This is a genomic window from Cupriavidus sp. 291-E7 (assembly GCF_057798835.1).
The window spans coordinates 1-57,671 of sequence record NZ_JBYOJV010000023.1 but is presented as its reverse complement, the minus strand read 5'-3'; the positions used below and the strand labels follow the sequence as shown (position 1 = coordinate 57,671).

The window sequence follows — 57,671 nt, the reverse complement described above, 5'->3', positions numbered from 1 at the left end:
TTTGCCGACGCCAACCTCGACGCTGCCACTCGTGCCGCGGCATCGGGCATCTTCTTCAACGCTGGCCAGGTGTGTTCCGCCGGCTCACGCATCCTGGCGCAGCGCCAGGTGTACGACGAAGTGGTGGAACGGCTGGCCGCACGCGCCAAGGCCGTTCGCGTGGGAGACCCCGCCGCACCCGATACGACGATGGGTCCGGTCGTCTCGGCCGCGCAGCTCAAGACCGTGCTCGACTACGTCGACATCGGCAAGCAGGAAGGCGCCAGCGCCGTGACAGGTGGCTTGCGCATCGGCGAGCGCGGCTTTTTCGTGGAACCCACCGTGTTTGCCAACGTCGCGCATGAAATGCGGATTTCGCAGGAGGAAATCTTCGGCCCGGTGGCCAGCGTGATTCCGTTCGACGATGAAGACGACGCGGTGCGCATTGCCAATGGCACCGCGTTCAGCCTGGCCGCAGGTGTGTGGAGTGCCGACATCCAGCGCGTGCACAAGGTGGCTGGCGAACTGCGCGCCGGCACCGTGTGGATCAACACCTATGGCTACACCGATGTACGCCTGCCGTGGGGAGGCTCGGGAGACTCGGGCCTGGGCCGCGAGCATGGCGACGCCGCCATCGAGAACTTCACGGAACCGAAGGCGATCTGGCTGTCACTGCGCTAGCGCCACGCCAGTGACACTGGCGCGAACTTCCACACCCCGCCCTGATGTGGCGGGGTTTTCGTTTGATGGCTGCGCGCGGAAAGCGTCAGCCGATCATGCGCATCGGCAGCAACGCATAGACGAGCGTGAGCACGCCAACGATGGCAGGCGACACGTACTTCAGCGCAAGACTCTGCGATTGCACGCCCAGATAGGCGTACATGCAGACCAATACCATCGCGCATGCAAAGACGAGGCCGTCATAGACTTGCATGGATGTCTCCCAGAGTGCGTTCTTCGACTACTTCTGTGATGACGGGCGTATTTGGGGGCGCCCGTGGTGCTGCCCACTGCAATCTATTTGCGCCGATGGTCGCGCCATCAAACGGGCGCGGCAATCATGGTAATCCCTTCGTTTCTGGCGTTTGATTGATGCTGCAGCGCGGGATCTACCGCGAATGGGACACCGCTTTGCGCGGCTGGGGATGTCAAGGAGGAAAACTGCCAATGTGGCTGTCCCCGTCCCGCAGGGGGGACGGGAGACGAAAACAACCGCTATGCGTTACCGCTGCCCGAAATGCGCGCTCCGGAACAACTGCTCCAGGCCGCGCGGCTGCGAACGCCAGTACTGCTTCGGTGCATCGACTTGCGCGCCCAGCTTGGCTGCCGCATGCCACGGCCAGCGCGGGTCATACAGCATGGCGCGGGCAATCGAGATCATGTCGGCCTCGTTGTTGGCGATGATCGCTTCGGCCTGTTCGGGTTCAGTGATCAGGCCGACTGCCAGCGTCGGCAGTCCTACCTCGGCCTTCACGCGCTGGGCATACGGCACCTGATAGCCCGGCCCGAGCTTGATGGCCTGCTGTGGCGATACGCCTCCGGTGCTCACATGCACAGCGGCGCAGCCACGCGCCTTCAATGCCTGCGACAGCGCGATCGTGCCATCGATGTCCCAGCCATTCGGCACCCAGTCCGTGGCTGACACGCGCATCCAGACGGGCCGGTCGGCCGGAAAGGCTTCGCGCACGGCGTCGAATACTTCCAGCGGAAAGCGCATGCGGTTTTCCAGGCTGCCGCCATATTCGTCGGTGCGATGATTGGCGATCGGCGACAGAAACTGATGCAACAGGTAGCCATGCGCGCCGTGCACTTCGATGCCGTCGACCCCCAGCCGCGCCGCGCGCTTTGCAGCGGCGACAAAATCATCGCGGACCTTGCGCAGGCCGGCTGCATCGAGCGCGACGGGAGGAACCTCTTCAGCAGCATGCGGCACGGCGGATGGCGCCACGGTTTGCCAACCAGTTGGCTCATCCGGGCGGATCTGCGCGCCGCCCTCCCACGGTGCACGGCTCGATGCCTTGCGGCCCGCGTGGCCCAGTTGCACCGCCACCGCAATCGGCGAGTACTTGCGTATGGCGTCGAGCACACGGCCCAACGCGGCTTCATTGGCATCGCTATAGAGACCAAGGTCGGCCGGCGAGATGCGGCCCTCCGGCGACACCGCCGTGGCCTCCACGATCATCAAGCCCGCACCGGACAGCGCCATGCTGCCAAGGTGGATCATGTGCCAGTCGGTGGCCGAGCCGTCCTCCGCCGAGTATTGGCACATCGGCGCGATGGCAATGCGGTTCGAGAGCGCAAGGTTGCCGATCTTGTACGGATCGAAGAGATGAGACATGGGGATATTCCTTGTGGTGCATCACGGATGCGGACAACGTCCCGACGATTGTAGTCGTCGCCGAAAAACCCCGTTGACCCTGCCTATGTCATGGAATATCGAATATCGCGCGTGAATCCATCGGCATTCTTCGCGCGTCTGCTCGCTGGCGAAGGCTTTCCACGCCGAATCAAAAGAATTCGAGAAGGCTTAGAACTTGGGAATCCGCAGCGTCTTGCTGATCATCAGGGACCCGCTCAGCACGAACAGCAGCACCAGGGGATGGAACGTGCCGGCACCGAGTTCGATCGCGCCGCCGGGCAGCGCATCGCCGATCAGGCCGCGCGATGCGCACCAGGCCAGAATGCCCGTCAGCACCACGCTGGTGGGAATCGGCGTGCCTTCGAAGTATTTGACCTTGCCTTGCGCCGAGCCTTCGGCCAGTGTCTCGGCCGTGACGTTGAAGCGCGCCAGCCGGCTGACGCCGCAGCAGACGAAGTAGATCAGCGCGGCCAGATCCCAGCCGCCGCGCATGCCGGCCGCGAAAGCCAGCGTGGCCGGGCCAACACCGAACGAGATGATGTCCGACAGCGAATCCAGTTCGCGGCCCAGCGCCGAATGGGCGTGGCGCCAGCGCGCGATGCTTCCGTCCAGCACATCGAAAATAAACGCGGCGGGCGCCAATGCCGCCGCGATGAAGAAATGCCTGAGCGAAGGGTCCGCGACGAAGTACATCGCGTAGAACACCGAGCCCATGCCGCACGCCGCATTGGCCAGCGTGAAGAAATCCGCCAACTGCAGGTCTCGCAGCATCGAAAAATGCCGGGGGCGCTGCTGAGGGGTGGACATGCGGCAGGCTCCTTCAGTTACCGGTCAAAGTACGGTATTGACGTGATGCACGGCGGGCGGCGCGGCAAAGCAGTCGCTGACGAGCTTGCGCCATTCCTGGAATTCGTCCGATTCGCGGAAATGGACCATGTGGTCTTCCACGGTCTCCCAGGCCACCACCAGCGCGTACTGCGACGGCTGCTCGATCGAGCGCTGCAGGTTCACGCCATGACAACCTCTGGAACGCAGGAACAGCGGCTTGGCCTTGGCCACATTGGCCTCGAACTGAGCTTCCATACCGGGCTTGATCGTGATCTGTGCAATTTCGTGAATCATGATGGGTCTTCTCTGGGTGGCTAGATATCGGTGCCTGTCTGACAGCGCGGCACGCGTTCTACCTTAGCAGATTTGCGCCGCGCGGCTTACTTCACCGTATGGCGCGCCAGGCTTTGCACCAGATATATGACCACCAGCGCATTGGCCACCGCCAGGCCGACATGCAGCCACGTGGGATGCCGCACGGCCTCGTACAGTTCCACCGGAATGTAGATGCCGCCCGACCATACGCCGAGCCAGTTGCCCCAGGCGCGCCCGTTCCACAGGCCATAGGCTTCGGCAAAGCGCATCAGCGCGTACACGGCGGCGGAGCCGCCAATCGCCCACAGGCGTCCATCCGATGGATGACTCAGCAGGGCCAGGAATACCTTGGGATAGTGGCTGGCGGGATTCAGGTGCAGGCGACCGACGATGGTCTCGGCAAGCGCCTGGGCGTCGTTATGCAGCAACGCCACCAGGCCCAGCCCGGCCAGAATCACCAGTGCGCCCTTGGCGGCCTCGAACAGGGCAATGCTTCTGAGTCCCAGTGCAGTACCGGCGTGCGCCATGACGAAATCGTGAAAGTCAGCGAAGTCGCCATTGTGCAACATCAGCGGCCCTGCCGCTCCACCATTGGTCCGTTGGCGTCGATACCACCGCCGGCTTCGAGCGGGCCGTTCACGGTCAGCGGGCCATCGACATAGAGGTCGCCGTGTACCACCATCGATCCGTTCACGGTCAGCGGACCGTGAAAGACCTTGAGCAAGCCGCGTTCGGACGGCGACGGGTAACCACGGCCCGGCGACGCGAACCACGCCGCTGTCAGCGGGCCATTGGCGTAGACGTTGCCGTCAACGCTGAGCGTGCCATTGATCGTGGCCGGTCCTTTCACGCGGGCGGAGCCGCCCACGGCGATGGAGCCGGTAATGGACTGCGCGGGGCAGACCACGGGCAGCAAGGAGCCGAGCAGGACAACTGCCGCGGCCATCCGGCGAAGGTTTGGCATATCGGCCCTCCCCAAAACAAAACCGGCGCGATGGTTCCAGTGTAGAAGCCTGGAATCATCGCGCCAGCGTTGAATGGTGACCGATTGTGTTTACACCCTCCTCCGCTGCACGGCAGAGCGCGCCGTGCAATGGAAGATGAACCAGCCTCAGTTCTTTGCCACGGCCTCCGGCAACGGACCCCAGCCACCGCCAAGGCTGCGCACCAGCGACACCGTCGCCGCGGCGCGCAGGCCGGCCACCGCGTTGGCATCGCGCTGCGACTGCAGCACCGTGCGGTCCGCATCGATCACCGTCAGGTAGTCGACGGCGCCGGCATCGTAGCGGCTGCGCGAGATGCGCTGTGCCCGCTTGGCACCGGCCAGGGCGCCATCGAGCGCCGTGGCCTGCTGGCTGAGCCAGCGCACGTCGGCCAGGCTGTCCTCTACTTCGCGGAAGGCCACCAGAACGGTCTGCTGGTAACGCGCCACGCTCTCTTCGTGCGCGGCGCGGGCGCCGGCCAGATTCGAGCTGTTGCGGCCACCGTCGAACACGGTCTGCGCCACCGTGGTACCCACCAATGGGCCGAGCATCCACGTGCGCGACGACCACTTGAACAGGTTCGACAGATCCGACGACTCGAAACCGAACAGCGCCGTCAGCGAGATGCGCGGGAAGAACGCCGCCTTGGCAATGCCGATGCGCGCATTGGCCGCCGCCATCTGGCGTTCCGCCGCCGCGATATCGGGACGACGTTCCAGCAGTTCCGACGGCAGTCCCGCCGGCACCGCCACCGGCGCCGTATCGAACGGCCTGGCGGCCAGTCCGAACTGCGACGGCGCCACGCCGGTCAGCACGGCCAGCGCGTGCTCCTGATTGGCGCGCCGGCGTTCGATGCCCGCCAGATCGGCGCGCGCGGTCCCCAGTTCCGATTCGGCACGAGCCGGGTCCAGGTCGGTCGTCTCGCCCGCTTCATAACGCTTGCGCAGCAGCGACAGCGAATCCTCGCGCAACTTGATCGTCGCGTTGAGCAGTTCGCGGTCACTATCGAGCGTGCGCAGTGCGAAGTAGGCTTGCGCCGTGTCGGCCTGCAGCGCGAGCTGCACCGAGCGGTACAGATCCTCGGCGCCCTTCTCTTCGGCACGGGCCGCGTTCACGCTGCTGGCCACGCGGCCGAACAGGTCCAGCTCGTAGTTGGCAAACAGGCGCGCCTTGTACACGGTCTGCGGCGAGACGCGCGTGCCATCGGGCAACCCTTGCGAAGCGGCCGACGGCTGCGTGCGCGTGGGATCGAAGCCCGCGCTCAGTTGCGGGTACATGTCCGCCTCGGTGGCGCCCGTGAACGCCCGCGCCTGCTTCAGGCGGGCCGCCGCTGCGGCCAGGTCCTGGTTGTGCGCGTTCGCGGCTTCGATCAGGCGGGCCAGCTCGGCGTCGCCGAACACCTTCCACCAGTCGCCGCGCTGCTGGCCTTCGGCCGGCGTGGCGGTCTTCCACTGCGCGCCTTCGGTGGCAGCCGCGTCGGCTTCCTTGAAGGTTGCGGCGGTGGGCGTCTCGGGCACCTTGTAGGTCGGTGCCAGCGAGCAGCCCGCCAGCACCAGCGCGGCGGCCAGGGCGCCAAGCTTGGGCAGGTACTGCTTCATCACGATGTTGTTCATGTCTTTCACCATCATTCTGCGGACGCCACGGCTTGCGAAGCCGACACATCCGTCGCAACCGCTTCACGACGCTGGCGGCGCGTGGCCAGCAGACGCAGGGCCACATAGAACACCGGCGTCAGGAACAGGCCGAAGAACGTCACGCCCAGCATCCCCGCGAACACGGCCACGCCCATCGCATGGCGCATTTCCGCACCGGCACCGGTCGAGATCACCAGCGGCACCACACCCATGATGAACGCGAACGACGTCATCAGAATCGGGCGCAGACGCAGGCGGCTAGCTTCGATCGCGGCCTGAACCACGGTGCGGCCCTGGTGCTCAAGCTCGCGGGCGAACTCGACGATCAGGATCGCGTTCTTCGCCGATAGCCCCACCAGCACGATGAAACCGATCTGCGTGAAGATGTTGTTGTCACCACGCGTCAGCCAGACACCGGTCATGGCGGCCAGCAGGCTCATCGGCACGATCAGGATCACGGCCAGCGGCAGCGTCAGGCTCTCGTACTGGGCAGCCAGCACCAGGAACACCAGCAGCACGCACAGCGGGAAGATCCACACACCCGCGTTACCGGCCAGGATGTCCTGGTAGGTCAGCTCGGTCCATTCGAAGCCGATGCCCTTGGGCAGCGTTTCCGCGGCGATACGCTCGGCGGCAGCCTGCGCCTGGCCCGAAGAGAAGCCTGGAGCCGGACCACCGTTCATGTCGGCAGCGGTAAAGCCGTTGTAGCGCGTCACGCTATCCGGGCCGAAGCTCTGCTTGACCCGCACCAGCGACGACAGCGGCACCATTTCGCCGGAGCTGCTGCGTGCCTTCAGCTGCAGGATGTCCTCGGCATGCTGACGGAACTGCGCATCCGCCTGCACCTTGACCTGGTACGTACGGCCGAACTTGTTGAAGTCGTTCACGTACGACGAGCCGAGGTAGGTCTGCAACGTCTCGAACACGTCCGTTACGGGCACGCCCAACTGCTTGGCCTTGGTGCGGTCCAGCTGCACGTCGAGCTGCGGCACGTTCACCTGATAGTTGCTGAAGATGCCAGCCAGCTCAGGCGTGGCGCGCGCCTTCGTCATGAACGCATTGGTCGCGTTGAACAGTTCGTCGTAACCCAGCGCGGCACGGTCCTCGATCATCATCTTGAACCCGCCGATCGTGCCCAGGCCCTGTACCGGCGGCGGCGGGAACACGGCGATGAACGCGTCCTGGATCGAGCCATACTGCTTGTTCAGGTCCGCGGCAATCGCGTTACCGGACAGCTCCTTGCTCTTGCGCTTGTCGAACGGGTCCAGCGTGACGAACACGATGCCGGCGCTCGGGCTGTTGGTAAAGCCATTGATCGACAGGCCCGGGAAGGCAACAGCCGATTCCACGCCCGGATGCTTGAGCGCGATGTCCGACATGCGACGGATCACGTCTTCGGTACGGTCCAGCGTGGCGCCGTCAGGCAGCTTGGCAAAGCTCACCAGGTACTGCTTGTCCTGCGCCGGCACAAAGCCCTTCGGCACCATCTGGAACACGCCCCAGGTAGCCACCAGCATCACGGCGTAGACGCCGAACACCGAGCCCTTGCGGCGGATCACGCCCTTCACGCCACGGCCATAGCTATCGGAGCTGCGGCCGAAGAAGCGGTTGAAGCGGGCAAAGAAGCCACCGAACACGCGATCCATGCCGCGCGTCAGCCAGTCCTTGGGCGCGTCGTGGCCCTTGAGCAGCAGCGCGGACAGGGCCGGCGACAGCGTCAGCGAGTTGAACGCCGAGATGATCGTCGAGATCGAGATCGTCAGTGCGAACTGCTTGTAGAACTGGCCGGTCAGGCCGGTCATGAACGCCAGCGGCACGAACACGGCGATCAGCGTCAGGGCGATGGCGATAATCGGACCGCTCACCTCGCGCATGGCCTTGTAGGTGGCCTCCTTCGGCGATAACCCTTCCTCGATGTTCCGCTCGACGTTTTCCACGACCACGATCGCATCGTCAACCACGATACCGATTGCCAGCACCAGCCCGAACAGGCTCAGCGCGTTGATCGAGAAGCCGAACGCATGCATCAGGCCGAACGTACCGACGATCGACACCGGCACCGCCAGCAGCGGGATGATCGATGCGCGCCACGTCTGCAGGAACAGGATCACCACCAGCACCACGAGCGCGATGGCCTCGAACAGCGTGTGCACCACGGCTTCGATCGAGTGACGCACGAACTGCGTGGGGTCATAGACGATGCTGTAATCCACGCCTTCCGGCATGTTGGCCTTGAGTTCGGCCATCGTCTTGCGCACGTCGTTCGAGATCTGGATCGCGTTGGAACCCGGCGACTGGAAGATCGGCAGCGCCACGGCGGACTTGTTGTCCAGCAGCGAACGCAGCGCATATTCCGACGCCCCGAGTTCGATACGGGCGATGTCCTTCAGGTACGTGACCACACCATCGGGCGAAGTCTTGACGATGATGTCGCCAAACTCCTCCACGGTCTGCAGACGGCCCTGCGCGTTCACCGACAGTTGCAGGTCGGTGCCCGGCAGCGACGGCGACTGGCCGATGACACCGGCCGCCACCTGCACGTTCTGCTCGCGGATGGCGCGCACCACGTCGGACGCGGCCAGGCCACGCTCGGCGATCTTCTCCGGGTTCACCCAGACACGCATCGAGTAGTCGCCCGAGCCGAACATCTGCACCTGACCCACGCCCTGGATCCGCGCCAGGCGGTCCTTCACGTTGATCAGCGCGTAGTTGCGCAGGTACGTCATGTCGTAGCGGTCGTTCGGCGACACCAGGTGGACCACCATCGTCAGGTCAGGCGAGCTCTTGACCGTGGTGATACCGAGCCGGCGCACGTCCTCCGGCAGGCGCGGCTCGGCCTGCGAGACGCGGTTCTGCACGAGCTGCTGGGCCTTGTCCGGGTCCGTGCCGAGCTTGAAGGTCACCGTCAGCGTCAGGTTGCCGTCGCTGTTGGCCTGCGAGTTCATGTAGAGCATGTCCTCGACGCCGTTGATCTGTTCTTCCAGCGGCGTGGCCACGGTCTCGGCGATCACCTTCGGGTTGGCGCCAGGAAACTGCGCGCGCACAACCACCGACGGCGGTACCACTTCCGGGTACTCCGAGATCGGTAACTTGAACATCGAGATGGCGCCGATCAGGAAGATCAGCACCGACAGCACGCCCGCAAAAATCGGGCGATCGATAAAGAATTTCGAGAGATTCATCTTGGTCTCGGCGAAAGCACTCCCCCTGGCCGTCCGCTCGCCGAGCGGACGCCATGTACAACTTCAGGGGGAAATTTCAGTTCGGTGTGTCTGGGCGGCGACGCTCAGCTCACCTTGGCCTTGTCGGCTTTACCCTCTTCCGCGGCCTGCTTGCGGTCGGGGGTGTTGCCGCGCGGCTCAAGCTCGCTGCGATAGGCCATTGCCACCGCCTTCGGTGCCACGGTGTCGCCGGGGCGCACACGCATCAGGCCGTTCACGACGATGTTCTCGCCCGGCTGCAGGCCCTTGCGGATGACGCGCAGTCCTTCGTACGTCGGTCCGAGTTCAACTTCGCGGTACACGAGCTTGTTGGCCTTGTCGACCACGAGCACGAACTTCTTGCCCTGGTCCGTGCCAATGGCGCGGTCGTTGACCAGCACGGCCGGATGCGGCAAACCGCCACCGAGCTTGACCTTGGCGTACAGACCCGGCAGCAGGCGGCCATCCTCGTTGTCGAACACGGCACGCACGCGGATGGTGCCGCTGCGCGTATCGAGCCGGTTGTCGATCGAGTGGATCTTGCCCTTGTGCGGGTTGCCGTCTTCGTTGGCCAGGCCCAGGAACACCGGCAGGTCATTCTTGCCACCGCCAGCGCCCGGCGCCGTGTAGCGCAGGTAGCTCTGCTCGTCGACGTCGAAGCTTGCGTACACCGGCGAGACCGATACCACCGACGTCAGCGGCGGCGAAGCCGCGCCCGCTGCCACGAGGTTGCCCACCGTGATTTCCGCACGCGATACCTTGCCCGCCACCGGTGCGACGATGCGCGTGTAGCTCAGGTTCAGCTTCGCCACTTCCAGCGCGGCTTGCGCACCGCGCACATCCGCCGACAACTCGCTGGCGGCGTTGATGCGTTCGTCGAACTCGCGGCGCGAAATCGCGTTGTCGTCCAGCAGGCGTTGCGCGCGGGCCTTCTCGGTCTGTGCATGCGAGGCACGTACCTGTGCCGCGGCCAGCGCCGCTTCGGCGCGGGCCACTTCAGCAGCGTACGGGCGCGGATCGATCGTGAACAGCGGATCGCCCTTCTTCACGATCGAACCTTCGCGGAAATGCACCGTTTCGATGGTGCCGGAAACGCGCGGACGGATTTCCACGCGGTCCACGGCTTCGATGCGGCCCGAGAACTCATCCCATTCGGTGATGGTCTGACCAACCGCCGCCGAAACTTCCACTGCCGGTGCCGGCGGCGGGGTGTTGGCCTGTGCTTCCCCGCCGTGCCAGGGTTGCAGTACCGAGGTTGCCACGCCCGCCCCAAGAATTGCCACGATGGCAAAGGCGATCAGCGTGCGTCGAGACTTGTAATTCATCTTTCTTCACTCCGTGTTTTCGTCGGGTTTCTTCAACTGGAAAAGCAAAACTCTGGGCCGAACGCCTCCCGCCGGCTCCAATGGGCCGGAAAAACGGGAACAACAAGGGGTCCTCCGTCCCGAATGGACGGAAGCAAAGCCACTACAGGGGTGCCAGCCTCAAAGGGCGCTGGCGGGAGAATCCGGCACCGTCACAGCAATCACGGTACCGGCCGGCGTTCGGACCGGATTACGAGGCGTCGTCAGCCTTGGCGAAACTTTCGCGCAGGAACCGCGCACCTTCTTTGACCCATGCCTGACACATCTCATGGGACTGTTCGACCCCGTCGCCACAGGCGCCGGGCATGATCAGGGCCCTGGCCGGAATCCCAGCCTTGGACAACTTCGCGGCGAAGGCTTCGCCCTCCGCGCGCAGCGCATCTTTTTCCGCCACCTGCACCAGCGTCGGCGGCAGACCAGCCAGCCGCGAAGCCAGTGCTGGCGCCGCATACGGGTGCACGCTGGCGGCCGGCGTCGGCAGGTAATCGCGATAGTTGCAGGCCAGCTTGCGCAGCATTTCCATCGGCACCTGTCCGCCGGACGACGCGTGCTGCAGGCACGGGTCGGTCACCGGCCGGATCAGCCATTGGCCCGCCGGCTGCGGCAGGCCGCGATCGCGCAGCATCTGCGCCGTGGCAATCGCGAGATTGCCGCCGGCCTCTTCACCTACCAGGGCAAAGCGCTGTTTGTCGACCTTGAGCTTCTTGGCCTGCTTGAGCACCCACGCCACCGTGTTGACCGCATCTTCGGGCGCTGCCGGGAATGGGTTTTCAGGCGCCAGCGAGTAATCGGGCGTCACCACCACGGCCGGGACCGACTCCGCCAGATCCCGCACCAGTTCCTTTGCGGCTTCCACGCCACCGTCGACAAAGCCGCCCGCATGCAAATAGAGCATCCAGGGCAACAATGGCGTACCGGCGCTCACAGGCCAATAACCTGCGGGGTAACAGACGCACACCGTCATTTCCCGCTCGCCGCTGGACACCACGTGCTGGACCACGAATGCCTCGCCCTGTTCTGCGGCCGGTTGCGCGGCGGAACTACGGGGAGTCGTGGTCTTGGTCATGGTTGTCAGGCGACCGGCAAAGGCCGTCGATTACTGTATTGCGATGCAGCGAATTATGGTGATTGACAACTGTGGGATAAAGCGAGCTATTGCCAATGCACTGTTTCTGCGTTGGAATAATCGCTGAAGTGAACCCACATGGCTTGAAATGGATACCAGAAATGTGATTCACTCCGGTCCTTCGGCATCTGCGCACTTGGGGAAACAGCGCAAGCGCCGACGCCCCAACCCCCACCCGTCCCCGCTCCGGCCGCCACTGGCGGACCGCCGGCAGCAAATCCAGGCCGCGCACTTGACATGCAGCGGACCCGATCCCGCCAGACATCCTTCGGAACGTAGCCCGGTCTTACTCCTTTCGAAAGCAACATCATGGATCGTCTTGTCTCAATGCAGGCATTCACACGGGTGGTGGATGTCGGCAGCTTTGCGCGCGCGGCCGAGTCGCTAGACCTGCCCAAGGCCACGCTCACCCGCCTGATCCAGAACCTGGAAACCCATCTTGGCGTCAAGCTGTTGCACCGGACCACGCGCCGCATCAGCGTGACCACCGACGGCGCCGCCTATTACGAGCGCTGCGTGCGCATTCTTGCGGACGTGGAAGAAGCGGAGCAGTCGCTGACGCGCCACAACAACTCGCCGCGCGGCACGCTGGCCGTGGACACCACGAGCGGGCTGGCGCAAATGGTATTGATGCCTCAACTGCACGACTTCTTCAATGCATACCCTGAACTGAAACTTGAACTGACCATCAACGGCAAGCCAATCGACCTGCTCAAGGAAGGCGTGGATGTGGTGCTGCGGGTAGGTGCACTCGACGAGGCGATGGTGGCCCGCCGTATCGGCCAGGTGAAACTCGCGTTCTATGCGTCGCCGATCTATCTGCGCCGCTTTGGCACGCCGGGCGACCTGACCGAGCTGGCCCAGCACAAGGCCGTGAACTTCCTGTCGAACCGCACCGGACGTGAAACGCCGTGGACGCTGATCCGCGGCGGCGAGCGTACCGAAGTGCTGCTGCCCTCGGTCATCTCCACCAACGATGCCGATGTCTACCTGGGATGCACGCTCGAAGGTCACGGCATCGCACGCATTTCGCGGGCAATGGCCGAGCCGTATATCCATAGCGGGCGGCTCGTGGAAGTCATGGCTGACTGGCAAACCGATGAACTGCCGATCTCGGCGATGTATCCGCAGAACCGGCATCTGTCGGCCAAGGTGCGTGTGTTCGTGAACTGGGCGGCCGAGATTTTCTCGCGCCACCCTCACTTCGGCGCCGCACCCCAGCAATTGGCGGCCTGATGGCTCGCTGATGGATGGCTCCCTCCCCCGTTTCGCGGGGCGAGGGAGTCGTTTGCGTAGTACCGCGGTACTTTTCCCGCCTTAGTTCTTTCCAATCTCCTGCAGCAGGCGCGTCATCAGGTACAGCCGCGGCACGATCGAATCGAGTTCCACGTATTCGTCGCGCGCGTGGTAGCCGAAGCCCGACAGCCCGAAACTCTCCAGCACCACCGCCTTGCCCGACCGGCCCGCAAAGCCGGCGTCGGTACCACCGCCGGTACCCGGAATCAGGATCAGCGAGCGCCCATCCATCTCCGCGTAGATCTGTTGCGCGCGCGCCGCGAGTTCCTTCGAGCGCGCATCAGCCACATAGGCCGGGCGGCCTTCCTCCATCGCCACGGTGGTTTGCGTCTCGGGAACCAGATGGCTCGCGTTGACCTTTTCCTGCAGCGCGGTCTGGAGCTTCTGCGCGGCGCCGCCGATGGTCACGCGGACGTCGCCAACCGCGCTTGCGCTTTCCGGAATCTGGTTCAGCGGACCGGTGGTCTTGGCCTGCGTCCAGTTCATTTGCGAACCCGGTATCAACTTGGCCGTGTCCCGCGTCTGCTGCATCTGGTAGGCCAGTTCGAGCAGCGCATTGCGGCCCAGCTCGGGCGCGGCGCCCGCGTGCGATGCCCGGCCCTTGACCTGCATCGTCGCCGTGGCGGTGCCCGCTGCCGCCAGCAGCAGCGACTCGGACTTGGCGATCGACTTGGCAACGTTCGGCTCGCAGGACAGCACCACGTCATGCTGCGCGGCCAGCGCGGCGATTGTTTCTCCCGAGCCAAGCGAGCCGATTTCCTCGTCCGGGTTGAGCAGCACGGTGATCTGCGCGTAGTCCTTCCAGCCCTGCGCCTTGAGGATGTCCAGCGAGTGCAGGATCACGGCCAGACCGCCCTTGTCGTCGGCAATACCGGGGCCGTAGAGGCGGTTGCCATCCTCGCGGATCGGCTGCGTTGCGAGGATGCCCGCCGCGTACACCGTATCCATATGGCCGATCAGCATGATCTTGCGCTTACCCGTACCGGTCAGCGTCGCCTTGACCATCGGCGCGGCACTGGTCGTCATCGATAGCCGCTCCACCTTTGCCCCCGCGGCCTGCAGCCGTTGCGTCGCGTAGTCGGCCATGCGCGTCAGGCCCTGGATATTGGCGCTGCCCGATTCGATCGACACCATGTCCTTGAGGGATTGCACCACCGCGGGCTGGGCCGCACGCGCGGCGTCTAGCAGGGCCGTATCGGGGCCGGCGGCCACGGCGGCGTTGCAGGATGCGGCCACAGCGGCGGCAATGGCAAGGCGGCGAAAGGAAATCGGCATGTTGTCTCCAGTTGTTTATTGGCAGTGTTATGGCACTCCAATGTAGCGCTTGCGCTATCTGCAAGGGAGGTCCAATATCGCCAATCCTGATGCCGATTCCGCCACCATGCCCCCGCAGAACGCGCAGCTCGCCCCGCTCCACGTCAAACTGCTCTGGCTGCCCAGCGCCATGCCAGGCACCCTTTTTACCGCGCTCGACGTCCTGCGCACCGCCGCCGGCGTGGCTCAGCTCCAGCAGCCGGGCGCGCCGGCACAGCTCACCTGGGAAGTCATCGGCGGCAACGGGCGGCCCTTGCCCGTCGACCTGCCCGGCCTGGAAAGCTCGCGCCGGGGCGCGCCGCGCCACGCGCAATCCCTGATCGTGATACCGGGCCTGATGGCCCCCAGCGCGCCGCGTCTGGGCGAACTGGCCACCAATGACACCGTCACGCAGCGCATGCTCGCGCGCCACATGGACGGGGGCGGCTGGCTCGCATCAACCTACACGGGCGTGGCGTATCCCCTGATGCTGGGACTACTCGATGGCGCGCGCTGCGGCGCGCCGTGGATGTTCCAGAGCTGGTTTGCGCAGCGGTTTCCGGCGTGCGACCTGTCTTCCGACGAACCAATGGGGCTGCACGGACGTGTGTTTCATTGCGTGGCGCCCGCCCTGCAGACCGAACTCATGCTACGTGTGCTGGGACACCTGCATGACCCGGATCTGGCGCAAACCGTGGCCCACCTGCTGCTTTATCAGCAGGAGCGGCAGCAATGGGTGCCCGAACTCGTGTCGCAGCGCTGGCTGGGCAAGACCGCTGACAGCCCTGTCTATCGTGCCATCGGATGGCTTCAGGCCCATGTTGGCGAGCCCTACCGCCTGGAGCAAGTGGCACGCGCCGCGGCGGTCAGCGAACGTACGCTGTTGCGGCACTTCCGGCAGGTCACGGGCCGCACGCCGCTCGATTACCTGCACCGGCTGCGCGTGGAGCGTGCACGCATGCTGCTGGAAGTGACCCTGCACGGCACGCATGCGATTGCCGAAGCGTGCGGCTATAGCGATGCCGCCGCGTTCCGGCGGCTGTTCCAGCGAACCATGCAGATGTCGATGTCGGAATATCGAACGCGCTTTGCGTTGCGCACGCGGCGCCGCTACTGGCGGGTGGAAGACCAGGCGGCGCGCGTCGGAGAGGCATCCCTTGAAACGGATGCCGGAGACTGAGTACTAGCTGCTCAGGGTGATATGGTTGATGACGTTTTCCACACCATGCACGTACCATGCGTCGCGCTCCACCTGCTTGCGCGCGCCTTCGCTCGACGCATAGCCATCGAGCGTCACCACACGGCCCTCGGTACGCACCCGGATGCGTGAGGCATCGACGAACGGATCGGTTTCCAGCACCAGCTGCAGCGCCTCGCTCAGTTCCTCGTCGCTGTCGGCCTCTGCCGGCGCCACCACGATGTCATTGATCACGTTGCGACAGCCGCGCGACCACCACGCGATCACCCCGGCCAGACGCATGTGGGACAGGCTGATCACCTGACCGCTGAGCATCACCGCCCCGTCGTGAACAGCCACCTCGATCCAGCCGCTGCGCTCGCCCACGGCCTCGCGTACCGGCTCCAGTTGTCCTTTCACCTTTGCACAGATCTTGCAATTACGGAAATCGATCGCACTCAACAGCCGCTCGCACACGGCTGCACGCAGGTCGCCGTCGCCAACCATCGGGCCGGCATGAGCGATGCGCAAATGGTCGATCACGGTGGTTACGCCGTCCACACGGCGCAACTGGGCTACGGCACGCGTCTTGTCCATGACGTCGACCACCTCGCCCTCCAGAATCAGGGCGCCGTCGGATAGCCTCAGGTGAATGGTGGGATGGAGTTGATGGCCCTGATATGGCACATGCGCCAACGCGGCTCGCGCCTGCGTCAACACCGCTTCGCTACTCAGCATGATGTGTGTCTCCCCATTTGACGTGGAGATGGGTGGGAAGCGCGCCCCTGCCTGCAAGCACGCGTAGCGCGGTGCGGCATGGCGCCGCTCCACACACGCATTATAGGAAGGGGGCGGACAATTTTGCCGCCCCTGGCAGGCCGCTGCATCTTGAGGCAGTTGGCGTTTCAAGCGGCCGTTGCACCGGGGTCCGGCACCCGGCCGGGTGCTTTGGAGGGCCGCCACGTCCCACAACGGCACCGGCTTTCAAAAGGCGCCCCCCGCCCCCATATCCAGACCTTCGGCTTTGACGAGATAAAGGTTGGACGGCAAAGATGGTGTAGAACGAGGGTGGGAAGGCTAATTCGTGGAAATGTGACTGCTGATGACCTCGAGGGCATCAATCACACCAAAGTGCAGCTGCCTCCAAGCCCGAGACTGCCCTTTTCGGCAGTGATTGGCAGCAAGGACACGCCATACCCTCAACGCATATTGCGGCGCACAAGGACATCCCGTATCATCCGCGATTCCCCATTTTGCGCACACCGGATTTTGCGGGAGGCGTTTTGCCTTGACTGTACGTGCGCCCCTCCACGATTTCGCTCGCACCCGCAGGCTCGACCCACTGTCATGTCCGCGACAAATCGTCGGCCATCCGTCCAGGAGAAAGTATTGGCAAATCCGCTTCGCGACGCTTCAGCACCCCGCAAGAACCCGGCCACGGCAAAGGCTGGCCGCCCCAAGTCGGCAGGAAAATCCGTTGCGGCTGAAACACCGCTGGACATCGCATCCAAGGCGCGCCTGGACGAGGAGCGCCAACGCCAGATGCGTGCGCTGATCGCGCTCGGCCGTGAGCGTGGGTATCTCACTCACGCCGACATCAACGATCATCTTCCCGACAATGTGACGCAAACTGCTGCGATGGACACCATCGTCAGCACGTTCAGCGACATGGGTGTGTCCGTGTACGAGCAGGCGCCGGACGCGGAAACGCTCCTGCTAAGCGACTCCTCGTCCGCCGCCGCATCCGATGAGCAGGCAGACGAAGAAGCCGAGGCGGCGCTGTCGACGGTCGACTCGGAATTCGGCCGCACGACCGATCCGGTCCGGCTGTACATGCGCGAGATGGGCGCAAGCGGACTTCTGACCCGGGCAGGCGAAATCGAGATCGCAAAGCGTATCGAAAGCGGCCTGCAGGACATGATTCAGGCTATCGCCACGTGCCCATCGGTTGTCGCGACGATTCTTGCCGATGTGGATCGCATCGTTGCCGGCGAAATGAGCATCGACGAGCTGGTCGACGGCATCAGCGACGACACCGCCGAAGGTGAAGCAGCTGAACCGCAGCTGGCTGCCGATGAAGCCGAAGTCGAAGCCGACGCCTCGGACGATGAGTCCGAAGAGGGCGACGACGACGAAGCTGAGGTCGTGGATACGGAGAAAGCCGACGCGGCCCGACTCGAACAACTGACTGCCGATGCGCTGGCGATTTTCGCGCGCGTGCGTGAGCTATTCGAACAGTTGCCCGATGCACCCGTAACGGGCAAGGCGCGCCAGGCAACCATTTCGAACGTGCGCACGCAGATCCAGCGCGAACTCGTGCCCATTCGCTTCACGGCCAAGACGATCGACCGCCTGTGCGCCAGCGTGCATGACCAGGTCGCCGAGGTTCGTGCGATCGAGCGCAGCCTCCTGGATATCGCCGTCGAACGCTGCGGTATGCCGCGCGAGACATTTATCGAGTCCTTCCCCGGCCATGAGACCGACCTGGAATGGACTGCCCGGATGGTGAAGACGTCGCAGGACTTTGGCGCGGCGCTGGAACGCCATCTCCCGGCCATCCAGGCTGGCCAGCAGAAACTGATCGCCATCGAGACGAAGGTTTCGTTGCCGCTGCAGCAGCTCAAGCAGATCAATCGCCAGATGAACGCCGCCGAGAAGACCATGCGGCAGGCCAAGCGCGAGATGACGGAAGCCAATCTGCGTCTCGTGATCTCGATTGCCAAGAAGTACGTCAACCGCGGCATGCAGTTTCTGGATCTGATCCAGGAAGGCAATATCGGTCTGATGAAGGCAGTCGACAAATTCGAATACCGGCGTGGCTGGAAGTTCTCAACGTATGCCACGTGGTGGGTCCGGCAGGCAGTCACCCGTGCGCTGGCCGATCAGGCGCGGACGATTCGTGTGCCGGTTCACATGATCGAGACGATCAACAAGCTGAACCGGATTTCGCGCGAGATTCTGCAACAGACGGGCCAGGAAGCCGATCCTGCCGTCCTGGCGGAGCGCATGTCGATGTCCGAGCAAAAGGTGCGCGATATCCTCAAGATCGCCAAGCAGCCGATTTCGCTTGAGACCCCGGTAGGCGACGACGACGCCACACTGGGCGACATGATCGAGGATGCCTCCGCGAGTTCGCCCGCCGAGGCCGCAATTCGCGTGAATCTGCGCGCAGCGATCGATGAAGCACTTGACGCGCTGTCGCCACGCGAGGCCAAGGTCTTGAGGATGCGATTCGGGCTCGATATGGCCACGGATCACACGCTGGAAGAGGTCGGGAAACAGTTCGACGTGACCCGGGAGCGGATCCGTCAGATCGAGAGCAAGGCGATGCGCAAGCTGCTGCACCCAAGTCGGGCAGACAAGCTACGGGCGTTTCTCGAACGTTGAACTTCGGCGCGAGCGCGCCTTTCAGTGGACTGCAACAGATCCGCAGCGATCACGCATCGGCATGATCGCTGCTTGGACCCGATGCACTACGGCGGGGAAATTACAGCGGCTTGATGCTGCCTGCCTGCTTGCCCTTAGGGCCTTGCTTCACTTCAAAGCTGACCTTTTGGCCTTCTTGAAGCGACTTGAAGCCGTTGCCTTGAACTTCGGAGAAGTGTGCGAACAGATCGTCACCGCCGTCGTCCGGCGAGATGAAACCAAAACCCTTCGCATCGTTAAACCACTTCACAGTACCGGTTGCCATTTTCTAAATATCCCAACAAAAGCTAGATGTAGATTGATGCCGTCGGCATTCGCCAGACGTGCAGCTATCTTGTATCACAGTTAAGCCGCCGCCGCCAATTGGGTTTATTTTGAGGTCCTTGGCCCACACGGCACCCCGTGAGGCCCCGGATTGGCTCGCCGCGCGTCAGATTTCGACCAAACGGCGCCACGACCCTGCGGAATTCCGCCGCGAACCACCCTCCCCCTGCGCGCATGCACACCCGGGCGATCGGCAGCCCCACCGTCACGAACCGGACTGAAGATCCTCGAAAATCTGTTCCGCGAGGAAATCACAGGGTGGACGCCTGGACTTGGAACTGCGCGCCAGAATCAACTCCAGCGGAGGCAAGTCGGGCAGTCCGTGAGACCGTCCGAGCGTTGTGAGATGGGGCGGGATGGCACACTTGGCCAGCGCCGCAACGGCCAGGCCGGCATCCACCATGCTGAGCAAACCCAGCAGGCTCGGGCTTTCATACGACGTGCGGTGCGGGATTTTTGCGCGGTCGAGACTGCGAATAGTGTTTTCCCTCGCAACACTTCCCGGCATAAACACGGCAATGGGCAACGGCCTGTCCTCCCAGATGCGAGGACCGTTTGCCTTGGCCGCCCAGGCCATCGGCTCATGTCGCAGAAAATCGCCAGACAACCCTTTCACCCGCGTTCCGCAGGCCAGGTCCACCGTACCGTCCTTGACCAGCGGCCCCAACGCGCTACTGGGTAGCCCCATCACCTGAATTTCCACCTTCGGATACGAAGCGGAGAACTTCTTCAGCACGGAAGGTAGAAGCGAAGACGCGTAGTCGTCGGGAACCCCAATGACGACCTTGCCTGTCACCTCTGGCCGCACAACGGCGGCCCAGGCTTCATCGCGGAGCGCCAGCATCCGCCGCGCAAATCCCAGCAGTACTTGCCCCTCGTGCGTCAATGCGACGTTGCGCGCCCGCCTGACGAAGAGCTGCCGGCCCAGCGACTCTTCCAGGGCCTTGATCTGCATGCTGACGGCGGACTGAGACCGGCTGACCGCTTCGGCGGCCCGGCTCATGTTGCCCGTTTCGGCAATGGCGACCACGGTCGCCAGCACATCATGATCCAACGACTTCATAGGTATCAGGAAAACTGAAAGTAACGATCAATATTATGCGATTTCATTGTCGGAATGCCCATGCGATATTGACGACCATGAACCGATGAGAGACGGGCTCTTCCTTTTGAACACCCGCCAACGTTAAGCGGACACAGGCATGGAAATCTCTGGCACCCCCACGTCATTGCTCGATCATCCGCTGCGCGCAGCGCTGGCCGCCGAACTGCACGCCCGTCCGTTTCTCCGGCTCAAAGGCAGTGCTTCCATCACGCATTACGCCATCTACACGGAAAACAGGCCGGACGTGCATGACCAGCTCCTGCGCTCGCTGTGCGCCGAGACGGGGATGGCGGCGCCTCCCGATGGCGCCCGACACTATGCCGAGCAGTCTGCCTTCGGGTGGCACCTGAAATGGGAACGGCACACCGAATTCTCGACGTTCACATTCGTCGCGCCACGCAACGACCACGCCTATTTCGACGATCTCGCCATCAAGGGTGTTCCGCCTCAATGGCTGGAAACGCTCTGCGGACTTCGATTTCACGCATTGCAAATGGAATTGCTTTCCGCCGGTGCTGGCGAGGCGGTCTGCAGCCACCTTCGTGACTGGCTGGCCGGGCCAATGATCGTCGGCAGCCAGGTGCTCGATGGCGGGAAAGTCTTCAGCGATTGGACGATCGGCGCGGACGGTCACATGCGCATCGTCGCCATCGACGACGATTTTCGGGAAGAGCAAGGCGGCCGGTTGCTCCAGAGGCTCTACGAGATTGAAACCTATCGAATGATGGCGTTGCTCGCCCTGCCCGTCGCGCGAAACATGAGTGTCGACCTGGACGATATTCATGCCTCGCTTCAAGCGCTGATGCGCAAGATGGATGCGCAACGCGCCGGCGTGAACGACGCCGAGTTACTGGTCAGCTTGACGGAGCTGGCCGCGCGCGTGGAATCGCTTGCCGAGCATGGCGTGCGCTTCAGCGCCTCCTGGGCTTATGAGCGGCTTGTGCTCGCGCGAATTCAGGAACTGCGTGAACAACGGATCGAGGGTATGCCCATGATCTCCGAATTCATGGAGCGCCGCTTTGGCCCCGCGATGGAGACGTGCAAAAGCGTCTGGATGCGGCATGAGCAGCTGGCGGCACGCATCGCTCGCGCGGTCGACTTGCTGCGCACCCGGGTCAACCTCACCCAGGAGCGCGACGTCACGCGGCTGCTCGCCGGACTCGATCAAACATCGCGCAACCAGCTGAACCTGCAGCACGCTGTCGAGGGTCTTTCCGTTGCAGCGATCTCGTATTACGTCCTGTCGCTTGCCGCGGCTGCCTTCAAAGCCCTGCACGTCATGAAATTGCCCATCGACCCCGAGCTGGCCGAGGGGCTTCTGATTGCACCGGTGATTCTGGCCGTCTTCACGATCACCAAGCGCAGCCGGGCCCGCCATTCGCAGAGCGTGCGCGACGCTCACAGCATCGGCGCGGTCAAGCAAGCGTCCACACAGATTTCCTGAACCATCCCCTGCTTCGGCTCATCCGACATGATTACCCCGTCTTCCGCCACCACATTTGCACGTCCTTTCGGCCTGCAACCCGCTGCCAGCAAGCAGCCGACGACGAGCCAATTTCAGGCAAGCCGATCCTCGTCATCCGGCAGGACGCCGACGCAGGTGTTGCTCGACAACTCCAACGATCGGCCCGATATCTTCTTGATTGCCGTGCTTGGCTATAACTGACGCACCGGGGACCGGCCCCGGCTGACTCGCCTAGTTCCTGTCGGTCTGCAAGAAGAACTCGACTCGCTCGTCACCAGCGCCGACCGCTTCACCAAATGTCAGCCAGCCATGACGGCTGAGCGCGACTTCATCGCGGCGCAAAATGAATGCCTCTTCACCGTCGAATCTGACGTGGGTGCCATTCGAGCTTCTGTCGACCAGCACATACCGCCCTGCGCGCGGTTCGACTACCGCCTGGAAGCGAGACGCGCGCCGGTCCAGCACGATAACGGTCATGCTGCCGTCCCGGCCAATCGTGACAGGGGCCGATCCGGCGGTCATTTCCACCAGCATGTCCCGATATCGCAGCGTGAGAAATCCGCACTCCACCGATCTCGGACTCGACTCGTCCACCAGCGTGAGATCGGTGCCCTCCTGCCATATCCCCTCGAACAACTCCACGGGCTGATCCCTGCCACGGACCTTCATCAGATAGAGGCTGCGGGTTCGCTGTTGCAGACTGACAGGGAGCTGTTCCACCGCCTCCCGGCTGGTAAGTATCTGGCCCCGGGAAGCCAGGCTCCTGAGTCGAGCGGCCAGGTTGACCGCGTCACCAAACACATCGCCGGATGCCTCCAGCAGGATGGGGCCGTGGTGAAACCCGATGTGGAGCGACAAGGACATGCCAGACACCGGCGCCATCTCCGCCACGCAAAGCTGCATGTCGACAGCCGCGAGCATCGCATTTTCCGCCGAGGGAAATATCGCCAGGACCTCGTCACCGATGGTCTTGATGACGCGTCCTTGCCAAGCGCCCGCACAGGACGCCATGACCCGGATGCACTGGCCAATCGCCGCCAGCGCAGCCGCGTCGCCGGCCAATTCGTAAAGCCGTGTGCTGCCGCTGACGTCCGCGAACATCACTGCCCCATGCGACATGTCGCGCTGCGATTCTTGGTTCATATGCGTCGAGACCTATGCCGAGCCATTGCACAGGGCGGATCGGGCACTCGCCCCGACGTTCGCAACCCTGCACTGGAATTCTGGCACCGCGATTCGCGTAGCTCAACCGGAAACCGATGAACGTAAGCAGACATCGGCGATCGCTACGTTTGCCTTGTCCGGCTGTCCCGGAACCGTGCGCCGTTGTACACGCGCCTTGCTCCCCGCCCCGATCCCGCGTCTAATGATCCGAAGCGGACAGCGCAGGTAGGAGGCGATATGCATTGCGCCGAATGCGACTTCGAAAACCTTGCGGGTGCCAGATTTTGCGAAGCATGCGGGGCACGGCTTGGACGTCGTTGCCCGCGCTGCGGCGAGGACGCGAGCGCCACCGCGAAATTCTGCCGGGCTTGCGGCACCCCGCTAACAGATGCCGAATCGGCGTCCGTCACCGCACCTTCATCTGCCTCATCTGCCATCCCGGAAAATTCCAGCGGCGCCCGCCCGGCGGACCTGGCCCCTGTTCACTACACGCCACCGCATCTCGCGCAGCGCATACGCGCCGAGCAGGCCGCGATGGAAGCCAAGGGGGGAACTGGCGGCGAGCGTAAGACCATCACCGCACTCTTTGCCGATATGGCTGGGTCCACGGCGATGATCCAGGATCTGGACCCGGAAGAAGCACGTCGCCTCATCGATCCCGTCGTCACGCTGATGATGGAGGCGGTGCACCACTACGAGGGCTACGTGGCCAAGTTCCTTGGCGACGGCGTCCTGGCGTTGTTCGGCGCACCCATTGCCCACGAGGACCACGCACTGCGCGCCGTCTACGCTGCGCTGCGGATGCAGGAAGCCATGCGGCACCTCAGCGATCGGGTGCGGCTGGATCGCGGCGTTCCGCTGCAGATTCGCGTCGGCATCCACACCGGCGAGGTGGTCGTCCGGTCCATTCGCAAAGACAATCTGCATACCGACTACGATCCCGTGGGGCATACGATTCACATTGCATCCCGGATGGAAGGCATTGCCACGCCGGCTTCGATTCTGGTCAGTACGTCCACCCACAAACTGGCCGAAGGCTATTTCGAGTTCAAGGCGCTGGGCACCACCGATGTCAAGGGCATGCGAGATCCCCTCGACGTCTACGAGGTGCAGGGGCTTGGTGCGTTGCGGACCCGCCTGCAGGTTGCCGCGCACCGTGGCCTGGCACGGTTCGTCGGCCGCGAGGAGGAACTGCAGCAACTGCACAATGCCCTGGCGCTGGCCAGGTCGGGAAAAGGGCAGATCGTCGGCGTACGTGGCGAGGCCGGGGTAGGAAAGTCGCGTCTGTTCCACGAGTTCAAGGGGCGAGCGCAACAAGGCTGCCAGGTGCTGGAAACGTTCTCGGTCTCCCACGGCAAGGCATTCGCCTATCTGCCACTGATCGAACTGCTGAAAAATTACTTTCAGATCGGCGCGCAGGACGCGCAGCGGGCATGTCGGGAAAAAGTGACCGGCAGACTGCTCACGCTGGATCGTTCGCTGGAAGCGCACCTGCCCTACCTCCTCTTTCTGCTCGGCGCGAGCGAGCCGGAGTCCGCGCTACCCACGATGGACCCAGTCATCCGACGCCAGCGGACCTTCGAAGCCATTGCGCAGCTACTTGTCCGCGAGAGCGTCGACCAACCGCTGCTGATCGTCTTCGAGGACCTCCAGTGGCTCGATGGCGAAACAGAGGCATTCCTGAACCTCCTCATCGACCACGTGCCCGACGCGCAGATACTGCTGCTGGTCAACTACCGCCCCGAGTACGCGCACGAGTGGGGCCGCAGATCCTGCTACACCCAACTCCATTTAGAGCCACTGGGTCCCGCCGAAGCCCGGGGGCTGCTGACAGCGTTGCTTGGCGACGACCGCAGCCTTGCGCCGCTCAAGGAACTGGTCCTGGCCAAGACGGAAGGCAATCCGTTCTTCATGGAGGAAGTGGTTCAAACCCTGGTCGAGGAGGGCGCGTTGCTTGGCCATCCCGGTTGCTATCGCATTGCAACAGCCCCGGCCCTGCTGCACATTCCCACGACGGTCCAGGGCGTGCTGGCCGCCCGCATCGACCGGCTCGCTCTGCCGCAGAAAGAGCTATTGCAGACGCTGGCCGTCATTGGTAAGGAATTCCCCTTGCGTCTTGTCCGCCTCGTCACCGCTTCCGATGAAAGCCAGTTGCATCCGCTGCTCGCCGACCTGCGGGCGGCGGACTTCATCTACGAGCGCCCCGCCTTCCCGGAGATTGAGTACGCATTCAAGCACGCGCTCACGCAGGAAGTTGCCGCCAACTCGCTCCTGATCGCCCGGCGCAGCGAACTGCACGAGAACACGGCCCGAGCCATCGAGACGCTGTTTCCGGATCAGCTAAACGACCACTGCGGCGAACTCGCTCACCACTACAGCCTGAGTGGAAATATTCCGAAAGCGATCGAATATCTGCACGGCGCGGCCCAGCAGGCGCTACAGCGCTCCGCCCAAGCGGAGGCCATCCGGCATCTCGGAACGGCACTCGACTTGCTCGGACACTTGCCCGATACGCCGGAACGCGCACGCCAGGAACTTACGCTGCTGCTCACGTTGGGACCAACCCTGATGGCGACTCGCGGCCAGGCATCCCCAGAGGTCGAAAGCACCTACCGGCGTGCGCTGGCGCTATGCGAGCACCGCGAAGACACTTCCTATTTCTTCTCGGCGCAACTGGGGCTATGGGCCTTCTATCAACTGCGGGGCCAGTACAACGTGTCATCGCCGCTGAGCAAGCGGCTCGTTGGTATGGCGCTACGCTCGCAAAAGCCGAACCAGCTCGCCGAAGGTCACCGCGTCGTCGGCGCGACGATGTTCCGTCTCGGCGAGCTCGAACAGGCGCGCACCCACTTCGAACAGGTGCTGGCGCTGCGACGCCCGGAACCGCCCCAATACGATTACATGATGGGGTATGGACGAGATCCCGCTGTTCATGCCATGAGTACGCTCGGCTGGATTCTTTGGTACCAGGGCTGGCCGGATCAGGCACGAGCGCGCTGCCATGAAGCGCTGGCGATGGCACGCGAGCGTCCAGACACCGTCAACCTTGCGCTTTGCCTGGTGTTTGCCGCCGAAGTCCACCGCCGCCGGCGCGAGGTGCGAGAAACCGGTGAGTACGCCAAGGCCGCCATCGCCGTTGCGTGCGAACAGGGATTCCCGATCTATCTGGCATGGGGCACCGTGCTGCAGGGATGGGAAATGGCAGAGCAGGGAAATCCTGCGGAAGGTATTGCGCGCATCCATCAAGGCTTGACTGCCTATGCTGCAACCGGCGCGTCGCTGGGTCGCCCCAATCTCCTCGCCATGCTCGCCGAAGCCTGCGGCAAGGCCGGCAAGCCCGAGGCAGGCGTGGATTACCTTGCCGAAGGACTCGATTTTGCGCACGACACCGGGGAGATCATCGACGAAGCCGCACTGCATCGCCTGAAGGGAGAACTGATACTTCAAATCTCCCCGCAACGGGAAGACGAAGCGCTGGCGTGTTTTCAGAAGGCGACCGAGGTCGCGCGTCACCAGGGTGCCCGGTCATTGGAATTGCAGGCTACGCTCGCCCTCGCCCGCCTGTGGCGGCACCAGGGCAAGCCCGATAGTGCACGGGAGATTCTGTTGCCGATCCATCGCACCTTTACGGAAGGCTTTGACTTGTCCGACTGGAACGAGGCCAAGGTCGAACTCGAACTACTGATCGCATAGAAAGATGCCACAGTCCTTGCGCCAGTCCTCGCGCTCCCCGATGACCCATGCAAGATCGATTGCAATGCGCGACCGGTTTGTCGCGCTGTGGGCGCGCTGTGGCGGCATGCGCGGCGAGGCGGTCTATGCCGACCTCTCCCGCCGCTATGCCGAGCTGGCGCGGCACTATCACACGCTGCAGCATGTGCGGCGCTGCTTGCGGGACCTGAACTGGGCGCGCTGCGCAATCGCCGATGTCGACGTGGTCGAACTGGCGCTGTGGTGCCATGACGTCATTTTCACCCCCGGTGCGGCTGACAACGAACAACGCAGCGCCGCGTGGTTCCGACAGTGGGCGCAAGCCGATATCGCCGGCATGGAGCGCGTCAGCGAACTGATTCTGGACACGTCGCATACCCAGCCGCCGTCGGACGCCGCGGGTCGGTTCACCGTTGACATCGACCTGGCTGTCCTGGGCTATCCGCTGGCATGGTTCCGCCGAGACGCTGTGCATCTACGTGCGGAGCGTCCCGATCTCGACGATGTCACCTATGACAGCCGCGAACGGGGATTTCTGGGCGCGCTGATGGCCCGCCCACGCATCTACCTGACCGAGCCGTTTTACGCACGCTATGAAGCCCTGGCACGCGCGAACCTTGCGTGGCGGCTTGCACAGCCATCGCCGCCCGGCCCCGCATCACCACTCAGAGAAACTCCGCTTTGATATCGACAGTCGATTTCTGGCCGACGCTCTCGTAGTGTTGCGCCAGCCACGCGGCAGCCTGCTCCCGGCCCTGGTCTCGCAATTGGCACAGGAACGACCAGTCGCCGTTGTACTTGCTCGATACATGGAGCGCGGCCATCGTCTCGTCGGAGCGAATCGAGTGGATCAGCATTTCCTTCATGTCGTCGCCATCCACCCTGCCCTGCTGAATCAGCGCGGTGACAAACGCAATCGCGCGCATCTCGCGCATCAGTGACGAGTTGAAGCTGACCTCGTTGAGCCGATTGAGGATATCCGCGGCAGTGGTCGGCACACCTCGGCGAATAATCGGATTGATGTGCACGATCACCACGTCCCGCGTACTGCATTCATAAATCAGCGGAAAGATGGCGGGATTACCGACGTACCCACCGTCCCAGTAGTACTGGCCTTCGATTGCCACTGCCTGGAAGAGCGTGGGCAGACATGCTGAAGCAAGCACGGCCTCGACGCACAAATCGGCGCCCGAAAAGAGCCGGATCCTGCCGGTCTCGACATTCGTCGCGCACAGAAACAACCGGATGGGACACTGCTTGCGCAACACCCCGAAATCCACCTGCCGCTCAAGCACGTCGCGCAGGGGATTCATGTTGTAGGGATTGAACTGGTAGGGAGACAGCACGCGCAGGGCCATATCGGCCATCGCATACAACGGCGAATAGTTCAGACCAAAACTATGCGATCCCTTCACCCACGGGAACCAGCGAAATGGGCTATAGCGCTGCGCGGACTGCGCGATGGCGAACCAGAAATCGTGCAGCGCCTGGCGCGCGCCATCCACGCCGCCCTGCATCAGACCATTTGCCAATACCGCGGCGTTCATCGCGCCCGCGCTTGTGGCACTGACGCCCTCGATGGCAAGCCTGCCGTCTTCCAGCAAGTAATCGAGGACGCCCCACGTAAAAGCACCGTGCATACCGCCGCCCTGCAACGCCAGGGCCACGGGCTTTGCGTTCTTGTTGTCCATCGCTGCCCCTCCCGCTGGGCGGCGTGCCACCGCCCCTCTTCGGCTGCGTACCGGCTTTGTATGTTGTGCCGCACTTTTGCTTTCGACACCGGCCAGCCGCCGGCGGCCACCGTCCTGAAATTGTAGTGAAGATATGCGGCCTGCTGGCTGACATCGGTGCGGCCTGGCGTTGGGCGGAACCAGCCCGGTGCGCACCGCGGCGAGTCTCGCCGCCATCTTTGGTACCATCCTGCCCGACAACAAGCACGCAACCCTGGGGAACGAGGCACTATGGGCAAGATTGGCGATCTCGCAGTGAGATTTCGGGCGATTCCTGCTGTGCTGGCCTGCTCGCTATTCGCGGCCTGCACGACAACGGCACCGTCCTATTCCGGGCGCCAACTGTCCACGTACGATATGTCGACCGAGTATGCGACCGAGTACTCGCCGGACGGGTTCACCTTGCTGGTCCACCACCGGTATCAGCAATTCACGATGCTTCGCAGCACCGCTGTGACCGAGTGCAAAACGGCCGCCAGCAATGTTGCCACTAGCCTGGCCAGCCGATGGAACCGGAAGCTCGCGCCAGTGGACGACATGCGCGTCCAGTTGAGCACCAGCAGAAATTGGCTCGGGAAAATCACCACTTGTTCAGCCACGGTGCCAGTCGTCTGGGAACACTGAGACGGACCAACGGAAGTCCAACAGCGTCCCAATCGGTCTTTAGTGACTTGATTCCATGTCGGGATTCGCTTCGCCATCCCTGGTTGCGATCAACGATTTCGGCACCAGCAGGATCAGCGGCAGAATCAGCGCGTACACCACCGTGGTAGCGACCACACAGTAGGTAAATCCGAGAGCGGCGCCGCTGTGATAGATCCATGATCCCAGCAAATCGCCGGCCCGCGCCGAGAATGCGAGGACCCCGTCCACCAGCATCATCAGCGTTCCTTGCAGGCCCGGCGGACATGACCGCATCGCCAGATCGAAGTAGGCTGCGGTGGCGATACCGCCCATCAATCCGATCGGTACCGCGAGTGCCAGCGCAAGGTTGGCCGAGTCGATAAACGCCAGCGGAATCATTTGCGGCACGGCGACGATCGTTCCCCACCATAGCAACTTGTTCAGCGATACCCGCTTGCACAGAAAGCCGTACAGCAGGAACGTCGGGACAAAGGCGGCCGCGAATACGCCGTTGTAGTAGGAGTAGATGGCATCGGACGCGTGCAGGTCGTTCGTCAGATAGAACTGCAGCGGCGTTGCCGATCCCGGAGCGAAGTTCCACAAGAAACAGATGAGAAGTGCCGGGTAGACTGCCCGGTGTTTCAGGAGCCGTTTGACGTTTTCGACGAAGTGCCCACCGCTTGCCTGAGGGTTGTCATAGGCGTGATCGAAGACGGAGATCGGCTTCCACAGCCCGAACACGGCAATCGATAACGCGACAATCGCCATCAGAAGGAGCGCCTGCTTCGCGGCAAGATGATCGGAGACATATCCCGAGGCGAACGCCCCTGCCACGACAGGGACGGAGCTGACCGCGTTACCCAGCGCGCTTAGCCGCCCGGACATGGACTTCTGCTGCCCCACCAGTGCGATCAAGCCTTGATAGGCCGCGGCGATAAATCGGGAGGACAGCATTGCCAACAGCATCCCGACGATCAACCCCGTGTAAGAGGTACCCGAGTACGCCATCCAGAAAAATGCGCCGGCGGTGACCGGGGCGAAGATCAGGAAGAAGCCGCGATCGCGCATGCCCAGCGGATTCCAATGATCCCGCGCGAGGCCAAAGACGAATGCGACGTATACCGGTATGCCAGTGACCAGCCTGAACATCGAGATCTCGGTAGCCGTCGCATTGAGCTGATTCTTGAGCAGGTACGAGGTCTGGATGTCGACCAGATAACCGGCCGGCGTCGCCAGATGGACGAACAGCGTCAGCCAGCCAAAATACAGCAGGGTTCGGTGGTTGCCCGCGTAACCATTGCGATCGTGAGTGGCCGGCATGCGAGGAGGCGAACAGCGCGACGGAAGGCCGAACGCTCAGCGGTGAAGGCTATCGGCGTCACGCACTCGACCGCGCGTGCGGCCGGGCCGGTGGCCGATCGTCAACATGCGCGTGCAGCACGTGAGCATCACCGGAACCGTCAGAGCTTGTAGCCGAACTGCCGCAGCAGCGCCTTGCGGTCGGCGACATCGTCCTCGCTCTCCACGCCGAGCGGAGGTGCACCATCGACCACGCCCAGGATGCCTCTGCCCTGATCCGTCTGCGCGACGATGACCTGGGTAGGGTTGGCCGTCGCGCAATAGATGCGGCACACCTCCGGCACAGCACGCACGGCACCCAGCACGTTCACGGGGAAGAAGCCATCGCCGAGGAAAATCACGAAGGTATGGCCGGCGGCAATCGCCACGGCATTCTGGCAAGCCAGGTCGATCATCGATTGATCGGTTCCCGACCAACGTACCAGCCGCTTGCCGGAAGCTTCGCAGAACGCCAGGCCGAAGCGGATACCGGGAACGGTGCCAACGAGCGCCTCGTGCAGGTCCTCGACGGTTTTTATGAAATGGGATTGCCCGAGAATGAAATTGGTGGCCTCGGGCTTAGAGACCTGCACCATATTGAGTTCCACGGCCGCTCTCCACGTTTTGCTCACTGCGTCTATGGTAGGTGTCGGCTTTTCGATTGCAAATCCAGACGGCAACGTGTCGATATCCGCGCGATGTGGGCCTATCGGCTCGGCACAGCCGTTCGCTCATCCAAACGATGGATGGGCAACCGGGACGCCGTGTGGCAAAAAGTGCCTAGCTCGAAGCAAAAGTTGACCCACCTGATTCAACGGGCCAGCACGGACACTTCAACCGGGGATAGAACATGACCACGGCGCGCGCGACAACGAAAGGCGAAGCCATTCATCTTCTCGAAGCCGCAGAAGTCGGACTCATTCAGCTCGACTACGAGACCGGCTGGCAAGACAGCTCCGAACTCAAGCGGCTGGGCGCGGAGGCAGGCATCCGTGTCGAGTATCGCGGACATGAAAGCATTGCCGTCGAATCCCCCGCGGCGCTCGCTGCGGGCTTGAAGCGACCCAAGCTCACGTTCCGGCAACGCAATCTCTTTTGCCAGTTCGAACTTTCCAGCTTGTCCGCGCGAGAACTCGAAGCCCTCGAAGCCAAGGCCGCCAGGCTCGGCGACTACATTCTTGCCGGGCACCTGCTGCGGGAACGCGACGCGACGTGGTCCGAGTAATTCGGCGGGTAATCGTGCGCGGAATCGTGCGGGTGGTCACGCCGCGCTGACGAGCGGCGACCCTCGCACGACAGTTCCTTTGCGTGATCCGCGGCAAGCATCAGACTCGCTCGGGCACCTTGCCCACATAGCGGCCCCGTGGCCGGATCACCTGGCCAACGGTCAGTTGCTCCAGGCTGTGGGCAAGCAGACCCACGCTGCGCGCCGTGGCGAACATGCCGAAGGCCGCGTCGTCGGGCAAGCCATAGTGCGTAACCAGGGCCGCCAGTGCCACGTCGATATTGGGCTGCAAACCAGTCAGCCGCGTCGCCTTTTCCACAAAGCGCGCAACCACGGGCGACGGATCGAACAGGTTGAGCAGTGCCGTCGCGCGCGGGTCGCCATCGGGATACAGGTGATGACCAAACCCGGCCAGCGGCTGGCCAGTAGACAGATGATGGGCAAGCACTTCGTCTTCGCCCTGTCGATCCAACTCGCTGAACAGTGCCTTCACGCGGCCCGACGCATCGCCATGCAATGGCCCGGACAACGTGGTCAGCCCCGACAGCAGGCACGCCGGCAGCGACGCTCCCGTTGACGCGGCAATGCGCGACGCAAACGCCGAACTGGTCAGCTCGTGATCGAGCAGCAGGACCATTGCGGTACGCAACAACTCCGCCACCGCGGGCTGGCCCCAACCCTCGGCCAGCCGTATATGCAACGGTTGCTTTCCCGGCCGCGCGCCGAATGCGTTGGCCAGCAGTCCCACCAGGCCCTGCCCTTCGCCATGCAGCACGCGCGTCATGCGGCCATGCGTGGAATGTCCCGTCGCCGCCAGTTCCGCCAGCATCTTGAACGCCGCCACGCGGCCCGGCTGGCCGACATCCACCGAGGATGAAAAATCCACGGGCTGCGCGGCATCCCAGAGCAGATGCGCGGCCTCTTCAAGCGTGGCCGATCCGGCGAGCGTCACCGCATCCTGTCCCCGGTAGTAAAGCCGCTCGCGCACGAACGTGGAAATGGCCGTGGGGATGCTGGGCTCCGCGCCAAACAATGTGTTGGTGGCCAGCGTCTCGTGCTTGCGACCGGCCTGCTTGCGCTTGGCCAGCGTTGCCACGTCCTCGGCGCGATACAGGCTGCGGCGCGTATCGGCCGGGTCGGACGTGACCTCGATCTTCCCTCGGCTCACATAGGCATACACGGTCTGCGGCCGCACCCCAAGGCGCGAACACGCCTCTTCCATCGATATCCAGGCTCCCACTCGTCACTCGCTCAGATCCATTTATGTTGATTTTATATATCAAGATTGCGCTGTTAATCAACTATTGCCTACGATGTCATCCACCTACCCAGCGAAGATATCCACACACATGACGCCCCAGATCCTGCAACTGAACCCCATCCTGATTCCCGCCGCGAACGAAGAACTGGCCGCGCGCTATCAGGTGCACAAGTATTTCGAGATCGAAGACCAGGCCGCCTGGCTGCGCCAGCATGGCGCGTCCATCGAAGCCGTCATCACGGGCGGTCACACCGGAATCTCGCGCGCGATGCTGGAACAGTTGCCGGCGCTCAAGGTGGTAGCCGTCAATGGCGTGGGCACGGATGCCGTCGATCTGGCGTACTGCCGCGAGCGCGGCCTGCCCGTGACCGCCACGCTGGGTGCGCTGACCGAGGACGTGGCCGATCTGGCCATCGGTCTGCTGATCGCGGCGTGCCGCAACATTTGCGCGGGCGATCGCTTTGTCCGGGACGGACAGTGGGAACTGAATCCGTCGCCGTCCGCCATACCGCTTGCGCGCCGCTTCAGCGGCATGCGCGTCGGCATCGTGGGCATGGGCCGCGTGGGTCGTGCCGTGGCCACGCGCGCGGCGGCGTTCGGCTGCCCCATCCGCTATACGGATCTGCGCGCGATGGACGACGTGCCGCATACCTTCGTGGCCGACCTGATCGACCTGGCGCGCGACAGCGATGCGCTGGTTCTCTGCGCCGCCGCTGACAAGGCCGAAGGCATCGTCAATGCCGCCGTGCTCGATGCGCTTGGCCCGCGTGGATACCTGGTCAACGTGGCGCGCGGCCGCCTGGTCAACGAGACCGACCTTGCCGCCGCCATCGAAGCCGGCAGCATCGCGGGCGCGGGCCTGGACGTCTTTGTCGATGAACCGCGCGTGCCGCTGACGCTGCGCCAGTCTGACCGCACCACGCTGCAAGCCCATCGCGCAAGCGCCACTTGGGAAACGCGCGGCGCGATGATGCGCATGGTCCTGGACAGCGTGGCCGAAGCCCTGGCCGGCAAGCGTCCCACGATGAGCCTGACCACCTGAGTCCGCCATCATGGATTTCGTCCTGCCGCCACCAGTGCCATGCGCCCTGCCTGTCGCGCACAGCACCGCGTACTTCCCCATCCATCGCGTCTTCTGCATCGGCCGCAACTATCGTTGGTTGCCCGACGAACCCGCGCCAACGGACATGCCAGCGTGGTTCATGAAGCCGGCCACCGCCGTGGAACTGGCGTCCGACACATTGCCCTACCCGCCCGGCACCGATGCGTTTTGCCATGAAGTGGAGTTGGTCGTTGCGATTGGCCGGGGCGGACGCGATATCGATCCACGCGATACGTCGGACCATATCTGGGGCTATGCGGCCGGCCTGGACATGACGCGCCGTGACCTGCAACTACAGGCCAAGCAGAACGGCGGCCCGTGGGAACCGGCCAAGGCGTTCGACCACTCCGCGCCTTGCAGCGCGATTGTGCCGGCAACCCACTGCGGTCATCCGCGCGAAGGCGTGATCCACCTGTCCGTCAATGGCGTGGAGCGCCAGCGTGCCGATCTGGCGGACCTGCTCTGGTCCGTGCCTGACCTGGTGGCGATGCTGTCGCGCTCGGTGTCGCTGCTGCCCGGAGATCTGATCTTCACCGGCACCCCAACGGGCGTGGCGCCTTTGGAACCGGGCGACGTCATTCACGCAGGTGTGGCCGGCATCGGCGAGATCACGCTGACGGTCACCCGCGCATAGCGCCCATACCAACGCCCATACCAATACTTTCATGGAGACAACCTTGAACCCATCCCGAAAAATCGCGCTGGTCACCGGCGCCGGCAGTGGCGTTGGCCGTCTGACCGCGTTGGCGTTGCTCGAAGATGGCTGGACGGTCGTGCTGGCCGGCCGGCGTGCCGATCCGCTGCAGACGCTAGTGGCCGATGCCGCGACGCGCGGCCAGACGGCCTTGGCCGTGCCCACCGACGTGACCGATCCCGCCAGCGTGCAGGCACTGTTCGACACCATCGAGCGCGAATTCGGGCGGCTGGACATGCTGTTCAACAACGCGGGCGTGAACGCGCCGGCCGTGCCGATGGACGAGTTGCCGCTGGACAAATGGTTCAACGTCATCAACACCAACGTCACCGGCGTCTTCCTGTGCGCGCGCGCCGCGTTCGCACTGATGCGCCGTCAGTCGCCACAAGGCGGCCGCATCATCAACAACGGCTCAGTCTCGGCCCACACACCGCGCCCGTTCACCGCGCCGTACACGGCCAGCAAACACGCCGTCTCGGGACTGACCAAGGCACTCGCGCTCGATGGCCGCGCGTTTCATATCGCCGCCGGCCAGGTGGATATCGGCAATGCGCTCACCGAGTTGTCCGAACGCATGACGCGCGGTGTGCTTCAGGCCAATGGCACCACGGCGCCCGAGCCAATGATGGATGCCAGCCACGTAGCCAATGCCGTGCGCCATATGGCGTCGCTGCCGCTGGACGCCAACGTACTGAACATGACCGTCATGGCCAGCGCCATGCCGTTCGTCGGCCGAGGCTGATACCAAAAACGTACCGATTGCCGCGCCGCCACGGCTTCGCATCCGTGGGGCGCCACCAGAGTTGACCAGAGTTAACCAATATCCAGACGGAGACACACCATGCGAATCCCCACCCGAACGCTCACGACCCTGATTGGCGCGCTCACCGGCTGCGCCACCATGATGATGGTGCCGGCCGCGGCCTCGGCACAGGGCAACTACCCCTCCCGCCCCGTCACGATCATCGTGCCGGCACCGGCGGGCGGCGGCATCGACCTGATCGCCCGGGTGGTGGGCGAAAAACTGTCGGTCAAGTTTGGCCAGCCGTTCATCGTCGAAAACCGCCCGGGCGCATCGAACAACCTGGGCACGGCCGTGCTGGCCAACGCAAAGCCCGATGGCTACACCATCGGCATCGTCGGCGGCAGCCACAACATCAACAAGTTCCTGTTCAAAAACCTGGGCTGGGACCCGGAAAAGAGCTTCGAACCGATCGTCTATACGCACGAGATTCCGCTGGTGTTCGCGGTCTATCCCAAGCTGCCGGTCAAGACCGTTCCCGAACTGGTGACCTGGATGAAGGCCAACCCCGCCGACGCCAAGATAGCCACCTCGGGTCGCGGCAGCGCGCAGGAAATGGCCGCCGAAATGTTCCGCATGGTCAGCGGCGCGCCGGCGCTGCTGGTGCCCTACAAGGGATCATCCGCCGCGCATCCCGACCTTATCGCCGGCCGCACCGTGCTCTACATCGACACGATCAGTGCCATCCAGGAACAGGTGAAGTCCGGCAATGTGCGCGCGCTGGCGGTGGCCACGCGCAAGCGGTCCAAGGCCTTGCCCAATGTGCCCACCGCCGAGGAGCAAGGTCTTAAGGGTTATGACGCCAACACCAACGGCGGCTTCCTTGCCCCGGCCAACACGCCGAAGGAAATCGTGGCGAAGCTCAACACCGAGATCAATGCGGTGCTGAAGCTGCCTGAGGTGCGCGCCAAGCTGGAAACGGCCGGCATCGACGTGCAAGGCGGCACACCGCAGGAGTACGCCGCGCTGATCAAGTCGGACCTGGCCAAGTGGGGCAAGGTGGTCAAGGAAGCGGCGATCCAGCCCGAGTAATTGATCCACAGCCATCTGCCGGATACGCCCGCGGATCGTTACTCGATTCACGGGCGTCCGCGTGGTAGCCTGCACCACTTCAATCTGGCGAAACGCAAATCGATCACGTGAAACGATGGCATATCGTCGTCGGTCACGATTTGCGTCATATGGGATACGGGAGGCAGGAAATGAAGATGGATGCTTTTGCGTTCGGCACAACGAACTGGGCGGAAGTCGAACGAACGGAGCATCCGGGGGAAACCGGCATGGCTTACTGGCGTACGCGTTCTTTCGGCGATCCATCCAATCAGATTCGCGTGCGGATGGTTGAATATACGGCCGGCTACCTGGCGGACCACTGGTGCAAAAAGGGACACATCCTCTTTTGCATGGAAGGCGAACTGGAAACGACGCTGGAAGACGGGCGGAAGATCGTATTGACCCCGGGGATGAGCTATCAGGTTGGCGACAATGCCGAAGCCCACCGGTCCTATACAAAGACTGGCGCCCGACTCTTCATCGTCGATTGAGCCAATGTTCGACGCGCGGGGCTACCGCCCGGCAAGCTCGTGAAGCAGCTTCTGCACGATGCGCTCATGCTCCTCCATTGCCACGTCGAGCGACGCCGCGCCAAAACTCTCGTTGTCATGCCCGGACAGCCCTGTCACGCGCGTGATGAAAACAAGCCCGTCCGCGGCGTCCGACATGCCACGGAAGCGGGTTGTCACCATGCCGCCGGATTCCTCTAACAGCGTGCGGCGGAACACGAGGTCGTTCTCGGCCATCCAACGAGACCATTCGTCTGGATTGGCAACCTCGACCGGCCGGTTTTGCTCGTCGAGGATATAGAGGCGGCGCCACTTCCGTGGACGTTCAGGGTCCTTCATGGGCCGCCTCGATTCGATGGCTGGCGCGACTCGCCTACGGGTTAATGAATCTGCATACCCCGCAACGCATGAATGCGTTCGTGGTGCTTCTGCATCCCCTCGTATTGGCGCAGAAGCACTGCGCGCACGTGCTCTGGCATATCGTTCGTCAGCGCCGAGCGGTACTCGCGCCTGGCAGCCTCTTCCTCGCGCTCGCACAATTGCAGCACCGCATCGTCGTTGTGCGGCGCGATGATATGCATCACCTCCATCCAGCCCCGATGCATCGTGCCCGTCATGGAGCCACGGTCGCGCGGCACCGCGCCCAGGGCGCTCACCATCGCCTGCAACTCGGTCACCGAATTGCGGCAGGTTTCGGCAGTGCCGGTCAGGACGCTGCGCATCTCGTCATTGCCCACTTCGCGGGCGCCGGTCATGCAAACACGTTCGCCATCCCTGCCGACCTCGATCAGGTGGTTCAGCGTGGAGGCAAGTTGTCCTTGAGCATTGGTCATGGCGATCTCCCAGCCCGGATCGGGCAAATGTCTGCCTGGACACACGCCCGTCGTGCGGTGCCAGGCTTGGGATTGACCACGTAGAAGGTCTGGAACTCCCTATTCGGCCTGCACCATCGCCGAGCGCGGGACTTGTCCGGCCACAAGCTCAGTATAGAAACGGGGCGGAATCACGCCATAGGGCCCCGGCTTCACTTGCAAGCGCCCGGTGGCGGGCGACGGTTGCAGCGCGCGGTTTCAATGGAAGTGCGTTGCCGGACTACTTCAGCGCCTTCTGGGCGGTCTGGGCAGTCTTCGCAATCATCTCGCGCAGCCAGGCATGCCCAACGTCGTCATCGTCGCGGCCGTGCCAGACTGCTTGCATGATTTCCGTTCTGGATTGGTAGGGCGGCGCGCGGCGCGCCAGGCCACCACGGTTTGCCAGGGCCAGGGCAAGCGACGCGGGCACGATCGACAGCATGTCCGTCTCGCGGAGCAGTGCGGGAATGGCAAGTGCGTGGGGGACCGTGATTCTCAAGCGCGGCGCCTCTCCAGACGCCAGCAGCGCCTCTTCCAACGCACGTCGATCGAACATCTCGGACTGCCGGGCCAGTCCGCGTTCGACGATGAATCCCCCGACTGCGCCCTCCTCCTGCCCACCAACGGATAGCGTGACAAGCGGGTACTTCGTCAAATCCTCGATCTTGAGTTTCCGGCGTGAAGCGGGGTGTCCCTGGCACATCAGGATCGACTCGCCCTGGTCCATCAACGTGCGCGAATTCAGGCGGGGCGGCACCTGGGAGAAGATGCCGATGGCGATATCGATGCGCCCCAGGTCGATCTGCTCTGCAAGGTCCAGTCGCGTCGATGGCCGAATGACAAGGTCGACGCCAGGCGCCACCTTCCGCAACGCACGGGACAACGGCGCGACGATCACTTCCGTGACGTGATCGTTCGCCGCAATGACGAACCGCCGCGTGGACTGAGCTGGAGAAAACGGCGCCGCGCCAAGCGTGTTTTCGATACGGCGAAGCGAGTCCAGCAGCGTTGGCGCCATCGCCATCGCACGGCCGGTCGGCACCATGCCCTTCCCCATTCGTATGAAAAGCTCGTCGCCGACCAGTTCGCGCAGCCTGCGCAGCGCGTGGCTGACCGCCGATTGCGTGAGATGCAGACGCTTGCCCGCCAGAATCAGGTTCCGCTCCTCATAGACGGCCTCGAACACCTTGAGAAGGTTCAGGTCCATTCGTCCGATGCTCATGATGCCGCTCCCTCATTGAATGCCGTTCATTATGCTATTGCATAGACATCAATTCCATTCAATTCACAGGCGGCGCATGATTGGGTCCAACCAACGGACAGGAGACGCCACCATGACGGCCGGAACACTGAACAACGATCGCCAGGCGCTGATCGAGCGCTGCATTCCCTTCCTTGACGAAGTGAAGGATCTGACCACCAGCACCGAGGTCGAACGCTGGCTCAATCAAAAGTACGGGCCCGACAGCGAGTTCTATCAAACGCTGTCCGCACTGGTGCGCAAGGGTGTGGAGGACGGCTGGGCGGCCAATATCGACATCGAGGGCCCGAACTATCGTCGCAGCCGCATCGCGGAACCTTCCGAGCACACGCTCCATTTCAGCATCACTGCGGTGTATATGGACAGCACCGGCAATGACCAGGGGCATCCCGATGGTCGATTCCGAGGGCAATACCACGGCCATCCCTATGGCGAGTTCAATATGGTCGTCCCGTTGAATCCGGGCGCGGCTCTCAACGGTCCAAACGGCTGGTGCACTGGCGGCTGGACCGCCCCCACGCCGGGCAGTCATCACTATCCGGAAGCAAAGGGTGGCGCGGTGATTGCGCTGTTCTTCCTGCCTTCCGGTCGGATTTCCTACCATGTAGCCCCGCAGGAGTGAGTCATGGCGCAGATGGCAAGCGAATGGTCCCAGGATGCGATCGCGCAGTGCATCACGTCCGTCGTCACCTCGCGGCGGTCCGTCCGTGCGTTCAAGCCTGAGCCTGTGTGCCAGGAAACCGTCGAACAGATCCTGCGGGAAGCCGCGACCGCACCCAGCGGGGCCAACATTCAGCCCTGGCGGGTATATGTGGTCACCGGCGCGGTCAAGGATCAACTGACCGACATTCTGGTCGCCGCCCACCGCGCGGGGGCAACTCCCGCGCCCACTCACTTCCCCGAACCGTTGCCCGACGTGTTTCGCACAAGACTGATGGATTTCGGCACGCGCTATTACGCATCGCTTGGCATCGATCGCAGCGACACCCCGGCGCGCATGCGTCAGACCGAAAGGAATTTCTCATTCTTCGGCGCACCGGTGGGACTCATCATCAGCATCGACCGCCGCCTGAAGCCGCACAGCTGGATCGACATCGGCCTCTTTGCACAGAACCTGATGATTGCCGCGAAAGCGCGTGGCATCGACACGTGCCCTCAGGTGGCCTTCGCACCGTTCCACGAGCAGATTGCATCGTATCTGGACATGCCTGCGGAGGAAGTCACTGCCTTCGGCATGTCCCTGGGATTCGGAGATCCCGAGGCCGAGGTCAATCAGACCAGGATGCCACGCGAGCGCGTGCAGGACTTCGCTCGCCTATTGGGGTTTCCGGGCACCGTCAGCCATTGATCGCCTTGCCGACGCCGCAGCACCCATCCCAACGGACCGGAACCGGTCCCACCCATCGATAACAACACGCACAACACGTATCAAGATGACCGCACTTATCCATGCCAAGCGTCCCGCAATGAGTGTCGGCATTCTGCCGAAGCTCGTGCTGACAGGGACCATGCTTACCGTCGGCGCTTTGCTGCCCTCGGTTTCGATGGCCTCCGATCCCGCCACCTCGGTCTCCAGCAAGGAGTCGCCCGACGACTACTTTCATACGGGGGCTGGCGCGAGATATTTACGCCGTGCCGACGAAGACCTCGTTGCAAAACCGCTGCGTGACAACATGACCGTGCTGATGGGATCGGGCGGCAACATCACTGTGCTGTCGACACGGGAAGGCAAGTTTCTGGTCGATGCCGGCATCAGCAAGTCCCAGGAGAAGCTACAGGCAGCGCTCAACGCAATCGGACCTCGCCCGCTCCGCTACGTGGTGAACACCCATTGGCACTGGGACCACACGGACGGCAATGCATGGATGCACGACGCGGGCGCCACGATCATTGCGCAGAGGAACACGTTTAAACACCTCACCGAGAGAACCCATGTCAACGCGTGGAACTGGACGTTCGACCCGGTGCAACAATCGGCGCGCCCGACGCTGCTGATCGATAACGAAAAGACGTTCAACTTCGGGGGCGTCTCGATTGAAGTGGAGAACTTCGGCCACGGTCATACGGACGGCGATCTATGGGTCTACTTCAAGAACGCGGACGTGCTGGTACTCGGCGATACCTTCTGGAACGGGTTCTATCCCTACATCGACAACGAGGATGGTGGCAGCATCGACGGCGCGATCAAGTGGGCAAACAAGGCGGTAGCCCGGACGACCGATCACACGATCGTCATTCCGGGGCATGGGGCGGTAGGCACGCGGGCACAGCTTATCGAGTTTCGCGACATGCTGGTAACCGTGCGCAACAACGTGGCGGCACTCAAGAACGCAGGGAAATCGCTGACTGAGATTGTTGCCGCCAAGCCAACGGCGGCGTTCGACGCCAAATGGGGAAACTTCGTATTCAACGGCGATCAATTCACGAGGATGGTTTACGCCGGGTTATAGACCGATGTTGTGATATCGAGCCGTCCTCCACTCCCCTCCTTCACTAGCAGCCCCGGCGCCTACATGCCGGGGCCATGCAGGCACATCACAGGTTCTGGGCAGGCCGGTCTCGAACAACTGCCTCGCAGGGCAGCAGCCTATCCCCCTCGCCAAGCTCCGTGGCGTGATGAACGCCCCATTCGATTAGAGACTCCAGAATCGGCCTCAGACTTTCGCCAAGCGGGGTGAGGAGGTACTCGATTCCCTGACGATTTCCGGCATCGGGCTGCCGCATCAACACGCCATGTTCCTCAAGCGCCCGCAGTTGCTCGATCAGAACCTTCTGGGAAATCCCGGCGATGCGATTCTCCAGATCGCACGTACGGTGTGGGCCGTCCAGGAGCACATAAAGGATGAGCGCCTTCCAGCGTCCTGACAGGACCCCCAGCGCCCGCTCAATGGGCAACCCCGGCAGTCTCTTGACGATCTTCATCTGACTTCACTGACCAATTGGTGTGTAGATGGAAACGGCTATCGAAAAGTAAGCTCTTTTCACGATAACCCCAGCGCAAAGAAGATCATGATAGACCTGTTCGACCCTGTAATGCTTGCCGATACCGTTCGCCTGAACAACCGTATCGTCATGGCACCGATGACTCGCACTCGGACGACCGATGGTGACATCCCGAATGCATTGATGGCCACTTACTACGGGCAGCGGGCCAGCGCCGGCCTGATCGTGGCAGAGGCAACGGACGTCGCTCCATCCAGCAAGGGCTATGCGAGAACACCGGGCATCTACACTGAAGCCCAACGTCGAGGCTGGCGGCTGGTGACCGACGAAGTCCATCGCCACAACGGCACGATATTCGCGCAGATCTGGCACGTCGGCAGAATGGCCCATCCTTCGCTGATGCCGAATGGCGAGACGCCTTTGGGGGTCACCACGCAAAGGGCTGACGGCTCCGATGTGTTTGCTCACGACGAGGAAGGCAAGCTACGCTTCGTGCCCGCGGGCACCCCGCGACAGCTCGGCACCGGCGAAGTATCGGCCTTGGTCGGCACGTTCGCCCAAGCCTTCGCCAGCGCACAGGATGCCGGTTTTGATGGTGTGGAGCTTCACGCGGCCAACGGCTATCTGCTTGAGCAGTTCATGAACTCGGTCCACAACACCCGCACTGATTGCTATGGCGGCGCAAATATCAAAGATCGGACGCGCTTTCTCACGGAAGTCGTCGACGCGGCGGTGCGCACGTTCGGTCCGGGCCGCGTCGGGGTACGGCTGTCTCCGTTCGGTGCGTATAACTCCATGCCGCCTGACCCGCTCGCGGAGGAAACGCTGCTGTACCTCTGCGAGGCGCTTGGCCAACGCGGCGTCGCATATATTCATCTGCTATACGAATTGCTGCCTTCGGGAAACATGGAGAGCGCTCAGTTCAAGGAATCCCACATCGATCATGTGGTGCTCGCCAAAGTTCGCGCGGCGTTTCCCGGCACGATCATCTGGTGCGGTGGATTCACAAACCGCGAACGCGCTCAGGCAGCGCTAGACACTGGGTTAGTAGACTTGATCGCGATGGGCCGGCCCTTCATTGGCAATCCAGACCTCGTTGAACGCCTCCGGCATGGCTGGCCGATAGCTGTCGCGGACCGGTCCAGCTATTACACTCGGCGCGGCGAGATCGGATTTACCGACTTTCCTGCCTATCGAGACAGAAATCCAGCAGGCGCCGCCGGCTGACGCGGACATGGCCGGGTTCCATGACTATCGGCGATGGCAATGTGAATCCAGGAAGCAGGCATCCGGCCCTATGACCGTCCTGAACGCAAGCCCCTTCAGCCAGCAAATTCGGCAACCGCCCGATTGAACGCGCTTGGGTTGGCGATATTCATACCGTGAGAAGCGCCGGCAATGGTCTGGCGCTCAGCGCGCCCGATCCATTCTTGTAGCTTTTCGACCGTGCTTCGGAACATGCGCGGACTCTTTTGCCCATCGATCAGCAGGGTTCGACACAGAATGTCTCGGGCGTCTTCACGCTTGTAAGCGGGCAGCGGGTCGCGCAGTTGTTTCGGAAGTGTGAGCGCATTGTCCAGCGCCATCCCGCGGAATCCTTGCGAACTCTTGTTCCAGAAACCGGGCATCGTTACCGAGTCGACAAACAGATTCAGCCCGCCATCGAATTCGCCCTGCTCAATCAGTTCCGCGGCCCTGGCTCTCAACGCATGGACGGCCGGCGGCAAACTTCCCACCTCTGCTTGCGGCGTTGTCTGCAATGGCCCGCCGGGATCGGCGAGGGTCAGCGTCTTCACCATGTGAGGGTATTGGCGCGCCAGATGGAATGCGATGCAACCACCGCGAGAGTGGCCGACCAGATGGACCGCTCCCAGACCCAGCGCGTCGATAAACTCGGCCATTTCGCCGACGTGCGCCTCCCAGCTGAAGTCGCCGCGTCCGAATGCATTGGTTTCCGGCCAATAGTGGCCCAGGCTGGGAGCGAAGCAGTGGAAGCGCTTCGACAGCGCTGCGATCTGCGGCTCCCAATAGCGGTAGTCGCATAGCGACCCGTGCACGAATACCATCGGCTCGCCGCCGCCAGCTTCCACATAGGGAACGGAGGTGCCGGAGGCAGTGCAAACAAAAGAGGGTTGGGGCCAGCCTCCGGCAAAAGCCAGTGCAGTCAGGGGCGCTCGCGCATTCATGTTTTATCCTTTTGCGAGACTTTGCCGGACGACGTGCAAAAATAAAAACGCATAATTTTGATGGAATCCATCAGATATCCTGATAGCTTCGCGTGGAAATCGGATGAGTACGGAGTTGGCAGCCCCTGGGCGTCGCCTTACCCTGGGGTGAGCCGTAGTGGCGCCCGCTTGGAACGGACGCGGAGCATATCGCCCTGGGCCGCGACGCTCCCGTGGCTTAGCCTATAGATAGCCATACCGATCGCCCATGACACCCGATGCAAATCGACTGTCCCACCGTTCTGTTCGGGGCCTTTGACCGCCACAACTTTGGTGATCTCCTGCTGGCACACGTGACGGCCCGGTTCCTTGCACACCGCCGACTGGCGTATGCCGGCCTGATCCAGCGCGACCTGACGGGGCATGGTGGCCATCGCGTGCAGGCCATCACGCGCCTGGCTTCTGCCGTGGGTGACGGCGCAGTTGACATCCTCCACGTGGGCGGTGAAATCCTGACCTGCAGTGCGTGGGAGGCGGCAGTGATGCTGCTTCCGACAGACGCGGCGCGATCAGTCGTCGCCCAGCTTGATGCAGAGCCGCATGAACGGATGGCTTGGGCACACACGATGCTGGGGCTGCCGGATCTGGCGCCCTACCTGCTTTCCCGGCGCCTGTTTGCCAATCCCAGGCACGTCACCTACCAGGCCGTTGGAGGCTTCGAACTCGACCGCATTGACCCGGCGATGCGCGACGAAGTCATCGCGAAGCTCGGTTCGGCCACGCGCATCAGTGTTCGAGACAGGCAGACCCAAGCGCTATTGTCGGCGTGGGGCATAGCCACTCATCTGGCACCCGACCCGGCCGTGATGGTGGCCGAGTTCTTCGGCGCGCGTATCGATGCGCGATGCCGTCGCGGCAAGCTGGCTGCCATGTTGTCCGCGTTTCCGCGCGGTTATCTCGCAATGCAGTTCGCCGCGGATTTCGGCGATGACCGGACACTCACGCAACTTGCCGCCCAAATCCAGCGGATCGCACAGTCCACAGGGCTTGGCGTTGTGCTCTTCCGTGCGGGCGCGGCACCGTGGCATGACGATCTAACCTGCTACCGGCGGCTTATGGCGCTGGTAAGCGGTGTGTCGATTGCGCTGTCCACCTCACTGAACCTGTGGGATATCTGCGCCATCATTTCGCGCAGCCGTGGTTTTGTCGGCAGCAGCCTGCACGGCAGCATTGTCGCTGGCGCCTACGCCCTGCCCTGCCTGGGACTGCTGCGGCCGGGCCAACTACCGTCGGCCTCAAAGCAAGCCGCCTTCTGGTCGTCATGGAGCACGACCGGCCTGCCGGAAACCGTCCCGATAGAGACATTGGCTGACAGCGTGCACCGGGCGATGGCAACCGATCCCGCCGAGCGCGCGAAGCTCGCCAGGGTGCTAGTCAATGCATGTCGCGCAAGCATTGAGTCTTTGTCTGGGTAGACCAAAGCCGGGACACGCGATTGCCGTGATCAAGCACGGCGATTCACCGTGCATGCGCCTGTCAAGCCACCCGCGCGGCGAGTTGTCACCCATGTCATCGCCCGATTGGCCGAGTACGTCGGCGCCCTCCCTGGCGCGTACTACCGATGCCGGCGCGGTCGCCGAGGTATATGCTCCAACTTGCTGCGATTGCAGCGTGGGTCATCGAAACGATGCCGTGTTTTAACTCGCTCTCGGTGCGTATCCTGCCTGGCTGAACCGGATGCAAGCGCATCCGCTGACATGCCGGCTCGCATGCCTGAAGGCAACATACGGCAGACGGAGAGCTGCGTATGGTTCAGGCGCCAATGGGTGGCACCCCCCAGCTATTGTGGGACGATGGCGAGCGGCTGTTCTATCGCGGGCGCCGCCCCGGCGACAGTTCGGAGCGCGACGTGCTGTTCGCGCGACCCGCGGCCGAACATCCCCCGCCTGCCAGCCTGGACCGCCTGGCTCACGAGCTTGGTCTAAGGGAAGAGCTCGATGGCGCGTGGGCAGTGCGCCCGCTGGAACTGGCGCGCGATGCCAGCCGGACCCTGCTGGTCCTGGAGGACCCCGGCGGCGAGCCGCTTTCGCGTTTGCTCGGCGCTCCCATGAAGATCGCGGATTTCTTGCGGCACGCCGTCTGCATCGCCGCGGCATTGGGCAAGCTGCACCAGCGCGGCCTCGTCCATAAGGATCTCAAGCCCGCCCATATTCTGGTGAACTGCGCCGATGGCCAGGCACGACTGACCGGCTTCGGCCTCACTTCGCGCCTGCCGCGTGAGCGGCAACCACCCGAGCCGCCCGAGACGATTGCCGGCACGCTCGCCTACATGGCGCCCGAACAGACCGGTCGGATGAATCGCTCGATCGATTCACGCAGCGACCTTTATGCACTCGGCGTCACGCTGTACCAGATGCTGACCGGCGCTTTGCCATTTGCGGCCGCAGATCCGATGGAATGGGTGCATTGCCACATCGCCCGCCTGCCGATGCCGCCGAGCCAGCGGTTGGCGAGCGTGCCGGCGATGGTCTCCGACATCGTGATGAAGCTGCTGGCCAAAACGGCCGAAGAGCGTTACCAGACTGCTACCAGTGTCAGGCACGATCTGCAGTCCTGCCTCGACGCCTGGCACCGGCAGCGTCGCATCGACGACTTCCGCCTGGATGAACACGGCACGCCCGACCGCCTGCTCATTCCTGAAAAACTGTACGGGCGTGAACGCGAGGTCGACACGCTGGTGGCTGCGTTCAATCGCACCGTCAGCAAGGGCGTACCGGAGCTGGTGCTGGTCTCCGGATACTCCGGCATCGGCAAGTCATCGGTCGTCAACGAACTGCACAAGGTGCTGGTGCCCCCGCGCGGGCTGTTTGCGTCCGGCAAGTTCGACCAGTACAAGCGCGACGTTCCCTATGCGACGCTGGTACAGGCATTCCAGACGCTGGTGCGACCGCTGCTTGGCAAACGCGACGCCGAACTGGCGGGCTGGCGCCGCGCGTTGCAGGAGGCGCTGGAGCCGAATGCCCGGCTCATGACCGATCTGATCCCCGAACTGAAGCTCATCATCGGTGAGCCGCCACCGGTTCCGATACTCGATCCTCTACAGGCGCAACGCCGTTTTCTGCTCGTATTCCGGCGCTTCATCAGTGTGTTCGCACGTGCCGAGCACCCGCTCGCACTATTTCTTGACGATCTGCAGTGGCTCGACGCCGCCACGCTCGACCTGCTCGAAGACCTGCTGACCGGATCGGATCTTCAGCACCTGATGCTGATCGGCGCCTACCGTGACAATGAGGTCGATGCCACGCATCCACTGATGGTCAAGCTGCAGGCGATCCGGAATGCCGGAGTCAGGATCGAAGCCATCCAGCTAGTACCGCTTGCCAGCGTGCATATCAGGCAATTGATCACGGAGGCGCTGCATTGCGAGCCAGGCCGCATTGAAGAACTGGCGCGGCTGGTTCATGGCAAGACCGGCGGCAATCCGTTTTTCGTGATCCAGTTCCTGCACGCGCTTGTCGACGAAGACCTGCTCGCATTCGATCACGACGCAAGGCAATGGCGCTGGGATTCCGACCGCATCCATGCCAAGCGCTACACAGACAACGTCGTTGACCTGATGGCTGGCAAGCTGATCCGGCTGCCCGCCGGAACGCAGCACGCGCTGCAGCAGCTTGCCTGTCTCGGCAATCTGGCCGATATCGCGGCACTGTCCACCGTTCTCCGGCTGCCGGAGGCGCAGGTCCACGTAGCGCTGTGGGATGCGATCCGCCAGGAACTGGTCGAGCGGCAGGAGACTTTCTACGCCTTTGTCCATGACCGCGTCCATGAAGCGGCCTATTCATTGATCCCCGAAGACTCGCGCGCCGACGCCCATCTGCGCATCGGCCGCCTGCTCGCCGCGCAGATAACCCCCGAGAAGCGCGAGGAGGCCAGCTTCGAAATCGCGGGCCAGCTCAATCGGGGCGCCGCGTTGATCACGGCACAGGACGAGCGTGAGCAGTTGGCGGAATTGAATCTGCTCGCCGGCCAACGTGCCAAGGCATCCACCGCCTATGCTTCGGCCCTCACCTATCTGGTCAGCGGTGCCGATCTGTTGGATGACGGGTGCTGGCAGCGCCGGCATGACCTCAGGTTCGCGCTGGAGCTGAACCGGGCCGAATGCGAATTTCTGACCGCGCAATTGTCGGTGGCCGATGAACGCTTGGCGGCGCTGTCGGAGCGCGCCACCACGACAGTCGAGAAAGCACTGGTCGCGTGTCTGCAGCTCGATGTCTACCTCGTTACGGATCGAAGCGACCGCGCGGTCGAGGTTTGTCTCGCCTACCTGCGGCATGTCGGTATCGATTGGTCACCGCATCCGGGCGATGACGACGTACGACGCGAATACGATCGCATCTGGTCCCAACTTGGAAACCGGACCATCGAAGACCTCGTCGATCTGCCGCTGATGGAGGACGCCGCTTCGCTTGGCACCGTCGAAGCACTGAGCAAGCTTTTCGCGCCAGCCTTGCAAACGGACGCGAATCTGGCTTGCCTGACGATCTGCAAGGCGGTCAGCCTCAGCATGGAGCGGGGCAACTGCGATGCATCGTGCGTGCTATATGCCAACGTCGGCAGGGTCGCGGGCCGGCGTTTTGGCGACTACCAGGCGGGATACCGGTTCGGCCTGCTTGGATGCGAGCTGGTCGACCGGCGCGGACTCAAGCGCTTCGAAGCCAAGACCTTCCTGTGCTTCTCGATCTTTGTCGTGCGCTGGCTGAAGCCCGTGCGGACCTGCCGTGAACTGTTGCGCCGTGCCTTTGCCGCCGCGAACCGAATCGGCGACCTTGCCTATGGCGCCTACGCGGGAAACAGCCTCAACTCCGACCTGCTCTTCGCTGGCGAGCAATTGAGCGAGGTACAGCACGAAGCCGAGCGCGGCCTTGCCTACGCCAGGAAAGTACGCTTTGGCCTCGTCATCGACTTCATCAGCACGCAACTCGCACTGGTCCGGATGCTGCGCGGCCTGACGCCGAAGTTTGGTTGCCTCGATGGCGAACAGTTCGAGGAATCCGAAACCGAAGCCCATTTGGCTGGCAGCCCTGATCTGGCCCTGGCCGAATGCTGGTACTGGACCCGCAAGCTGCAAGCCCGCTATCTCGCCGGAGACTATGTTTCGGCGATGGCGGCCGCAGCAAAGGCGCAACCACTACTCTGGACCTCGTCCTCGTTCTTCGAGGAAGCCGAGTATCACTACTACGGCGCCCTGACTCATGCGGCCTGGTACGACTTCGCCCCGGTCAGCGAGCGCGCGCGGCACCTGGAGGCGATGGCTACACATCATCGCGAGCTCAAGGTCTGGGCTCAGCACTGCCCGGACAACTTCGCGGACCGCGCCACGCTTGTCGCTGCGGAAATCGCGCGCGTGGCGGGCAGCGTGGTGGAAGCCGAGCATGACTACGAGCGGGCCATCCATGCAGCGCAGGAAAGCGGCTTCGTCCACAGCGAGGCGCTCGCCAACGAACTCGCGTCGCGCTTCTATGCGGCGCGCGGCCTGGAAAAGATAGCCCGTCTATATATGCAGGAGGCCCGCTATGGCTACCTGCGCTGGGGCGCCGATGCGAAGGTGCGGCAACTAGAGGAAAGCTATCCTTACCTGAGGACGGAAGAAACCACACCCGGTCCGACGAGCACCATCGCCACGCCGGTGGAGCACCTCGACCTTGCAACCGTGCTCAAGGTATCGCAGGCCGCCTCGGGCGACATCGTGCTGGACAATCTGATCGACATGGTCATGCGCACGGCGATCGAACAGGCCGGCGCGGAACGCGGCCTGCTGATCCTGGCGGGTGACGGCGAGCATCGGATCGCAGCGGAGGCAACAACCAGCGGCGATACGCCTCGACTGCAACTGCGCGATGAGCCGGTAAGCGCGGCGATGCTGCCCGAGACCATCCTCTATCACGTGCTGCGGACCCGCGAGAGCATCGTTCTCGACAATGCGGCATCCGAGCCTTCGTTCGAGGCCGATCCCTACATTCGCCAGCACCGCGCCCGTTCCATTCTCTGCTTGCCGCTGATGAACCGGGCAAAGCTCACGGGTGCGCTTTATCTTGAGAACAACCTGACCGCTCGCGCTTTCAGCCCGGCCCGGATCACCGTACTGAAACTGGTCGCGTCGCAGGCCGCGAATTCACTTGAAAGCGCTCGTCTGTACCGCGATCTCGCGGAGCGCGAAGGAAAAATCCGCCGCCTGGTCGACGCCAACATCATCGGCATCATCGTATGGAACGCGGGCGGCGACATCGTCGAAGCCAACGACGCATTTCTCCGCATGGTCGGATACGAGCGCGAAGACCTGGTCTCCGGCCGCGTGCGCTGGATCGATCTGACGCCCACGGAGCTGCGTCCGCTCAGCGACCAGGCCCTGTCACAGGCGATGCAGACAGGCCGGGCCCAGCCGTTCGAGAAGGAGTACATCAGGAAAGACGGCAGCCACGTTCCAGTCGTCGTCGGTCTGGCGACGCTCGCGGACACGCGGAAGGAAGGTGTCGCGTTCGTGCTGGACCTCAGCGAGCGCAAGCAGGCCGAAGCCAGAGTCCGCGAGAGTGAACAGCGCTACCGCGACGTACAGGCGGAACTGGCGCACGCGAATCGCCTCTCCACGATGGGGCAGCTCACGGCCTCGATCGCGCACGAAGTCAATCAACCGATTGCCGCGACGGTGACGAACGCGCAGGCCGCGCTGCGTTGGCTCGGCGCCCAGCCGCCCAATGCAGGCGAAGTCGAGCAAGCGCTTGCCCGGATCATCAAGGATGCCAATCGCGCCAGCGAGGTGCTTGGCCGGATTCGCGGGCTGGTCAGGAAAGCGCCACCGCGCAAGGAGGCGATGGACATCAACGCCGCGATCCGCGAAGTGATCGAACTGACCCGCGCGGAGACGACGAAGAGCGGCGCGGCGGTCACGACGCGGCTTGCCGACGGTCTGCCATGTATCAAAGGCGATCGTGTCGAGCTTCAGCAAGTGCTGCTGAACCTGATCATGAACGCGCTCGAGGCGATGAGCGAAGTCAGCGACGGCGAGCGGCATTTACGGATAAGCACCGAGGAGGCCGACGCAGGCAGTGTGCTGGTGATGGTGTGCGATTCGGGGCCTGGCTTTGCGCCGCAGTGTGCCAGCCAGGCGTTCGCGCCCTTTTACACCACCAAGTCCACCGGTCTCGGCATGGGGCTGTCGATCTGCCACTCGATCATTGATGCGCATGGCGGCCTGCTGTGGATCGGCGCCAACCTGCCACGCGGTGCGATCGTGCAATTTACCGTGCCCGCCTGTAGACCCGATCCAGCCTGATTGCCGCGATGCACAAACGATGCCGTAGCTGTAGTTGTGCCGAAATGCCGACTCGGCTGCAGTCGGCCGAACGTCACGACATATGGTGTTTGCGGCCTATATCGCCAATAATGGCCAAACCGCAATGGCCGGACGAGGGCGAACCATGCTTTATAGTCCTGACGCAATTCGTACGATCGCCCTACTGGGGCACACGGGGTGCGGCAAGACCTCGTTGGTCGAGGCGCTGCTCCACAAGGGAGGTGCGCTGCACAGCCCCGGCAGTATCGAGCGCGGCACCACGGTCTGCGATTTCGATCCGCTCGAACGCAAATACCGCCATTCGCTTTCCAGCGCGCTCGCCCACCTCCATTACCGCGACACCCGCATCCACCTGCTCGACACGCCCGGCTATCCCGACTTCTCGGGCTTGTCGATGAGCAGCATGGCGGCGGTAGAGACCGCCGCCATCGTCATCAACGCACAGACGGGTATCGACATGACGACTCGTCACATGATGGCTTGGGCGCAGGCGCGCAAGCTGTGCCGGATGCTCATCGTCAACGGCATCGATAAGGAAAAAGTGGATCTGCCCGCGCTGCTGACCGACATTCAGGAGGCGTTCGGCAAGGAGTGCCTGCCGATCAATCTTCCGGCGGAGCGAGCCACCAAGGTCGTCGATTGCTTCTTCAACCCGGCGGGTGAGGCCGATTTCCTGTCAGTGGCATCCGCGCACGAGGCGCTCGTCGATCAAGTCGTCGAGCTGGACCCTGAGCTGATGGAGCTGTATCTCGAACAAGGTCAGCAAATCGCGCCGGAACAGTTGCACGCGCCGTTCGAGCGGGCACTCCGCGAGGGCCATCTGGTGCCGATCTGCTTCACGTCAGCAGCCAATGGCACCGGCGTCACGGAGCTGCTTGAGGTGTTTGTGCGCATGCTGCCCAACCCGACCGAGGGGAATCCACCGCTGTTTTACCGTGACGCGGGTGAGCGCCAGGAAACCGTTCGCGCCGAACCGGTGCCCGACAAGCATGTCCTTGCGCATGTCTTCAAAATCACAATGGACCCGTACCTCGGCAAGATGGCGGTCTTTCGCATCCACCAGGGTACGGTCACGCGCGACAGCCAGCTCTATATCGGCGACGGGCGCCAGCCGTTCAAGGTTGCGCATCTGTTGATGCTGCAAGGCAAGGATCGCGTCGAAGTGCCGCAGGCGGGACCCGGCGACATCTGTGCCGTGGCGAAGATCGACGAGATCACCTTCGATGCCGTGCTGCACGATGCCAGCGAGGACGGCAACATCCACCTGGCCCCGCTCGACTTTCCCAAGCCGATCTATGGCCTGGCGATAGAGCCTGCGCGCCGCGGCAACGAGCAGCGCTTATCGGAGCTGCTGCAGAAGCTCACAGCAGCAGACCCATGCCTTCGCATCGAGCATCCGGCGGGGACCAATGAAACCGTCATTCTTGGCTTGGGCGAGTTCCAACTGCGCTGCGCGCTGGAGCGCCTGACCGATCATTACAAGCTTGAGGTCGTGACGCGGCCGCCCAGGATCGCCTATCGCGAAACCATCGAGGGCAAGGCTGAAGGGCATCACCGGCACAAGAAGCAAACTGGCGGTGCCGGTCAGTTCGGCGAAGTGTTTCTCCGCGTCGAACCGCTGCCACGTGGCACGGGCTTTGAATTTGTCGACGCGGTAAAGGGCGGCGCAATTCCTGGCCAGTTCATTCCCGCCGTCGAAAAGGGCATCCGCCAAGTCTTAGACAGCGGACCGCTGGCCGGCTTTCCGATGCAGGACGTGCGCGTCACCGTGTTCGATGGCAAGAGCCACTCGGTCGATTCGAAGGAAGTGGCGTTCGCGGTCGCGGGACGCAAGGCATTTATCGACGCGGTGCTCAAGGCGCGGCCGAGTGTGCTGGAGCCAATCGTGGATATCGAGGTGACGATGCCGGAAGGGGCGATGGGCGACATCATCAGCGACCTCTCGACCAAGCGCGGGCAGGTGCGAGGCACACGTACGGTGGCCGGCAACAACGTCATCGTCGTCGGACAGGTACCGCTGTCCGAACTCAACGACTACCAGTCGCGTCTGAACAGTATCACCGGCGGGCACGGCAACTACGCGATGCAATTCAGTCACTACGAGCCCGTGCCGCCCGCCCGGCAGGAGCAGATGGCATCGCTACACAAGGCCCATGACGACGGCGCGGGCTGATGGGATGTCTTGCTGACGGGGGTGCACGCCGGACGGTGCAACCCCCAAAGCCTTGCGATTTTCGACTCCATCACGAAAACCGCGAGGCCGCCGCCCTCCGACTATCCGATCAGAATGCGGCGCGCGCCTGGATGTAGACCATGCGCGGCGCGCCAACCAGACGGCCGGCGTTGCTGTCGGTGGTACGGGTGTAGTAACGCTTGTCGAACAGGTTGTTGATACCGATGGTGATATCGGTGTTCTTGCGCTGCGGCACCTTGAACATCGCCTGGATATTCCACGTACGGAAACCCGGAATCAGGCCGTTGCTGCCGTCGGCAGACTCCTGCACCGTATTCGCCAGATCCGCGTACTGCTTGCTCTGGTGCGTCGTGGAAACGTTGAACGTCCAGCTACGCCAGTCGTAGCGCGCGCCCAGCGTGTCGGTGGTGCGCGAATAGAACGGCACGTCCATGCCGGACGTGGTGCCCGACTTCTGGATGGCGCGCGTGTACGTGTAGTTGGCGTACAGGTTCAGGCCACCCAGCATGCTGCCCCGCTCGAACGTATAGTCGATGGCCGCTTCCACGCCGTCGTGGTCGGTCGCACCGATGTTCTGGAACGTTGCCGGGAACAGGCCCGGCACCTGCAGGATCTGGTTGTCGAACTTGATCTTGAAGGCGGTCAGTTCACCCTTGATGCGGTTGTCCGTCCAGCGCGTACCCACTTCGAACGTCTTTGCCACTTCCGGCTGCAGCGGATTGCTCGGCGTCTGGGAGTTGAGCTGGGTGTTCTGCACCGGGCCGAACGACGTGCTGTAGTCGGCGAATACCGTCCACGCACTGTTCACCAGATACGACACATTGATCGACGGCAGCGCCTTGTTGTTCAGGCTGTCCCACTGCGTCGTGGTGCCGCGTTGCTGGCGCGTGGTATCGATATGCTCGAAACGCACGCCCGGCACGATGCGCCAGTTGCCGTACGCAATGCGGTCGTCGATGTAGACGGCGTGAGCATCGGTGGCATTGTCGAACGTGGTGGTCGCGCCGTTCAGGCCGGTCACACGGTTCGTATTGAACGTGTTGTCGTCGCCACGCTCGCGGATGTAGCGGTAGCCGACCGTCACGTCATGCGTGGTCGGTCCCACGCCGAAACGCTGCGTAAAGCGCGGCTCGACGCCAAACGTGGTGTAGTTGCGCGGCTGGTGCGCAATCACGGTGGCGCTCTGCTGCAGCGTGCTCTGGCGATAGCTCTCGTTGAAGAACGTGCGGATCTCGAATTCCTGATTGGCGGAGATCGTGTTCACGTAGCCGAGATCGAAGCCGTAGCGGTTGCCGCTCCAGTAGTCGTTCGGGCGCGTGTTCTGGAACGGATCGGCGTTGTACTGCGCCACCGTCAGGCCACCCGGCGTTTTCGACTTGACGTCGTAGTACGACACCTTGCCGTACACCTGCGACGTCGGCGTGATGTCGTAGGCAAACTTCACGGCCAGGTCGTTGACGTTGTCGTCGCTGCCCTTGCGCCATTCGCGGCCGGTCATGCCGGAATACAGCAGCGCGATACCCAGGCCGCTATCCAGCGTGGTGCCCACGAATGCGTTGTACTGGGTGTTGCTGCCGCCGCCTTCGGTGTAGATGTTCTCGCGGACCGAAGCCTCGCCGCTGAACACACCGGGAATGGGCTTGGTGTTGAAGTTGATGATGCCGCCCACGTTCTGCGGGCCGTAGCGCACCGCTCCGCCGCTGCGCACCACGTCGATCGATTCGATATTGCCCAGGCTCACCGGTGCAAAAGACAACTGCGGCTGGCCGTAGGGCGCCACGGCCATCGGAATGCCGTCGAGCAGTACCGTGGAACGCGGAGTGTAGCGGCCGGTCAGGCCCCGTACGCCGATATTGAGGGAGACCGCGCTGCCGGCCGTACCGGAGTTATCGGTCGCCTGCACGCCAGGGATGCGGCGCATGACGTCGCCAATGCTCTGCGCGCCGCTTTGTTCGATCTGCTGCTCGCTGACCACCGTACGGGCACCCGGAAAGCTCTTCACGCTGTTCTGCAGGCCGGTGCCGAGCCAGTTTCCTGATACCTGGACCGTTTCGAGCATTTTTTCCGAGCCTTGCGACGCAGCGCCGGACTCCTGCGCGGCCGCCAGTTGCGGCGTCAGACACAGCATGGAAACAGCCAGCGCCGTGGCGCACATGGCGAAATGGGGCGCGACGGCTGGCAGCCCGTGGCGGCTCGAACTCATGGTCATTCCTTGTAACAAGAAACCTACGAAAGGCCATGAATGTAAGTGGTAATAGTTATCATTTAAAGACTTGACATCGAATGACGCGCGCAATGTATGCCGGATACGACAATGTGTTGCCGATACACGACATCTTTCAGCATCTGACCACGTCAGAGTTCGGGGGCCTCACTGCCGCCGCCCTCAATTGGGTGATCTGCGCGCCCCACCGATAGAGGGTGTCCGCCGTATCCCTCGCCACCCATACTGACCAGCCACCGGCCAGAAGAGCCGGGCCAACCTTGGGTCAGAAACCATGAGTGCAGTCTCATTTGTCGGATACGGTCTTGCGTTTCTGGCGGTGGTCATCATTGCCGCGCGCTGGATCTATCGAAATCACCCGGCCTTGCGGGAGACCGATCCCCAGCCCGAGCGGCGCGCGGACGGTGCCAAGCCCGCCGTCAAACCGCCTCCGCGCGGCCCTTTTTCCGACTGATGCCGCGCTGATCGATGCGCCTTCCCGGGAACTGCGGCTGATGTCCGTTGCCTGAACCTCTTGCGCCCGCGTCACGCGGCGTGCACGCTCGCGCCTGTGAGCCACAAGAACAAAGGGAACAAGACATGGCAACTTCCAACAAGCTGCCGGCGTGGACCATCTGGTCGCCGCTGGCCGCCTGGGCCGCATTCGGCCTGGGCCTTACGATGACGGGCCAAAGCTGGCTGATTGCATTGATGGCCGCCGCACTGGCCGGCGCGGTGTTTTCCGCCGTGCATCATGCCGAGGTGGTAGCGCACCGGGTGGGCGAGCCTTTCGGCACATTGGTGCTGGCGATTGCGGTGACCGTGATCGAGGTGGCGCTGATTGTGTCGGTGATGCTGTCGTCCGGGCCGGAGAAAGCCGGCCTTGCGCGCGACACCGTGTTCGCGGCAGTCATGATCATCTGCAACGGCATCGTCGGCATATGCCTGTTCGTCGGCGCGCTGCATCATCGCGAGCAAGCGTTCCAGGCGCCCGGCGCCAACGCCGCGATGGCGATTCTGGTCACGCTGCTGGGGCTGACAATGGTGCTGCCGAACTTCACCAGCACCACGCCAGGCCCGGTGCTGTCACCATCCCAGCTGGCGTTCTCCGGTGTGATGTCGCTTCTGCTGTATGGCTGCTTCGTGTTCGTGCAGACGGTGCGGCACCGTGACTACTTCCTGGTGGAAGGCAATCACGACGAGAGCGTGCATGCCCCGCCTCCGCCAGACCGCGTGGCCGTGGCCAGCGGCGTGCTGCTGGTGGTCTGTCTGGTGGCCGTGGTGGCGCTGGCCAAGCTGCTGTCGCCTTCAGTGGAAAAGGCCGTCGCCGATGCGGGCCTGCCCGCCGCGGTAGTGGGTGTGGTGATTGCCGCGCTGGTGCTGCTGCCGGAAGGATTGGCCGCCCTGCGCGCCGCGCGGTCGGACCGCATTCAGACCAGTCTGAACCTGGCGCTGGGTTCCGCGCTGGCCAGTATCGGCCTGACCATTCCCACGGTGGCCGTGGTCTTCATCACGATCGGACAGCCGCTCGAACTTGGGCTCAGCGCAAAGGAGATGGTGCTGCTTTTCCTGACCATGATCGTGGCGTCCCTGACGTTGGGCATGGGCCGCACGAC

Annotated in this window: 49 protein-coding genes (1 of these 49 running past the window's edge); 24 read left to right on the top strand and 25 right to left on the bottom strand. The window is 63.2% G+C overall.

Translation table 11 applies throughout. The features are described from left to right. On the top strand, nt 1-660 hold the 3' portion of the coding sequence (locus tag AC3FLX_RS28725) for an aldehyde dehydrogenase family protein (RefSeq protein ID WP_488700727.1). 792 nt of this gene lie to the left of the window's left edge; 660 of the gene's 1,452 nt are visible here — the last part of the coding sequence; its start codon lies off the left edge, out of view; its stop codon occupies nt 658-660. Nucleotides 661-745: 85 nt separating this feature from the next. Here the strand turns inward: AC3FLX_RS28725 and AC3FLX_RS28720 are convergent, their stop codons facing one another. The 10 genes from AC3FLX_RS28720 to AC3FLX_RS28675 form a co-directional block, all read right to left on the bottom strand. Then, nucleotides 746-913, bottom strand: a complete 168-nt coding sequence (locus tag AC3FLX_RS28720) for a hypothetical protein (protein ID WP_488700725.1) — start codon at nt 911-913, stop codon at nt 746-748. A gap of 288 nt (nt 914-1,201) precedes the next feature. After that, entirely contained in the window at nt 1,202-2,317 is a 1,116-nt protein-coding gene (locus AC3FLX_RS28715; RefSeq protein ID WP_488700723.1) for an NADH:flavin oxidoreductase/NADH oxidase, read from the bottom strand. Between the two features lie 189 nt (nt 2,318-2,506). Then, nucleotides 2,507-3,145 carry a CDP-alcohol phosphatidyltransferase family protein gene (locus AC3FLX_RS28710; protein ID WP_488700722.1) on the bottom strand — a complete coding sequence of 213 codons (639 nt, stop codon included), beginning with the start codon at nt 3,143-3,145 and terminating at the stop codon, nt 2,507-2,509. A 24-nt stretch (nt 3,146-3,169) separates the two neighbouring features. Further along, on the bottom strand, nt 3,170-3,460 hold the full coding sequence (locus AC3FLX_RS28705) for an antibiotic biosynthesis monooxygenase family protein (protein WP_488700721.1): 291 nt from the start codon (nt 3,458-3,460) through the stop codon (nt 3,170-3,172). 86 nt (nt 3,461-3,546) lie between these two features. Continuing rightward, a complete protein-coding gene (locus AC3FLX_RS28700) occupies nt 3,547-4,008 on the bottom strand; it encodes a DUF2127 domain-containing protein (protein ID WP_488700765.1) in 462 nt (153 codons plus the stop codon). Between the two features lie 41 nt (nt 4,009-4,049). Beyond that, nucleotides 4,050-4,445, bottom strand: a complete 396-nt coding sequence (locus AC3FLX_RS28695) for a hypothetical protein (protein WP_488700719.1) — start codon at nt 4,443-4,445, stop codon at nt 4,050-4,052. 147 nt (nt 4,446-4,592) lie between these two features. Further along, nucleotides 4,593-6,077: an efflux transporter outer membrane subunit gene (locus tag AC3FLX_RS28690; RefSeq protein ID WP_488700718.1), complete on the bottom strand. Its 1,485-nt coding sequence runs from the start codon at nt 6,075-6,077 to the stop codon at nt 4,593-4,595. Between the two features lie 11 nt (nt 6,078-6,088). Then, nucleotides 6,089-9,280: an efflux RND transporter permease subunit gene (locus AC3FLX_RS28685; protein ID WP_488700717.1), complete on the bottom strand. Its 3,192-nt coding sequence runs from the start codon at nt 9,278-9,280 to the stop codon at nt 6,089-6,091. A 104-nt stretch (nt 9,281-9,384) separates the two neighbouring features. Next, nucleotides 9,385-10,623 carry an efflux RND transporter periplasmic adaptor subunit gene (locus AC3FLX_RS28680; protein WP_488700716.1) on the bottom strand — a complete coding sequence of 413 codons (1,239 nt, stop codon included), beginning with the start codon at nt 10,621-10,623 and terminating at the stop codon, nt 9,385-9,387. Nucleotides 10,624-10,852: 229 nt separating this feature from the next. Continuing rightward, nucleotides 10,853-11,728 (bottom strand): alpha/beta hydrolase, encoded by an 876-nt coding sequence (locus AC3FLX_RS28675; protein ID WP_488700715.1) that lies wholly within the window; start codon nt 11,726-11,728, stop codon nt 10,853-10,855. A gap of 369 nt (nt 11,729-12,097) precedes the next feature. Between AC3FLX_RS28675 and AC3FLX_RS28670 the strand changes: the two genes are divergently transcribed. Then, nucleotides 12,098-13,024, top strand: coding sequence for a LysR family transcriptional regulator (locus AC3FLX_RS28670; protein ID WP_488700714.1), 927 nt, complete (start codon nt 12,098-12,100; stop codon nt 13,022-13,024). A gap of 81 nt (nt 13,025-13,105) precedes the next feature. On the opposite strand, the gene AC3FLX_RS28665 is transcribed toward AC3FLX_RS28670, so the two are convergent. Further along, complete coding sequence (locus tag AC3FLX_RS28665) at nt 13,106-14,359, bottom strand: M20/M25/M40 family metallo-hydrolase (protein ID WP_488700713.1); 1,254 nt, start codon at nt 14,357-14,359, stop codon at nt 13,106-13,108. 106 nt (nt 14,360-14,465) lie between these two features. On the opposite strand from AC3FLX_RS28665, the gene AC3FLX_RS28660 reads away from it, so the two are divergent. Continuing rightward, the gene (locus AC3FLX_RS28660) at nt 14,466-15,557 is read left to right on the top strand and encodes a GlxA family transcriptional regulator (RefSeq protein ID WP_488700712.1); all 1,092 of its coding nucleotides are present in this window, start codon (nt 14,466-14,468) and stop codon (nt 15,555-15,557) included. A gap of 3 nt (nt 15,558-15,560) precedes the next feature. Here AC3FLX_RS28660 and AC3FLX_RS28655 read toward each other — a convergent pair whose 3' ends face one another. Continuing rightward, nucleotides 15,561-16,292, bottom strand: coding sequence for a BON domain-containing protein (locus AC3FLX_RS28655; protein WP_488700711.1), 732 nt, complete (start codon nt 16,290-16,292; stop codon nt 15,561-15,563). A gap of 651 nt (nt 16,293-16,943) precedes the next feature. Between AC3FLX_RS28655 and rpoD the strand changes: the two genes are divergently transcribed. Beyond that, nucleotides 16,944-18,941, top strand: a complete 1,998-nt coding sequence (gene rpoD / locus AC3FLX_RS28650; protein ID WP_488700710.1) for an RNA polymerase sigma factor RpoD — start codon at nt 16,944-16,946, stop codon at nt 18,939-18,941. Nucleotides 18,942-19,041: 100 nt separating this feature from the next. On the opposite strand, the gene AC3FLX_RS28645 is transcribed toward rpoD, so the two are convergent. Both AC3FLX_RS28645 and AC3FLX_RS28640 read right to left on the bottom strand, forming a co-directional pair. Continuing rightward, entirely contained in the window at nt 19,042-19,245 is a 204-nt protein-coding gene (locus AC3FLX_RS28645) for a cold-shock protein (RefSeq protein ID WP_488700709.1), read from the bottom strand. Between the two features lie 264 nt (nt 19,246-19,509). Next, complete coding sequence (locus AC3FLX_RS28640; RefSeq protein WP_488700708.1) at nt 19,510-20,367, bottom strand: LysR substrate-binding domain-containing protein; 858 nt, start codon at nt 20,365-20,367, stop codon at nt 19,510-19,512. Between the two features lie 166 nt (nt 20,368-20,533). Between AC3FLX_RS28640 and AC3FLX_RS28635 the strand changes: the two genes are divergently transcribed. Continuing rightward, nucleotides 20,534-21,853 carry a DUF3422 family protein gene (locus AC3FLX_RS28635; protein ID WP_488700764.1) on the top strand — a complete coding sequence of 440 codons (1,320 nt, stop codon included), beginning with the start codon at nt 20,534-20,536 and terminating at the stop codon, nt 21,851-21,853. 27 nt (nt 21,854-21,880) lie between these two features. Beyond that, the gene (locus tag AC3FLX_RS28630) at nt 21,881-22,075 is read left to right on the top strand and encodes a hypothetical protein (protein WP_488700707.1); all 195 of its coding nucleotides are present in this window, start codon (nt 21,881-21,883) and stop codon (nt 22,073-22,075) included. A gap of 30 nt (nt 22,076-22,105) precedes the next feature. Here the strand turns inward: AC3FLX_RS28630 and AC3FLX_RS28625 are convergent, their stop codons facing one another. Then, on the bottom strand, nt 22,106-23,017 hold the full coding sequence (locus tag AC3FLX_RS28625) for an adenylate/guanylate cyclase domain-containing protein (protein ID WP_488700706.1): 912 nt from the start codon (nt 23,015-23,017) through the stop codon (nt 22,106-22,108). A 258-nt stretch (nt 23,018-23,275) separates the two neighbouring features. Here AC3FLX_RS28625 and AC3FLX_RS28620 point away from each other — a divergent pair, with 258 nt between their 5' ends. Together AC3FLX_RS28620 and AC3FLX_RS28615 are read left to right on the top strand one after the other, a co-directional pair. Beyond that, a complete protein-coding gene (locus AC3FLX_RS28620; protein WP_488700705.1) occupies nt 23,276-26,731 on the top strand; it encodes an adenylate/guanylate cyclase domain-containing protein in 3,456 nt (1,151 codons plus the stop codon). 40 nt (nt 26,732-26,771) lie between these two features. After that, nucleotides 26,772-27,434, top strand: a complete 663-nt coding sequence (locus AC3FLX_RS28615) for an HD domain-containing protein (RefSeq protein WP_488700763.1) — start codon at nt 26,772-26,774, stop codon at nt 27,432-27,434. On the opposite strand, the gene AC3FLX_RS28610 is transcribed toward AC3FLX_RS28615, so the two are convergent. Continuing rightward, nucleotides 27,415-28,440 carry a patatin-like phospholipase family protein gene (locus tag AC3FLX_RS28610; protein WP_488700762.1) on the bottom strand — a complete coding sequence of 342 codons (1,026 nt, stop codon included), beginning with the start codon at nt 28,438-28,440 and terminating at the stop codon, nt 27,415-27,417. The two genes, AC3FLX_RS28615 and AC3FLX_RS28610, sit on opposite strands and share 20 nt — an antisense overlap. A 270-nt stretch (nt 28,441-28,710) precedes the next feature. Here AC3FLX_RS28610 and AC3FLX_RS28605 point away from each other — a divergent pair, with 270 nt between their 5' ends. After that, entirely contained in the window at nt 28,711-29,103 is a 393-nt protein-coding gene (locus AC3FLX_RS28605; protein WP_488700704.1) for a hypothetical protein, read from the top strand. A 39-nt stretch (nt 29,104-29,142) separates the two neighbouring features. On the opposite strand, the gene AC3FLX_RS28600 is transcribed toward AC3FLX_RS28605, so the two are convergent. After that, nucleotides 29,143-30,423 (bottom strand): MFS transporter, encoded by a 1,281-nt coding sequence (locus AC3FLX_RS28600; RefSeq protein WP_488700703.1) that lies wholly within the window; start codon nt 30,421-30,423, stop codon nt 29,143-29,145. 140 nt (nt 30,424-30,563) lie between these two features. After that, nucleotides 30,564-31,037, bottom strand: a complete 474-nt coding sequence (locus tag AC3FLX_RS28595) for an adenosine-specific kinase (RefSeq protein WP_488700761.1) — start codon at nt 31,035-31,037, stop codon at nt 30,564-30,566. Nucleotides 31,038-31,291: 254 nt separating this feature from the next. Here AC3FLX_RS28595 and AC3FLX_RS28590 point away from each other — a divergent pair, with 254 nt between their 5' ends. Beyond that, nucleotides 31,292-31,666 (top strand): PHA-granule associated protein 4, encoded by a 375-nt coding sequence (locus tag AC3FLX_RS28590; RefSeq protein WP_488700702.1) that lies wholly within the window; start codon nt 31,292-31,294, stop codon nt 31,664-31,666. A gap of 100 nt (nt 31,667-31,766) precedes the next feature. On the opposite strand, the gene AC3FLX_RS28585 is transcribed toward AC3FLX_RS28590, so the two are convergent. Further along, on the bottom strand, nt 31,767-32,888 hold the full coding sequence (locus tag AC3FLX_RS28585; protein WP_488700759.1) for a citrate synthase: 1,122 nt from the start codon (nt 32,886-32,888) through the stop codon (nt 31,767-31,769). A gap of 127 nt (nt 32,889-33,015) precedes the next feature. Between AC3FLX_RS28585 and AC3FLX_RS28580 the strand changes: the two genes are divergently transcribed. From AC3FLX_RS28580 to AC3FLX_RS28560, 5 genes are all read left to right on the top strand, one after another. Continuing rightward, complete coding sequence (locus AC3FLX_RS28580; protein ID WP_488700700.1) at nt 33,016-33,969, top strand: 2-hydroxyacid dehydrogenase; 954 nt, start codon at nt 33,016-33,018, stop codon at nt 33,967-33,969. Nucleotides 33,970-33,976: 7 nt separating this feature from the next. Continuing rightward, nucleotides 33,977-34,663, top strand: a complete 687-nt coding sequence (locus AC3FLX_RS28575) for a fumarylacetoacetate hydrolase family protein (RefSeq protein ID WP_488700758.1) — start codon at nt 33,977-33,979, stop codon at nt 34,661-34,663. A gap of 31 nt (nt 34,664-34,694) precedes the next feature. Then, the gene (locus tag AC3FLX_RS28570; protein WP_488700699.1) at nt 34,695-35,465 is read left to right on the top strand and encodes an SDR family oxidoreductase; all 771 of its coding nucleotides are present in this window, start codon (nt 34,695-34,697) and stop codon (nt 35,463-35,465) included. 99 nt (nt 35,466-35,564) lie between these two features. Next, a complete protein-coding gene (locus AC3FLX_RS28565) occupies nt 35,565-36,557 on the top strand; it encodes a Bug family tripartite tricarboxylate transporter substrate binding protein (RefSeq protein ID WP_488700697.1) in 993 nt (330 codons plus the stop codon). Nucleotides 36,558-36,727: 170 nt separating this feature from the next. Next, a complete protein-coding gene (locus AC3FLX_RS28560) occupies nt 36,728-37,069 on the top strand; it encodes a DHCW motif cupin fold protein (RefSeq protein ID WP_488700696.1) in 342 nt (113 codons plus the stop codon). A gap of 21 nt (nt 37,070-37,090) precedes the next feature. On the opposite strand, the gene AC3FLX_RS28555 is transcribed toward AC3FLX_RS28560, so the two are convergent. From AC3FLX_RS28555 to AC3FLX_RS28545, 3 genes are all read right to left on the bottom strand, one after another. Then, the gene (locus AC3FLX_RS28555) at nt 37,091-37,426 is read right to left on the bottom strand and encodes a hypothetical protein (RefSeq protein ID WP_488700695.1); all 336 of its coding nucleotides are present in this window, start codon (nt 37,424-37,426) and stop codon (nt 37,091-37,093) included. A 41-nt stretch (nt 37,427-37,467) separates the two neighbouring features. Continuing rightward, the gene (locus AC3FLX_RS28550; RefSeq protein ID WP_488700694.1) at nt 37,468-37,920 is read right to left on the bottom strand and encodes a PA2169 family four-helix-bundle protein; all 453 of its coding nucleotides are present in this window, start codon (nt 37,918-37,920) and stop codon (nt 37,468-37,470) included. A 259-nt stretch (nt 37,921-38,179) separates the two neighbouring features. Further along, entirely contained in the window at nt 38,180-39,160 is a 981-nt protein-coding gene (locus AC3FLX_RS28545; protein ID WP_488700693.1) for a LysR family transcriptional regulator, read from the bottom strand. 112 nt (nt 39,161-39,272) lie between these two features. On the opposite strand from AC3FLX_RS28545, the gene AC3FLX_RS28540 reads away from it, so the two are divergent. The 3 genes from AC3FLX_RS28540 (at nt 39,273) to AC3FLX_RS28530 (ending at nt 41,649) form a co-directional block, all read left to right on the top strand. Further along, a complete protein-coding gene (locus AC3FLX_RS28540; protein ID WP_488700691.1) occupies nt 39,273-39,821 on the top strand; it encodes a 4-hydroxylaminobenzoate lyase in 549 nt (182 codons plus the stop codon). Nucleotides 39,822-39,824: 3 nt separating this feature from the next. After that, nucleotides 39,825-40,547: a nitroreductase gene (locus AC3FLX_RS28535; RefSeq protein ID WP_488700690.1), complete on the top strand. Its 723-nt coding sequence runs from the start codon at nt 39,825-39,827 to the stop codon at nt 40,545-40,547. A gap of 85 nt (nt 40,548-40,632) precedes the next feature. Continuing rightward, nucleotides 40,633-41,649 carry an MBL fold metallo-hydrolase gene (locus tag AC3FLX_RS28530; RefSeq protein WP_488700689.1) on the top strand — a complete coding sequence of 339 codons (1,017 nt, stop codon included), beginning with the start codon at nt 40,633-40,635 and terminating at the stop codon, nt 41,647-41,649. An 85-nt stretch (nt 41,650-41,734) separates the two neighbouring features. Here AC3FLX_RS28530 and AC3FLX_RS28525 read toward each other — a convergent pair whose 3' ends face one another. Beyond that, nucleotides 41,735-42,121, bottom strand: a complete 387-nt coding sequence (locus AC3FLX_RS28525) for a winged helix-turn-helix transcriptional regulator (RefSeq protein WP_488700688.1) — start codon at nt 42,119-42,121, stop codon at nt 41,735-41,737. Between the two features lie 87 nt (nt 42,122-42,208). Between AC3FLX_RS28525 and AC3FLX_RS28520 the strand changes: the two genes are divergently transcribed. Next, entirely contained in the window at nt 42,209-43,369 is a 1,161-nt protein-coding gene (locus AC3FLX_RS28520) for an alkene reductase (RefSeq protein WP_488700687.1), read from the top strand. Nucleotides 43,370-43,464: 95 nt separating this feature from the next. Here the strand turns inward: AC3FLX_RS28520 and AC3FLX_RS28515 are convergent, their stop codons facing one another. Beyond that, a complete protein-coding gene (locus tag AC3FLX_RS28515; RefSeq protein WP_488700685.1) occupies nt 43,465-44,328 on the bottom strand; it encodes an alpha/beta fold hydrolase in 864 nt (287 codons plus the stop codon). A 257-nt stretch (nt 44,329-44,585) separates the two neighbouring features. Here AC3FLX_RS28515 and AC3FLX_RS28510 point away from each other — a divergent pair, with 257 nt between their 5' ends. The 3 genes from AC3FLX_RS28510 to fusA all read left to right on the top strand — a co-directional run bounded on the left by AC3FLX_RS28510 (nt 44,586) and on the right by fusA (nt 53,831). After that, on the top strand, nt 44,586-45,782 hold the full coding sequence (locus AC3FLX_RS28510; protein ID WP_488700684.1) for a polysaccharide pyruvyl transferase family protein: 1,197 nt from the start codon (nt 44,586-44,588) through the stop codon (nt 45,780-45,782). A gap of 347 nt (nt 45,783-46,129) precedes the next feature. Continuing rightward, nucleotides 46,130-51,637, top strand: a complete 5,508-nt coding sequence (locus tag AC3FLX_RS28505) for a trifunctional serine/threonine-protein kinase/ATP-binding protein/sensor histidine kinase (RefSeq protein ID WP_488700757.1) — start codon at nt 46,130-46,132, stop codon at nt 51,635-51,637. A 145-nt stretch (nt 51,638-51,782) separates the two neighbouring features. Then, entirely contained in the window at nt 51,783-53,831 is a 2,049-nt protein-coding gene (gene fusA / locus AC3FLX_RS28500) for an elongation factor G (protein WP_488700756.1), read from the top strand. A 109-nt stretch (nt 53,832-53,940) separates the two neighbouring features. Here fusA and AC3FLX_RS28495 read toward each other — a convergent pair whose 3' ends face one another. Next, complete coding sequence (locus AC3FLX_RS28495; protein ID WP_488700682.1) at nt 53,941-56,055, bottom strand: TonB-dependent receptor family protein; 2,115 nt, start codon at nt 56,053-56,055, stop codon at nt 53,941-53,943. A 295-nt stretch (nt 56,056-56,350) separates the two neighbouring features. Between AC3FLX_RS28495 and AC3FLX_RS28490 the strand changes: the two genes are divergently transcribed. Together AC3FLX_RS28490 and AC3FLX_RS28485 are read left to right on the top strand one after the other, a co-directional pair. Continuing rightward, complete coding sequence (locus AC3FLX_RS28490; protein ID WP_488700681.1) at nt 56,351-56,530, top strand: hypothetical protein; 180 nt, start codon at nt 56,351-56,353, stop codon at nt 56,528-56,530. Between the two features lie 125 nt (nt 56,531-56,655). Continuing rightward, on the top strand, nt 56,656-57,671 hold a 1,016-nt coding region (locus AC3FLX_RS28485; protein ID WP_488700679.1), incomplete at its 3' end, for a calcium:cation antiporter.

Coding starts and splice junctions, on each gene's coding strand:
- AC3FLX_RS28720 (WP_488700725.1), bottom strand. CDS start 913: ATGCAAGTCTATGACGGCCTCGTCTTTGCATGCGCGATGGTATTGGTC.
- AC3FLX_RS28715 (WP_488700723.1), bottom strand. CDS start 2,317: ATGTCTCATCTCTTCGATCCGTACAAGATCGGCAACCTTGCGCTCTCG.
- AC3FLX_RS28710 (WP_488700722.1), bottom strand. CDS start 3,145: ATGTCCACCCCTCAGCAGCGCCCCCGGCATTTTTCGATGCTGCGAGAC.
- AC3FLX_RS28705 (WP_488700721.1), bottom strand. CDS start 3,460: ATGATTCACGAAATTGCACAGATCACGATCAAGCCCGGTATGGAAGCT.
- AC3FLX_RS28700 (WP_488700765.1), bottom strand. CDS start 4,008: ATGGCGCACGCCGGTACTGCACTGGGACTCAGAAGCATTGCCCTGTTC.
- AC3FLX_RS28695 (WP_488700719.1), bottom strand. CDS start 4,445: ATGCCAAACCTTCGCCGGATGGCCGCGGCAGTTGTCCTGCTCGGCTCC.
- AC3FLX_RS28690 (WP_488700718.1), bottom strand. CDS start 6,077: ATGAACAACATCGTGATGAAGCAGTACCTGCCCAAGCTTGGCGCCCTG.
- AC3FLX_RS28685 (WP_488700717.1), bottom strand. CDS start 9,280: ATGAATCTCTCGAAATTCTTTATCGATCGCCCGATTTTTGCGGGCGTG.
- AC3FLX_RS28680 (WP_488700716.1), bottom strand. CDS start 10,623: ATGAATTACAAGTCTCGACGCACGCTGATCGCCTTTGCCATCGTGGCA.
- AC3FLX_RS28675 (WP_488700715.1), bottom strand. CDS start 11,728: ATGACCAAGACCACGACTCCCCGTAGTTCCGCCGCGCAACCGGCCGCA.
- AC3FLX_RS28670 (WP_488700714.1), top strand. CDS start 12,098: ATGGATCGTCTTGTCTCAATGCAGGCATTCACACGGGTGGTGGATGTC.
- AC3FLX_RS28665 (WP_488700713.1), bottom strand. CDS start 14,359: ATGCCGATTTCCTTTCGCCGCCTTGCCATTGCCGCCGCTGTGGCCGCA.
- AC3FLX_RS28660 (WP_488700712.1), top strand. CDS start 14,466: ATGCCCCCGCAGAACGCGCAGCTCGCCCCGCTCCACGTCAAACTGCTC.
- AC3FLX_RS28655 (WP_488700711.1), bottom strand. CDS start 16,292: ATGCTGAGTAGCGAAGCGGTGTTGACGCAGGCGCGAGCCGCGTTGGCG.
- AC3FLX_RS28645 (WP_488700709.1), bottom strand. CDS start 19,245: ATGGCAACCGGTACTGTGAAGTGGTTTAACGATGCGAAGGGTTTTGGT.
- AC3FLX_RS28640 (WP_488700708.1), bottom strand. CDS start 20,367: ATGAAGTCGTTGGATCATGATGTGCTGGCGACCGTGGTCGCCATTGCC.
- AC3FLX_RS28630 (WP_488700707.1), top strand. CDS start 21,881: ATGATTACCCCGTCTTCCGCCACCACATTTGCACGTCCTTTCGGCCTG.
- AC3FLX_RS28625 (WP_488700706.1), bottom strand. CDS start 23,017: ATGAACCAAGAATCGCAGCGCGACATGTCGCATGGGGCAGTGATGTTC.
- AC3FLX_RS28620 (WP_488700705.1), top strand. CDS start 23,276: ATGCATTGCGCCGAATGCGACTTCGAAAACCTTGCGGGTGCCAGATTT.
- AC3FLX_RS28615 (WP_488700763.1), top strand. CDS start 26,772: ATGACCCATGCAAGATCGATTGCAATGCGCGACCGGTTTGTCGCGCTG.
- AC3FLX_RS28610 (WP_488700762.1), bottom strand. CDS start 28,440: ATGGACAACAAGAACGCAAAGCCCGTGGCCCTGGCGTTGCAGGGCGGC.
- AC3FLX_RS28605 (WP_488700704.1), top strand. CDS start 28,711: ATGGGCAAGATTGGCGATCTCGCAGTGAGATTTCGGGCGATTCCTGCT.
- AC3FLX_RS28600 (WP_488700703.1), bottom strand. CDS start 30,423: ATGCCGGCCACTCACGATCGCAATGGTTACGCGGGCAACCACCGAACC.
- AC3FLX_RS28595 (WP_488700761.1), bottom strand. CDS start 31,037: ATGGTGCAGGTCTCTAAGCCCGAGGCCACCAATTTCATTCTCGGGCAA.
- AC3FLX_RS28590 (WP_488700702.1), top strand. CDS start 31,292: ATGACCACGGCGCGCGCGACAACGAAAGGCGAAGCCATTCATCTTCTC.
- AC3FLX_RS28585 (WP_488700759.1), bottom strand. CDS start 32,888: ATGGAAGAGGCGTGTTCGCGCCTTGGGGTGCGGCCGCAGACCGTGTAT.
- AC3FLX_RS28580 (WP_488700700.1), top strand. CDS start 33,016: ATGACGCCCCAGATCCTGCAACTGAACCCCATCCTGATTCCCGCCGCG.
- AC3FLX_RS28570 (WP_488700699.1), top strand. CDS start 34,695: ATGGAGACAACCTTGAACCCATCCCGAAAAATCGCGCTGGTCACCGGC.
- AC3FLX_RS28565 (WP_488700697.1), top strand. CDS start 35,565: ATGCGAATCCCCACCCGAACGCTCACGACCCTGATTGGCGCGCTCACC.
- AC3FLX_RS28560 (WP_488700696.1), top strand. CDS start 36,728: ATGAAGATGGATGCTTTTGCGTTCGGCACAACGAACTGGGCGGAAGTC.
- AC3FLX_RS28555 (WP_488700695.1), bottom strand. CDS start 37,426: ATGAAGGACCCTGAACGTCCACGGAAGTGGCGCCGCCTCTATATCCTC.
- AC3FLX_RS28550 (WP_488700694.1), bottom strand. CDS start 37,920: ATGACCAATGCTCAAGGACAACTTGCCTCCACGCTGAACCACCTGATC.
- AC3FLX_RS28545 (WP_488700693.1), bottom strand. CDS start 39,160: ATGAGCATCGGACGAATGGACCTGAACCTTCTCAAGGTGTTCGAGGCC.
- AC3FLX_RS28540 (WP_488700691.1), top strand. CDS start 39,273: ATGACGGCCGGAACACTGAACAACGATCGCCAGGCGCTGATCGAGCGC.
- AC3FLX_RS28535 (WP_488700690.1), top strand. CDS start 39,825: ATGGCGCAGATGGCAAGCGAATGGTCCCAGGATGCGATCGCGCAGTGC.
- AC3FLX_RS28530 (WP_488700689.1), top strand. CDS start 40,633: ATGACCGCACTTATCCATGCCAAGCGTCCCGCAATGAGTGTCGGCATT.
- AC3FLX_RS28525 (WP_488700688.1), bottom strand. CDS start 42,121: ATGAAGATCGTCAAGAGACTGCCGGGGTTGCCCATTGAGCGGGCGCTG.
- AC3FLX_RS28520 (WP_488700687.1), top strand. CDS start 42,209: ATGATAGACCTGTTCGACCCTGTAATGCTTGCCGATACCGTTCGCCTG.
- AC3FLX_RS28515 (WP_488700685.1), bottom strand. CDS start 44,328: ATGAATGCGCGAGCGCCCCTGACTGCACTGGCTTTTGCCGGAGGCTGG.
- AC3FLX_RS28510 (WP_488700684.1), top strand. CDS start 44,586: ATGCAAATCGACTGTCCCACCGTTCTGTTCGGGGCCTTTGACCGCCAC.
- AC3FLX_RS28505 (WP_488700757.1), top strand. CDS start 46,130: ATGGGTGGCACCCCCCAGCTATTGTGGGACGATGGCGAGCGGCTGTTC.
- fusA (WP_488700756.1), top strand. CDS start 51,783: ATGCTTTATAGTCCTGACGCAATTCGTACGATCGCCCTACTGGGGCAC.
- AC3FLX_RS28495 (WP_488700682.1), bottom strand. CDS start 56,055: ATGAGTTCGAGCCGCCACGGGCTGCCAGCCGTCGCGCCCCATTTCGCC.
- AC3FLX_RS28490 (WP_488700681.1), top strand. CDS start 56,351: ATGAGTGCAGTCTCATTTGTCGGATACGGTCTTGCGTTTCTGGCGGTG.